Consider the following 57671-nt stretch of genomic DNA (forward strand, 5'->3'; position numbering starts at 1 on the left):
GCCGCTGCCGCCGAGCCCAGGATGAACGGGGGATATGCCCAATCCAGCGTCCCTCGTGATGCTATCAGGGCTACTTTTTTCGTTGTTTCCGCCATTGTAATTACTTTTCGTTACTGTTCTGAAAAACCTGTTCAAAACAACATGAATAAAACATACAACCGTTATAAATGTCAGTGACCTGACCCGATAACACCACTTGCCGCAAAAACCAGAACGAGAATTTGTAGAATGGAAATGATTGAATAGATGACGTTTTTCTCATTGAAAAACACACCCGTCACTGCGACAAGACACACTATGGTAGCTGCTGCGAGATACGCCACCGACGCAAAACTCAGAACGTCTCCTTTAAGGATATCGGAAACCCACGCCCAACCTGTAGGCAGGTGAAACTGATGATTCAGCTCCGCAGCACTGCGATGCCAGTTCCCGGCAATATCATCGATCGAGACCGAAAGAGGCAGAAGCTCAAAGACATAAACCGCAAAACCGAATACAACCAAAACGATTCCCAGAGTCGAAACCCAATGCAGTACATGGGCATAAACAAGCTGGGCATTATTCGGATGTGCGTGATTGTTGTTCATATTCCAAATCCCTTGAATATCGCACGTACACCGGCGAGCAGCAGTAACGTTATAACAATGACCCTCACCGATTTCGTCCTTACCTTGGTCAACAGCTTGGCTCCTATCTTTGTCCCAAGCATCATACCGGCTATCGAAGGAACAGCGATCAGAGGCAAAACGGCACCTTTGTGAAGGTAAACCCATGCAGCAGCAGTGTCATTGATGGAAAGCACAAAGACACTGGTTGCCACCGACACTTTCAAAGGGGCTCCAAGCACGAGATTGAAAACAGGAACATTTGCCCAGCCGGCACCAAGCCCGAACATTCCAGCCATAAAGCCGATAACGACGAACAATACAAGCCCGACAGGGGTACGGTGAATCTTCCAGTCGATATCTTTCTTCAGCGATTCCTCATAGTAAATCCCCTGAATATGTAAAACCTGTGACAGCTTGTCAGACGCTGTGACTTCAGGAAATTCGGATTTCCTGGCCCGCAGCATCACGATAGCAATGAAAACAATAGTGCACCCGAGGGCTAGCTGAATAATGTGAGCAGGCAATGCAAGACCGACAAGAGCGCCAAAAATGGAACTTACAGAACCGATCAGGGCCATGGAAAGGGCAAGTTTCAAATGAGCAAGCCCTTTTTTCAAAAGAGGTGACCCTGCAGAAAGAGCCCCTGCAAGAGCAACCATCAAACCGGCACCTCGAACAAAATCAAGATGAAAGGGAAAAAGACTGCTGACAATCGGTACATAAAGTACCCCACCGCCAACACCGGCAACAATAGCGACAATTCCAAGAAAAAAAGAAAATACAAAGAGAAGGAGCACCCAGACCCACCAAACCATACTTTCGGCAGGAACAGCTTCAGCGCCAAGAACAACCTGCGGTGATACAACAAGCAATACTGACAGAAACAGCATTAACGACCCAAAAAACTTACCGCTGGTTGTTGAAAACATGAAAGACGTTTATTGAAAAGTTGGGTGTGATGAAGAGGATACGTCCGAACCATTTCACTGCAACACCGAATAGATGAATAAATATATAGTTTATTTGGAAAATACTGGAACTTAACAACTGTTTATTCAGAAAAAAAAACCGGATAAAGACACTTTTTTACACCGTTACACCAAAGAAACATCGAAAAGAGTTATGTATTCGATGTCTGTTTTCGAATCGGCTGTCCTTACCGTTATCTTTTCAGGTATCTCCGAGTACATTGTTTTAAAGAGCCGGACACATTCCGGCGAAGAAAAGTAGATTTCATCGATACAATCAAGCTCGATTCTTTCCTCCGGGACAGATGAAGATTGAGCGGAGACATCGAGAAATATCACACTGTTTTTCAGTGCTGTCAGTTCATCGACAAGATAATCATCGAAAGAACCCGAACAGGGAATGACAATACTCTCATCCGTTATCCCAAGGCTTCTCATTTCCACGACGACCTCTTCGGAGGTTCCGGCGTCGAGGCACAAGTCAGGCAGAACTCCGTGTTTCAAGAGTTCTGCAGAAGCGGCTCTGCCTACCGGACAAAAAACGGTGTTCACAAAATCCCCAACAGTGAGATCCTGTTCGAAAAGATGGTTGAAAAAACCACGCACCGCATATTTGTCAGGGAAAAGAAACATGAGCTCGGCACGTATATCCTCAACCGTTTCCTTTACACGTTCCTGTTCATGTCGCTTGAGCTCATTGCAGGAATAACGAACCAGAACGTACTCGCCGTTTTCATATCTATTTGCTCCATCACCGGTTACCAGTACTTTCTTCTTTTTACCGAACCAGTAATCATCGATAAACTCGGTAATGTTTTCTCCCAGAACAAGCAGTGCCGGTGAGACAACTTTCTTGTCCTTGTTTTTTAGCTCGCCAAGAGTTCCTGCAAATATCTTCTGGTTATAGCGAGTCGCATTCTGAACGATGGCAACCTTGGCTGTTTCGGCTTTTCCTTTTCCAATGAGAGCCTTTGCAACATCGCTGGCTGACGACGCAACCATATAATAAACAATGGTGTCCGCATCAGGAACGTGTATCTTGTCCAGGGGATGACCCGTACAGAATGCCACGGATGAGGACACGTGTCGTATGGTCAAAGGAATTTCTGTATAGGCACTTGCACCTTGAGCAGCCGTAATGCCGGGAATTATTTCATACTCGATGCCGTGTTTCCGCAAAAAAGCTATTTCTTCTCCTCCCCTGCCGAAAACATACGGATCACCTCCTTTTAACCGGGCGACTTTCCTCCCGAGCTTCGCATGAAACACGATCTCCTGGTTTATCGCATCCTGTGCAAAATGGTGTTTGTCTTTTCTTTTTCCGGTATATATTTTCAGGGCATCAAACTGCCCAACCAACTCACTGCTCACAAGATTGTCGTAAAGAATCACATCGACCTCGTGCAGGACTCTCTCTGCTTTGACCGTCAGCAATTCGGGATCTCCCGGGCCGGCGCCGATGATGTAGACGTAACCTTTTTTATGTGATTCCGTAGCTGCTTTCTTTGTTAGAAATTCATTCATCGCTCAATACTTTTTGCATCATCTATTTTCACGCATCAGATTGAAACAACATCCTCCGGCCATTTTACTATGGGGCTGAACCACAGCAAGAACTGCAACTCAACCATCCCGAAACATCTCTCGTATCCGGTTCCGCCATGCGACAGCTTTTTTTACATCCTGACCATTAGACGAAACGGCAATGGTCATTTCATTTTCCTTGATAACCGCAGGTGAGATAAAGTCAGAAAGTTCCCGATTGTCGACAACATTGACCATGATACCCCTTGCTGCAGCATCTGCTTTTACCTTGCGATTGACCTCGAAACTGTCAGTTGCGGCATAGACAAGAAAAAAGCCATCGAGATCGGTCTCTTCATATTTCTTGCAGACAATCTCGAAACCTTTTCCTTTCAGAGCATCATGTATCTCCGTGGCGACAATGGTAATGTTCCGTGTATATCTTTCTACAGTCTGTATCTTGTGCAAGGCAATGTTTCCACCTCCGATAAAAAGAATCTTCTTATCATCGATCCTTATGTTCAGCGGCAAAAAAACTTTTATCATAACTGATTTATTCGCAAATAGTTACAAGGATTATTACATATAAAACCCATACATGGATATTGAAATCGACACCATGTCTACAGTGTATATCGTATAAAGAGGGCTGCGGGTTTTCAATCCTGGGTTTTCACTGCTGCAGCAATCTTCAACAGTAGTGTCAGCAGAAGTATTCCTATTGCCCAGATGCCAAAAGTTATGGACACTTCACCCAAAGTCGGCATATATCCTACAATCTCCTCGAGCGGTGAGGGAACAAAGCCTCCGATAATCAACCCGACGCCTTTGTCGATCCATATGGAAACCACTATTCCGATACACGCCATTATCAACCATTTGGAAGATGTTCTGAGTTTCGGTATCAACAGCACAACCAAAGAGCCTAAACCGACAATCATCGATACGCGCATCCAGGGAACAAGCTGGCCTTTGCCATGAAGGCCGAAAAACAGATACTGAAGGCCGTGCATGTGGCTTGGAATGTTGCTGTAGAACGCTGTAAAAAATTCCATCCCCAAAAGGAAGAAATTGATAATCGCCGCATAGGTCACAATCACTGCAAGCTTGTTTATCGCCTGTTTACCTGCATCGAATCCGGTTGTTTTTTTGAGAATAAAAGAGACCAGAATCAAAATTGCTGGACCGGCTGCAAATGCCGATGCAAGGAAACGGGGAGCAAGTACTGCAGTAAGCCAGAGATGTCTGCCTGGCAATCCTGCATACAAAAACGCAGTCACAGTATGAATACTGACTGCCCAGGGAATGGAAAGATAAATAACGGGCTTGACCCATTTCGGTGGCTGCACCCCTTTCCTCTCCGCGCCGAGTACCGTCCAACCGCTGACGATATTCAACAGCAAATAACCGGTCAGTACCGTGGCGTCCCAGAAAAGCATCGAGTTCGGCGTCGGATAGAGCATTACATTGAGTATCCTGTCGGGTCTGCCGAGATCGACGAGAATGAATAACAGACACATTATCGTTGCTGTAACCGCGAGAAACTCACCGATGATGACAATCTTGCCGAAAGCCTTGTAATCGTGCAGATAATAGGGAAGGACAACCATCACAGCAGATGCAGCCACACCGACAAGAAATGTAAACTGTGCAATGTAGACCCCCCAGCTGACATCCCTGCCCATCCCCGTGAGGGTAAGACCCGTGGTCAGCTGATTGATGTAGGAATAGATGCCTGCTGAAATGATAACAAGCAGGAACACGATCCAGCCCCAGTAATTACGGTCTCCGTTAAATGCTTTCTCTATCATGAGGAATCATTATATGATGTAGAAAACGGATGGCCTGGTACCCAGTTCAGCCCTCCGTTGCAATGTGTGGTTCTTTTCGAGCAACAATCTGACTTCCGACTCCGGGTCATTCAGATCTCCGAATGTCAATACACCTTCCGGACACGCTGCAACACAAGCAGGTTGCAGTCCCTGTGCAAGCCGCTCGGAACAGAAGTTACATTTTTCAACTACACCCCTTTCCCTGGTGGGGTATGCCTGGCTCCTTTTTGGAATAGCCGGTCTTGGATCTCTCCAGTTGAAGCTTCTCGCCCCGTAAGGACAGGCGGCCATACAGAAGCGGCAGCCGATGCAACGATGATAATCCATCGCGACAATACCGTCCCAGTCGCGCTTGAATGTCGCCTTTGTCGGGCACGCTCTTACGCAAGGCGGATTATCACAGTGGTTACAAAGAGCCAGATATGACCGCTCCCTGGTTTCTTCACTGACAAACTGCGCACTCTCACCAGGAAAAACATTTCCATAGGGGCTTTTCCATATCCATTTTATCTCATCTTTGATGTTATCGAAATCAGGCACATTGTGCACCTCGTGGCATGCGTCTATGCATTTCGTACACCCATCCTTACATTTTCGTGTATCGATAACCATTCCCCAGCGTCTTCCTGAAGCAGAATCTTCATGAGTTGTCGACGCAACCGCCGATTCAAATGAAGACTTCGGAAAAATACCGGAAGCGACTCCCAGACCTGCAAGGACACCTAAACCGGTTTTCTTGATAAACTCTCTTCTATTCTCGTTCATCACATTGTTTTCTACATTTCATGATGACATCCATAGCAGTTCGGTTTGGCACCTGCATAGGTGTGACAGTTTATACAAAACCCCCTGCTGCCATGACATTCAAAGCAAGTGTTCAGGCTTTTTTCAAATTCTCTGCCGTCAGGAGTTACATGAATGCGCTCACCATCGCGCACTGACGAATGACGCCACTTGTTCAAAAGAAGCATGTGGTTCTCACGCATGTATTCTCTCGACTCGACACAGTTTTCACCGGGCCCTTTCGCAACCGGTGTCGGAATTTTTTTTGCTTCACCTTCCTGCCAGAATGCATAGGTTACCGCAAAGAAAAAAAGCGCCAATCCCCCAAAGACAAGTATGCGTTCCCTAATCTTCATCTTCCACCTCATCCTGGAATCCGGCCATTGGGTCCTCCCTCATGTCCTCGGTTCTTTTGTTTTCACCCTCCATAACAAGAGCGTTTCCGACCAACTCGTGAAGACCGTAAACTGAAACCCCTGGATTCCAGTAGTTCATCAGGGCAGGTAACGTTGCTCGATCGATAGCGCATATCGTAACGAGAGAATCCACATCGTGCTTCTCTTTAACATGCCTTACTGCATTGGCTCTGGGAAAACCGCCTCTCAAACGAATATCCATATACTCTTCTGTATTGATACCACTCCCCGAACCACAGCAGAAGGTCTGCTCACGAATGGTGTTTTCAGGCATCTCGTGAAAGGTGTTGCATACATTATTCAATACATACCTCGGCTCCTCGAGCATTCCCATCCCCCTGGCTATGTTACAGGAATCGTGGAACGTCGTTCGCAGATGGTCATTGCGTTTGGGATCGAGCTTCAGTTTACCGTGTCTGATAAGATCCGCGGTAAACTCGACAATATGTACCATTTTTGTAGATGCCGCATTGGTGAATGTGGTCCCGGTCAAGGGTGAAACCGGTTGTTCGAGAAAATCAGCCGGACCATTCATGGTATCCATGTATTGATGTACGACTCTCCACATATGTCCACATTCACCACCAAGCAACCATTTGACACCCAGCCTCTCAGCCTCATGGTACATTTTGGCATTGAGTTTTTTTGCCATCTCGTTAGAGGTGAAAAATCCAAAATTCCCTCCTTCCGAAGCGTAGGTGCTGATGGTGTAATCCAGACCGATGTGCTCGAAAAGCATCATATACCCCATCATCGTGTACACACCCGGCTCGGCGAAGACATCACCTGAAGGTGTTATGAACAATATTTCAGCTCCCTTTCGGTTGAACGTTGGATTAACGGTCACTCCGGTAAGATCTTCAATGTCTTCGGCAAGCGACTCGATATTCTGCACAAACGTGTGCGGCTCGATCCCCAAGTGATTCCCTGTTCGGTTACAGTTCGATACCGGTTCAAGAATCCAGTTGTTGTTAACCCCGATAAGGTGTAGCAACTCTCTGCCCATCATCGTGATCTCCGCTGTATCGATACCGAACGGACAGAAAACGGAGCAGCGGCGGCATTCGGTACACTGGTGGAAGTACATATGCCACTCCTTGATAACTTCGGGAGTCAGCTTTCTCGCCCCGGAAAAACCTTTGAGGATTTTCTCAGCAAGAGGAAAATCGTTCCGATACACGGAACGGATTAGTTCGGCTCGTGCAACCGGCATATTCTTGGGGTCTCCCGTACCCAGGAAAAAATGACACTTGTCGGCACAGGCCCCGCAACGCACGCAGATATCCAGAAAAAGCTTGAAAGAACGGAACCGTTCAAGACGGTCTTTCATACCATCCTTGATGGTTTTTTCCCACCCGTCGGGTAACTTCCAGTCTTCATCTGTCGGTGACCACTTTCTTGGATTTGCGAATCCAATATCTTCGACAATTTCAGGTTTGGCAGGATAACACCAGTTTCCATCTCGGAACTCTACAGGCGTATCGAACAACTCCTTGTCAGGATAATCGCCTTTCAGGAGGCTTGGTTTTTCCTCGAACTCTTTTTTCAGTTCCGATTGTTTTGGAGCAAATTTCGGCATAATTATTTCTTTTCAACCGGCAGGTTCGCTTTTTTCATCTTTTCACGGAACTCATCTTCGTATTCGGCATAGGTCCTGAATTTACTGTCGGGATTCCAGGGATTCACATGCCTTTTTTCTCGACTGTTGTTGGCGAGATTACGTGTCGGACTCATGAAAATCCCGCCCATGTGCATCAACTTGCTGAATGGGAAATACATGGCAAGTACGCATACAAGGAAAAGATGAACATAGAAAAGTGCACCGATCCCTTCAGGAAGAGCGAGATTGAAATGGACAAGATTGACCATCAGATCTTTTACCGACATCACATCGACTTTGACAATGTAGCGCATGAGAACTCCAACAAGCGCTATCGCCAAAATCATGAACAAAGGGAAGTAATCGGCAGGTAACGATATCAAACGTACCTTAACATCCTGAAACCGCCGAATCACAAGAAATGTCACCGCAGCAAGAAGAATGACATCGGTAACATATAATGCAGGAAGCGTTATATCCAGAAAACCGTCAACATCTTCGAGCAGCTGTACAAAACCAGGAACTTTAGCTATGAAAAAGCGGTAATGACGAAGCACGACAACCAGCATCGACCAGTGAAAAGCAAGCCCGGCAAGCCATAACCACTTACTTGAACCATAGGCAAGTTTCGGGCCGTTGTGCAGCTCAGCCTTGGTGTTCCTGAAAAGAGAACGGAAAAAAAGCACTTCCGATAACACTCTTCCTGTAGCCTCCCAGAAATTGGATGGACTCTCGAGCCGGTTAGGTTTTATCCAGTCAAGAGATTTCTCCTGCCCACAGGTCGTAGGAATCCTGAAAGGAACGGGGCTTCTTGCCCAATCGACCACCCTGTAGATAAAACCACCGATAAAGACCACAATTGCAACGTAGGGTATGATCACACCGAACAGAAAACCGAGCCCGGCGAACTGCACCGCTACGTAAGGCACGAATGCCAATAGTACAACCATTATCAGAGGCATTACAGCTTTTTTCATGCTTTGGCCCTCCTTGACATCATAAATGTCTGACGCTTGCTTTCTTCGACTTTCAGCTGATAGATTTTTTCACGGTGCACCATGTAACTATCGAATGCCTGGAGCGTAAGCTGTTCCATATCGGTCCGAAACTCGTCCCAATGTATCTGCTTCACCTTTCCAGGAGCAATTTCTCGCAGTATTGCTTGCAGTTCAAAAAAAAGCGACATCGCCTTAGAAGGCGGAAAATTCTGAACCGCAAGGATTCGTGATACTCTGTTCACTGTTTCGCCGACTCTTTCGGATGATTCATCCAAAGCATCCAGAATTTCAGCCAATACGTCAGAAAGAGCCTCCGCCAAAGGAGTCCCCGAATGCATTCTTTGCGGAAAAAAGGCAAGAACGCTTTGCCGCCAACGCTCGAGAACAAGCGGTCTGTTTTTGTGTATCAACCTGATGTATTCTTTATTCATGACATACAGAAAAAAATCAGAGCCAGCTGTTTACCTGATGATCTTCAACAAGATCGACAAACCCGTCATAACCGATCCGTTCCACTCCTTCGACCACTGCAGAAATTCCCCGGGCTGCAAGATCAGGCTGCAGCACGTAGACGGGATTGGTTTTCAGGGTACTTTCAAGCAGGTCGGAAAATCTATTTCCTCCTTGAACGGCATAGACACCGTCTTCGATAAAAAGTAAAGGATCTCCAGGCTGGAGAAATCTGATGCAAGTCTCCATTGCGTTGTTTTCGAAGGGAGACCTGTTGATGGTGTGTAACATACTTTAGTAAATTTTTTGCTGCTTCAACATTACGGCTCAATGCGGAACGATAACATCCTGTTCGTTCATAAGCCTTCCTATTTCCCCGGATGTCAGAACCTCGACATCGACGAGGAGATCCTCCTCAGTCAATCCGCGTTCCTCGAGCGATTCCTCATCGACATAGAGCTTTTCAACGTCATATCCGTCAAGTGCCATGAATGTTTTGGCAAAGCCTTTTATTCCTATTCCTTCGGTATCCTGATCTTTCTTCAATGCATAGATACCATCACCGATGAACGCAACGGAAAGATCCTGCTCATAGGCTGCCATTATCAGGATCATTTCCAGCCCCTCATAGGTATAAATCGAACCGTGAGGCGCACGGCGCATCACGTGCATAATCTTTTTAACATCTTCCATTTTTATAGAGAATACAGTGTTTAGTCTCCAAAAGTTACCAGTCTGTCATTGCGGATGGCGATGTCGGTCAACGTTCCGAGACCGGTGATCTCCGCACCATCTATAATGACATCGTCATTGATTCCTCTGCGCTTGGACGCTGCGATACATGCCAGCACTTCGACACCGTGCTCTTTACCGAGCTCATTCCAGCGTCTCGCAATATCCCTGTCGTCCTGTGGGGGATCCATATGTTTTGTCACATTTGTCACACCATCGTTATAGAGAAAAACGGCATCAACCTTGTGCCCTTTTTTGATAGCTGCTTCAGCAAACTTGTAAGCGGTATCCGAAGCCTGATGGTTATAAGGCCCCTCCTTTAGCAAAATCCCTATATTCACCGTAGATACTATTGATTAAGGTTATTAAAATAGCTTGGCACCGAGTTCAAGTACACGCCGCCGCTTTATTTTTAAACATCTCGTAGAGAGACTTCCAGGCTGTGGTATAGTTCTCGTAAGGCCTCTCTATATAAGAGGAGAGATAGAGCGCCTTTTCTGCAGCATCGACATCACCGATTTTCAACGCTTCGGCCGCCTTTTCGCCTGAATCAGCAGCATCATTGCCCATAAGGTGCACCTGATGCCAGTAATTTACCGCTTCCTCACGGTAGATAAACGAGACCGGAAGAGCCTCTGCTTGTTTCAGAGAAACGATCTCAGCATTTTTTGGACCGAATTGCATCTTCCAGCCGTTTTCAGCCCACGTTCTGGAGAGTTCGATCGCTTCTTCCACCCGAGGGATCATATCTTCAAACATAAAACTCTATACCTCCATTTTTAAGGGCACCTCTATTGTATTTTTCAGCGCTTCATTTGCATCAGTGACCCCGATATACCGGGAGATTCCGTTCACCTTGCTTTTGAACCGCTCATGACAACAAATCGAGATGTCCGTCATTTCTTTAAAGCCCCTCGGCACCACCCATCTGTATATACCCGCAAGGGCAGATCAGATGACAGAGGTGGCAACCCTCACACTCTGCATATTTGGTATACATCACCTCACCGACGGGATTATCCTTAAAACGCTTAATCGTTTCATGCGGACAGAAGGAAACGCATTGTTTACAGTCGAAACAAAGCCCGCAACTCATACAACGCTTTGCCTCCTGAATGAACTGTTCTTCGGTAATCCCCTGATCGACTTCAGTCTCGAGGCCATCCTTGACGCGAACGTCAGGAGGGAGGTGCTTCCTTTCACTCCTCTCTGCACCCTCGTAATACTCGAGATTCATATCGGAGGTTTTGATGACTCTTCGATCCTCAACCGGCGGGAACTCTCCGGTGAATTTGGCATGGATGCATTCAGCAGCCCTTCTTCCATCACCTATGGCACCGCAAACCAGACCGAGGTTCACCGCATCACCCCCGGCAAATACGCCGTCTTCGAGTGACCAGTCTTTATTAGGCTTCAGCCAGTCCCTGCCACTGATGTAACGCTCGGCATCCAGCCATTCAGGTTCCTGGCTAATGGACGGGATGAGCGTGGAACAAGGTACTTCGAACTCCGAACCTTCGATCGGCACCGGTCTTCTTCGACCACTCTTGTCAGGCTCACCAAGTTCCATTCGCTGACACTTTACAGCGACAGCACGGCCATTTTCGGTCACAATGCCGATTGGAGCGGTCAGAAACTGAATATCGACCTTCTCTTCAAGCGCCTCCTCGATTTCAGGATCGATTGCAGGCATTTCGTCACGTGTACGGCGATAAAGAATCGTCACCTTTCCGGCACCGAGTCTCAACGATACACGAGCTGCATCGATAGCGGTATCACCCCCACCGATCACAACAACCTGATCACCGACATCGATTTTTTCGTCTGAATGAACTCGGTTGAGAAACTCCGCACCTGTGTAGACATTCTCAGCATCTTCACCATCGAGACCAAGCCGAATGCCTTTATGGGCACCGATTGCAAGGTAAACCGCATCGTACCTTGTCCTGATTTCATCAAGACTTATATCCTTGCCAATGACCGTGTTACACCTGATTTCAACCCCCATTCGCTCAATAGCCCCCACTTCGGCATCAATAATGTGACGGGGCAGCCTGTAAGGGGGAATTCCGTATCGAAGCATTCCTCCTGTTTCCTTGAACGCTTCGAAAACAGTGACATTATAACCGCGACGGGCAAGCTGAAACGCACAGCTCAAACCTGCAGGACCTGAACCGACAACGGCGATTCGCTCGGGCCTCACTTCATCGGTCAGTTTCTCATGTTCGAAACCGTGCTCTATGGCATAGTCACCTATCCAGCGCTCGAAGGCGTTGATACTTACCGAACCATCCTTTTCATCACGGTTGCAGCCGCCTTCACATGGGTTTGGGCATACGCGGCCGCATACTGCCGGCAACGGCTGCGTTTTACTTACCTCTTGCCAAACCTTCCGGTACACCTCTTCCTTCTTCAGCTTTTTGGTTTCTATCTGCTGTGCCGTCGTAAGCCACGTGCGGATATCGTTTCCCGCCGGGCACGCATCGTTACAGGGTGGCCGCCACTCGACATATATCGGACATTTGTGACTGGCATCACCGAAAGCAACGACTTTATCCGCCCCAGATTGCTCCTTATACGGTGGGTACTCGTAATTGAGAGCGAAATCAAGGACCGGGTTGGACTCTTTAGGATCAAGTTGACTCATGTTCTACTCCTTGCCTTTTATCAGAACCGTACGTGAGCGGACTGATTGAATGTTGTTCTCGCATGTCTGTAGTTATCGATCATATCCTCATCAAAGGTGAGACCGGTCTCTTCGAAGAACTGTTTCCAACCGATTCTTTCAACCCATTCACCAAGTCTTTCCCATGGCCGTCCACCCTTACGATAGGCGTCGAGAATCTGTTTGACAACAACACTCACCTCAGGCCAGCGGGGTGGATTGTTCGGTAAACCATGAGCAACAAGGCTCATCAGAGCCGGCTTCGATCTGGCGTTACTGTTTTTACCGGCAACCCAGACGGCAAATTTCGAATATTCGGGGTGATTGATTTCCATGGACGGACAGGCCCCGAAACAGGCGCCGCAGTACATACATTTTTCCTCATCGATCACCAGCGACTTTTTGCCATTGACAACCGTAGGACGGATTGCAGCAACAGGACAACGGGCGACAACTTTCGGAAGCTCACAAATTTCGCTTAGATTTTCATGGTTGATCCGGGGAGGACGGGTATGTTTCACGATAATCGCGATATCACCCTGGCCACCGCAGTTCAGCTCACAGCACTGGGTAACGATCTTGACCTTATTCGGGAAATCCATGCCTCTGAAACCGTCGATAAGTTCATCCATCAGGGCTTTGACGACACCCGATGCATCAGTTGCGGGAATGTCACAATGCAACCAACCCTGTGTATGGGCAATCGGAGAAATCGTCTTGCCGGTACCGCCGACCGGAATTCCCCTGCTTTCGAGCTCATCGATAAGCGGCTGGACTTTCTCCTCATCCGGAGTCAGAAATTCCACATTGTTTCGAGTGGTGAACCTCAGGTATCCATCGGCATAGGTATCGGCCACATCGCAAAGCCCCCTTATGAAGTCGACCGAATCCTGACGGGGCGTTCCTCCTCGCACCGTATAGAGTACATCACCACTCTCGGCAACGTGCTTCAACACCCCGGGCCGGGGATACTCATGATATACCCATTTTCCGTAGTTTCTTTTCACAACCGGGTGCAAGCCCTCCTTATACGGATAAGGACCCGACTCGATGGTTTTCCATGTTCTTTCAGGACTGCTCATATTGTAATTCCCCTCAAATTGTTTTATCCCAACGGGAAAATTGTTAATCCTAATATTTCGTCTTGAAGTACGGATTGTCACGCGGTTTCGTCACCATGTCGATACTCGGTTCCAACCCGACACCGTCGAGGAATTGCTTCATCCCGACGCGTTCGATTGTTTCACCAAGCCGCTCGTGGTCGAGACCATTATCATCCCACCAGTCGATAATCTCATCGGCCAGATCGATAAACTCCTCGATATCCTCTTCACTCTCCATCTTTTTGAACGGAACAATCATGGATCCTGCATTGAAACCAACTTTGAGCGTACTCTTTCCACCCATCAGAAGAGCCACACCACGCTCCTTACCAGGAGAAAGCGCTTTCGGCATCACATTCAGACAATGCATGCAATGAACACAATTGCCGTTGTCTATCTCGATTCCACCATCTTTGAGAGAAATAGCTCTTGTGGGACAGAGGTTGACAACTTCATTGACCAGCTTTTCCATCCCATTCTTCTCGACCCATGCGTCCACCTCATCGGCATCCATCTGAATCGAATCCTTCCACATACCGATTACAGCTATGTCGGAGCGCATAATCGAATTCGTACAGTCGTTGGGACAACCTGAAAACTTCAGTTTGAATTTATAATTCCATTCTGGGCGATGGACCGCACCAACAAAATGCTTCATGACCTTCTCGTGCATCTCGAGCGTATCGTAACAAGCCTGCTCACAGCGGGCAGGACCGGCACAGGAAACCCCGGTACGCATTCCGGCTCCGGCACCGCCGAGATCCCAACCATTCTGATTGAGCTCGTCAAAACACTCCTGAACCTTGTCAGCCTCGATACCTTGCAGCATGATATCTCCGGTTTGCCCATGCAAGGCTATCAGGCCTGTCCCGTGCTTTTCCCAGATATCGCACAGTTCTCTCAACGTATCCGTTTTGTAATGCAATCCCGGGGGAGCCTGGATACGCATTGTATGAAACTCCGATGCTTCCGGCAGCTTATCCCTTATCATCGAATACCGCGTAATAATACCCGCTCCATACCCTTTAACGGTAACGAGCCCGCCTTTCCAGTATCCCATCCTGGTCTGATAGGAATATTCCAGCTGATCCATTACGCCACGCAGCATCGGTTTTTTTGTCCTTTCGGCAAGCTCCTTGAGGCCGGTCACAAAACTTGGCCAGGGACCGCTTTCAAGTTCGTCAAGCATCGGTGTTGGGTTCAAAAACCTCCCATTACCCGACCCGTTCGAGCCGGCACCTTTAGCATCACTCATAATGATCCTCCTTTGATTCACAAAAAATTGGAAGGAAAACAGACATTCTGTCCCTTAAACACAACCAGTCGGTTTCGGCAACCCCGCTATTTTACATGCCTGCAGAGCCGGCCCGCTCGGGAAAAGACCATAAAGAAATTCCGAAGCGGCTTTTTTATCCAAACCCCGCTCTTTGGCAATAGCCTTTGTAAGCACCTTAACCGCAGGAGCTATCTGATAATCATCGTAATAATCCCTCAGAAAATTGACCACGCTCCAGTGCTCCTCTTCCATATCGATATCCTCGGCCGCTGCAAGCTTATCCGCCACATCCTTCGACCAATCCTCAAGATTCACAAGATAGCCGTCATCATCAGTCTCGATAGCCAAACCGTTTACCTCAATTCCCATAATTCAACTCCTTTATTCATTTGAATTAGTGATAGCAAAAGAAAAATAACACAAAAATACATCTCAAATACATCAAAAGCAATAATTACTGCACAAAAACCCCGTCAACAACAAAAAAAATTTCACCGAAAAACTATATAAGCATATAATCATAAATACTCACTCTTTTTTCATTCGATTATTTTTTGCATGTAGTCTTCGTAAACAACGAATTATCAAACAGCACACCTTCCATGTACCTTGTATTTGTATTCAGAAGCCAAAGAGACAAATTTTCTCGCCCAACCAGGGTTCGCGATGGCATGAAGGTGCGCAAAGGAAGCGAATAGATTAGCCGTCAACGCACCATCACGCTTTCCCGTCACTCCGAATCCCCTTTGCACTTCGAATTGATATGCAATCATTTCACCCGAACCGAACGGCTTCGAATAATGAAACTCATGAGCCTTTATCCTTTCTCCTTTTGTGAACCAGGGGCTGTCGCAAACACTCTTCATGTCGAGATACCCGTGTCCAACGGGTTTGCGCTGAAACCTCATTTCAAAAGGAAGAACATCTGCAAGAGGATACGTTCTACCCTCATAACGAGCCGCACGGCATAGATAGATCAACCCACCACATTCAGCATAGAGAGGGGTATCGGATCGAACAGCTGCCTTTACGTCTCTTAAAAGACTCTGATTACCACTGAGTTCATGGAGAAAAGATTCCGGAAAACCACCCCCGAGATAGAGACCGTCCACATCAGGCAGTGAAGCATCTTCCAAGGCATTGATAAAGACCAGCTCGGCGCCGTTCTCCTCCAAAGCCTCGAGATTTTCGGGATAGTAAAAACAGAATGCGGGGTCCCTGAAGACGCCTATCGATACGGACGCCATAGCTTTTTTCTCGGCATTCACACATGATGTTTTCAGCGGCGAAGCCTGTGAAAAAAGAGACCGTATAGCCTGCAAATCACAACAACCGGCAATTTTCTCGCCAGCATTTCGGATAATGGTTTTCGCATCGGAAGTTTCACCAACCGTCGTCAGCCCCAGCTGCCTTTCTGTAATAGCCAGAGCACTGTCTTTCGGGATCGCTCCCAAAACCGGTATCCCACAGAACCGCTCGATAGCACTTCTTTGCTTTTCTTCCTGACGTACCCCTTGTAACCGGTTGAGAATGACACCCTCTATGCGAACTTTGGGAGGCATGGATTGCATTCCCTTGACAACTGCAGCCGCACCACGATTCATTTTTTGGCTGTCGATAACCAGTAAAACCGGAGTTTCGAGCAGTTCCGCCAATCCTGCACTGCTATCAGCCCCATCAACGTCCATGCCGTCATGAAGGCCATGGTTGCCTTCTATCAGCGAAAAACTCTTTTCATCACTGTTGCTGATAAACGAGTGAAGGCAGTTTCCGGCTCCCATCAAAAAAGGATCGAGATTTCGGCACTGGCTTCCCGTAACCAGCCTGTGCCACATCGGATCGATGTAGTCAGGGCCTTTTTTGAAACTGTTCACGCTGAGACCATCTTGTACGAGATTGTACATGACACCGAGGCTTACCAGCGTTTTGCCCGAGCTTTTATGGGGGGCTGATATCATCAACCGAGGTATACTCACTGCTTTCACGGCAACTCATTTCATAAACTCAGTAAAAAGGCTGAGCCACATTATTTCAACTCTGCCAAAAAACAACAAACGCCTCACTTGCAATGTACGCGCAGGCACCTGCCCAACGGTATATTGCAGACTCTACGATCAGAGGATATCCATCACTCTGACGTCGAACTATTTTTTCTTGATATAAAAAGTATGGATGTCACCTTCTTCGACGTGCTCGATCACTTCGTTTCCTGTTCGCTTGGACCATGAAGCCATATCGTTAACGGAGCCGGCATCGGTTGCCATCATTTTCAAAACATCACCGCTTTGCATGCTATCCACGGCTTTCTTGGTTTTAAGAATCGGCAAAGGACAATTCATTCCCTTGCAATCAAGCTCCATACTGGTTGCGATTTCACTCATGGCTTCTCCTTCTTGAAAATTACGTAACTACCGAAATTTATTTCCCGACTATGCGAATATCAAGACTCAGGAATTCGAAGAACGGGGGATTTTATAAAACATAAAGCTACATAATTACATAACTATAGTCAAGAAAAAACAACGATATCGCTCAAAAAACACACTATTTTTCACTACGGCAGTCTCGGCGATGTTGGAGTAATTTCAGGGAATCCGATTCCAGAACAGCAAGCCGGAGCTTACCGCTTTGAAGCCATGCCAAATGAAGAAGAAAAAAGGAGGGGATGTAGTAACTTGTCCTGGTATAGGCTGTTACGACATCCAGAAGATAGCCCCCAATACCAATGCGGCAAGAAACAGCGTTTCGGCAACGATTATCGAAACCGGCTTCCAGCCCACATCAAAAAGAGCCTTGAGAGATGTTTTCATACCGAGAGCCGCTATAGCGGTCACCAGACACCAGCGCGACGTGTCGACAATGAACTGACGAATGGGTTCGGGTGTTATACCAGCACTGTTGACACCGACCAACAGAATGAAAAAAATGATGAAAGGCGGTAAAAAGACACCACCGGCAGTATTCCCTTCCGCCTTGTTGCGTGTATGAAAAATCAGCGAAAGAGTGAAAACCGCAGGCACCAACATGGCAACACGCAGAAGCTTGATAAAGGTAGCGGTATCTCCGGTTTTGTCTGAAACGGAATAACCGGCACCGACCACCTGAGCAACATCATGAATGGTTCCGCCAAGGAAAATACCGGCCGCGTTGTGATCGAGACCGAACTGTTCTACGATCAAGGGATAGAAAATCATTGCAACGGTACTGAGAGCGGTAACGCTGATCACGGTAAAAATGGTGTTTCGTTCACTGTACTCATCTTTTGGAAGGATTGCCGAAATAGCCAGTGCCGCCGAAGCCCCGCAAATGCCTACACTTCCTCCCGTCAGCACTCCGAACCGTTTTCCTCGCCCCATGATTTTTGAAAGTGCGAGCCCAAAGAGTATCGTCAGCATGACAGAAACAACGACTACAGCCATCGGCCCCGCACCAAGAGATAAAATCTGTTCGAGGGTTATCCTCATACCGAGCAGTGCAACCCCGACTCTCAGAATGGTTTTGGATGCAAACTGAATACCGGCAATAGCTTGTCCTCCTTCGGACAAAAAACGAAAAGCCATGCCGAGTAAAAGAGCGAACAGCATGGTTGGAGCTCCGTAGTGTTCGGAAAGAAAAGTGGCTGCAGCCGCAACGGTAACCGAAGCGATAATACCTGGGAACAATTCATCGAAACGAACCTTGGCTGCCTTGGCATGACACTGGAAGCCACAGCGCTCAGCCTCGACAATGTGCTCCTTGGTTGGAATTTCGGTATCTACCCTCTTTTGCTTGCCGTTGGCACTCATTTCAGATTTTTTTGGGGATTTTTTTGTTTTCATCTGACCTCCTCGAGCCTCAAAGGCTATCAAAGATCCTGACGAAGATAAGAAAAGAAAAACCCTGGTCCTATTCGAAACAAGCAGCAAACCGCTTTTTCATATACTGAACTTTTACTTGTGTCCCCACCAGATCCTCTATCCTACCGTTCTTTTCTCGCCGGATCCATCTGATCAGGACGCAATGACGCTGTAAAATAACTATCGGCATCATCCTCATCGACGGCCTGGCCTTCGCTGTTCTCCAGAGGTTCTTCATAATCGTTCCATCCTCTCAATCCTGTGCGTAGAGAAACCACATCTTCGTACCCAAGCACCTGCATTGAATGAGCCGCAAGGACACTGCGATGACCTGAACGGCAGACAATGACAACTTCCCGATTACGGGCATTCACCAGCTCGGGCTCCGTCTCTTCGTAATCCCACTCACAGGCAGATTCGAGAATGCCTCTCGGAATGTTTATGGAACCCGGAATGTGCATCGCATCGAACTCATATGGCTCACGAACATCGATGACAAGAAGGTCCGGATTAACGTTCATTCGCTCGACCAGATCCCAGGGCATAATTTCCTGAACATCGGAAAGACAATTTCGTATCAGCTCTATAAAACGCACCATAACATGTATTTTTACGTATTGATGAAAGCAGGCCGAACGCACACATCGTCAATGATCGCCGCATTCAACCCATCCTTTTGGAACACAGGCAAAGAGCACCCTACCCATGTTTTGTTACAACACTCATTTCCCATTCACGCTTCCCCAAACAGCAAATACAGGATCGGAAAACGCAGTTCGAGTTCCATACCGATCACCGGATGACCTGAGATATCCTCGCACCGTTTCGGTATGGAGGTTTTCAAAACGACCTGTTGTAAGAAAAAAATCGAGGACAAGACCCATGCGTTCGAACCCATGCAGCTCGGACCACGGCAAAATCTGCTTACCGGGAAACCACCGATCTGAAAACGTTACGACACACAATCCTCCCTGCCTTACAATCCGACCGATGTCTTCGAAGACTTCAAGCGGCCGGACCAGGTATTCAACCGATGCCGTACAGATAACAGCATCGAACTCATTGTCGGCAAACGGCAATGACGGACTTTCGTTCAGATCATGGACAACATATCTGCATAACCTTTCGTTCGCTGCAAGCTCCTCTTCATTCATACCAAGCCCGACGACCTCACATTGCTCGAGCTCATCCGGAAGATGTGATACCCAACTGCTCATCAGGTCGAGTATCTTTGAGCCGGCAACAAGCGTTCGCGAATAGATTTCACCGATGTGGTTCAGTGCCGTCACGTCGAGATGATCGATGAATCTCGGAATACTGTAAAATATTCCGTCGGCACTCTCGTTCTGCCTTCTGAACGGATATTCAGAATAAAAATCCGTGCCGATTCCAGGATAAGGCACCTGCATTCCAGGACCATCCGATGTAACCGCTTCCGAAATATCATGGCACATTCCCCCGCGTTCTTCGAATGCTTCTCTCTTTTCGACACATGTTGCCTCCAAAGAAACAGGATATTGAGCGAGAGGATGGCTGGTATCGGCAATCAACGTTTCATTTTCAATACCGATGACTCGGAACGGATTCATGTTACCGCGAAAACAACCGAAAGCCGTCCAGGCAAATCCTTGCGGATAAAACCGCCCGATTTTTGGCAAAAGTGTGTGGTATTCCTGTTGATGTTCAAAGCACTTTTCCTTGAACCGTACGATTCCATCCGTTGCCGAAGGTACAACCAGTCTACCGGCAGAAAAGCTTTCTCTGCAACGCCCACCCGGATGGAGAGCCTCAACTGCCTCTCCCATTCTGCCTGGAAATATGTCCCTCCAGAAATTGACTCTGGAAACCAACCGCCGTTCACGGTGAACGGCACATTCACTCTCCCAAATCAAAGAAAACTCGATGGAAGCTCCACTTGATTTTCGCATATCATTCCCTTTCAGTCACCTTGTATTCCTTGGTCATTTTTCTTTCCATCAAAAAAAATTTTAACCAAAACATACTTTTTTAGCCATAAAAACACCAAAATCGAATTTTTTTCGTGCAACAGAAACCCATTCTACGTATGCAATAGTTGACATTTAACTAACAATTGTGATAACTTGTTTCTTCGATGGCGGTGCCTCAGCTGCACGATAATTCGCAACCATCACAATCCAGGTATGAAAAACAAAATAACGAGGCGCCAGTTCCTTAAGGCAACGGGCGTTCTGGGCGGCATGGCCATACTGCGACCAATATGGGATTCCGGCCGGCAAACAGCAGGTGTTCATGCCCAGTCTTCTTCTGGAGAAGTTGTATGGATTCCGAGTATTTGTAACTTCTGTTCTTCCTTTTGCGACATCAATGTCGCTGTAAAAACCGTCAATGGACGCAAACGTGCAGTCAAAATCGAGGGGAACCCGAACAGTCCGCTCAATCAGGGCAAAATCTGTGCACGTGGTCAGGCAGGGCTTCGACAGCTTTACGATCCGGACCGTATCAAGGAACCTCTGATCAGGGTAGAAGGAAGTAAACGGGGTGACTGGAACTTCCGCGTTGCCACATGGGAAGAAGCGTACGATTACATCGCATCACGTTTCAAAAAAATCAATCCGTGGGAAATCGCTATGGTTGGAGGATGGACCGCCTGTGTTTCCTACATGCACTTCAGCCTTCCTTTTGTCCGGACACTTCAAATCCCGAACATCATAGCATCACCGATGCAGCACTGCGTCACGGCCGGACATCTCGGCACCGATCTGGTAACCGGCAACTTCAATGTTCATGATGAGATACTGGCCGACTTCGAAAATGCCCGCTACATTCTCTTCAGTCAAAACAACGCTTCTGTCGCCGCCATATCGACTGCACGAGCCGTACGGTTCGGTAAAGCCCGGAAAAACGGAGCGAAGGTCGTCTGTCTCGACCCGCGGCAAAGCGAGCTTGCCTCCAAAGCAGATGAATGGATTGCCATCAAACCAGGGACGGATCACGCCTTTTTTCTGGCTATGATCCACACCATGCTTCGCAAAGAGCTTTTCGATGGTGAATTCCTTGCCAATCACACAAATGCCCCATTCCTCGTACTCGAAGACAAAAACGGCAACATCGAGTTGGCCACCGACATGGGAAGCGATGGAAAACCCGGCTGTTATTACGTCTATGATGAAATCGGCAGAAAAGCGGTACCCGTTCCGGCATATACCAACACAAATCAGACAACAGCGAGTAAAAAGCCTATTGTTCCTGCTCTGATAGCGCCTGAAGATACCCTTTGGAACGGCAGACCGGTAACAACGGTTCTTGATATTTTCATCGAAAAAACCAGACGGTTCACCCCTGAATGGGCATCGACCATTACGGATATTCCCTCGGAAACTATTGAACGTGTTGCAACGGAATTCGCTGAAGCGCGACCTGCTCTGGTCGACCCGGGCTGGATGGGAGCCCGTTATCACCACGTCATCTCGCAACGCCGTATGCAGGCGATCGTTCAAACGCTCGTCGGCGGTATCGATAGCAAAGGTGGATGGCTGATGAACGGCGAGTACCGCCACAAGGCTGAAAACGCCTGGCATTCGAAACAACAAACTCCTGAAGAAGCCTCTCACGACGTTCCTCCAGTCATGTTGCCCGGCATGGGATTCGCCGGTGGACTCATCGATATCTTTGCCAACCCCGCATCCTGGTCTCATGGCAAGCCCGCCCTGTCGTTTGCTTGGGCACATGAACAGCAAAAACAGGGCAAGCCTTCGGCATTCCTTCCCGCAATGGCCGACAACGGGCTGCTCGAAGCTGTAAGAGGCGAGATGACCTGGAATGGAGAACCGTACCGGATCAAGGCATTTTTCATGAACGCAGCCAATCCCCTCCGACATTATTTTCCTGCCGAACGCTGGAAGGAAATGCTTTCCAGCAACAACCTCGACCTGGTTGTGACGGTCGATGTACTTCCATCCGACACGACCGCGTTCGCGGATGTCATTCTGCCGAACCATACCTATCTGGAAAGAAATGAACCGTTACTCTACCCTCTCGGACCCGATACAAACCTTGGGTTTGCAACCCGACTTCGAACTGTCGAACCTCTCTACAATACGCGAGACGCTGCAGACATTTTCTGCGAAATAACCGACCGGATGGGCAAGCTGGAGGAATACATCGAGAGTATTGCCGAATATGTCGGGCTCGACAAAACAATGTTGAAAAAAGAGATTGCGGAAGCGAAAGCAGAAGGCAAACCGTATAACGAAGCATTTCTCAAAACCGCATATGCTGCTCTGGGTGATCTTGCTGAACAGGTTACCGGCAGAAAACTTACCGGTAGTGACGTAGAACGAACCATTCGGGAAAAAGGGCTGATCATACTTAAAAAAGCAGACAAACTGCTCGAGGAAGCAGCAATGCCGAGAAAAATTCCGCTGCCAACCATGTCCGGCAGACTTGAACTGTTCAGCCCGATCCTTGCATCATTCACCCGTACTGCAGGCCCCCACCCATTGTGGAATCCTTTTTTGGATTATGTCCCGCTTACCGTTTCAGACGACGAGAAAAGAAAACCTCTCGATCCTGACGAATTTTACTTTACCTATGGAAAAATTCCGGTCGTGTCGCACGCTTCGACAAACAACAACAATGCACTTCTTGCAGCCGTGACCAAACCCAAGGAAAACAGTTTTATCGGACTGTGGATCAATAAAAGAGTGGCGGAAAAGCTCGGTCTGGATGAAGGAGAAGCTGTAGAGATTGAAAACCTGAGATACAACAAAAAAACCAGAGCCAGATTGTTCGTCACGGAAATGATCCGACCCGATACGGTGTTTCTACCGTCTTCCTATGGAAGCGAAAATCCTAAACTCAGGATAGCCGCAGAAAAAGGCACTGCACTTAACGAACTGATGCCTTACAGCATCGAGCCACTTGCAGCATCATTCATGTCTCAGGAATTTACGGTACGGATAAGGCCACTAAAACAAAAAAATCTTGCATGACCCATGGCACGTTATGGAATGGTAATGGATATGCGCCTGTGCGTCGGCTGTCAGGCTTGTATGGCTGCATGCTCGATGGAAAACCAAACCCCTTACTGGAACGGGAAATTCCGCACTCATGTCGAAGATATCGAACACGGTCTCTATCCGAACGTTCACAGGGAGCTTTTGCCGAGACTTTGTATGCACTGCGACAACACCCCCTGTCTTTCAGCCTGTCCCTCCGGGGCGACCTACCGGACGGAAGACGGTATCATAAGGATCGACTACAACCGTTGTATGGGATGTTACGCCTGTTCGATCGCCTGTCCGTATGACGCCCGCTATCCCTATGACCGTGATGATGTCAAAACAGCGGAAAAGCTTTACGACGATGATCTCTCTCACCAGGTACCACATGTTGATAAATGCAGTTTTTGCGAACATCGTGTTCTCGAGGGACTGACTCCGGGATGCGCAGGTACCTGCCCTACAAATGCAAGAGTATTCGGAGACCTCGATGATCCTGAAAGTGAGGTTCACAAGCTTTCAAAAACCGGAAAAGCCAAACCGCTTCGTCCGGAACTCGGGACATCACCGAAGGTATTTTATATCCCGTCCTAAACGGGTATAGAAAGTTGAACGTAGTAGAACTCGGTCCTGTAAGCCATTATAACATTGAAGATTGAAAGCTCATGTCTTTTGTACATCAGGATGTCTGGCACTGGCAGATCGCCATGTACCTTTTTCTCGGCGGACTTGGCGGAGCGACGGTTGCGATCGGAGCGATGCTGCACATGTTTGAACGTTGCGACCGGAAAATCATTTCAGCTGCCGTTGTTGCCGCTATAGGCTTCATGATCTTGGGGACCCTCTTTCTACTGGGAGACATGCTTCAGCCACTCAAAGCTGTTTATGCCTTGACCAATCCCCGTTCATGGATCTTCTGGGGCGTTGTGTTCATCAATCTTTACTTTCTTGCGGCAACTGCTTATGTCATCCCGCTTTTGAGAAGCTGGCCCGGGCTCGTACCCCTGGTAAACAAAATCCCTGTCCCGATTCTCACCCTGCTGGAACGCTACAACCAAATGGCTGCACTCGGAGGAGCAACGGCCGGATTCCTGGTGGCAATCTACACCGGGCTCCTCATCTCTTCGGCACCGGCTATTTCATTCTGGAATACCCCTGCACTGCCGTTGCTGTTCGTTATCTCCGCATTTTCAACCGGAACGGCGTTTCTGCTCCTGCTTTTCACCTTTTCCAGAGAAGAAGGCTCATCGACCATTGTCCAAAAGCTCGAGCAACTCGACGCCGCCCTGATAGTCACTGAACTGATCATCCTCGGTGCCTACTTCAACTTCGCATTCTTTTTGCCGACCGGAGCGAGGGAATCCGCGGCAATTCTTTTCGAAACCCCTATGTTCGTCATCGGTTTTCTGGGCTTCGGTCTCATCATTCCGTTGCTGATAGAAACATACAGCATCTTCTTCGCACACCACACCAGAGGCGCTGCTACGCGTATGGTTACCGCAGGATGCCTGGTGCTGGCTGGCGGCTTTCTCCTCAGATACTACGTGCTTCACGCCGGAGTATTCCAGTATCCATGGTAGCAGCAATCAAACAGCGAGCCTCAACAGTGAAAACCGTCTTGGAAAACAAGGCACGCATACTGCGTTTTCTGAGTCACTGTTTCGCCTACCCCAACAGTGCATTCCTGCCAAACCTTCAGACCCAACTTCAGAACATTGCCACGAAAAAGGATAAAGCCGGATTCGATTCACTCTTACAACTGTTCGAGCGGGAAAACAGCGAGCAGCTCCAGGGCGAATACACCAGACTCTTCATCACCGGATATCCCAGTACCCCATGCCCACCCTACGAATCGGTCTTCCGGGAAGGCACAATGCTCGGTTCTAACAGCAGAAAAGTCGATCACCTCTACCGGGAATGGGGCATGACCTCAGACCCCGACCTTTTGGACCATATCTCGACCGAGCTCGAATTTCTGGCGTTTCTCGCTTCTGCAGCAACCCTTGACGAAACCCGCAACAATGCGAACGAGACATATCATTCGTTTTTCCATGATCACGTACAACAATGGATACCGGACTTTTCCGAAAAGCTGCACGACAATACAAAATCGCCTGCCTACAGGAAACTTGCAGCCCTCCTTCCGACATCCATCCCTCCTGCCGTGTAAAAGATCTTTTTTTCCCTCTTTTTGTATTAACGCGACAAAGTGTATATAGATAATGATCGAAAGGAGCCAGGCTCACGAATCTTAATCGTGAACAGGAATGGAATCATGAGGATAACACCACTATGCAATTAGCCGTCAATATCGACCATATAGCGACACTGCGAAACGCACGGAACGAACAGCAACCCGATCCGGTAACCGCAGCTGTTATCGCGGAACTCGCCGGTGCATCAGGCATCGTCTGCCATTTGCGCGAAGACCGGCGCCATATAAAGGACCGAGACCTCGAAAGATTGAGGGAAGCTGTCACAACCAAACTCGATCTCGAGATGGCAATGACCGAAGAAATGCAACAGATCGCCATTAAGACAAAACCCGAACTGATCACACTGGTGCCGGAAAAACGTCAGGAGCTGACCACTGAAGGAGGTTTTGACATCACAGGTCACTATGAAAAAATGGTTGAATTCATCAAACCGGTTCAGGATGCCGGTATCGAGGTAAGTTTGTTCATCGAGCCCGAAAAGGAAGCTGTCCGGCTCGCTGCAAAAGCAGGAGCGGATCTGGTTGAACTGCATACAGGACCTTATTCCCTGAAAAAAACGAGCCACGAGCTCGAAGCGGAAATCCACCGGATAACAACTGCAGCAACATTCGCTCGCGAGTCTGGCCTTCGCGTTGTCGCAGGCCATGGCTTGAATTATTACAACATTACACCATTCAAAGCAATCAAGGAAATTGAAGAGGTCAGCATCGGGCATGCACTCATCGCACGCGCTTCACTGACAGGAATGGAAGCTGCGGTAAAGGAGATGCTGCGCCTTATCGATGCATAAGCAACCTCTGACAATCTGTCGCTTGAACAACCCTGCACTTGGAGGAAACAGAATGGAGAGCAGGAAAAGCAACGAGTGAAGAGTATATAAAAGAACTACAATGAAAAATGAACAACCCGACAAATACTCCAATAGCGGTCGTCCTTGCCACGAACAACAAAGACAAGGTCAAAGAGATCAAACCTCTTCTGGAAAACATCGCTCCTGAAATCACGGTTTATTCCCTTTCCGATCTTCAGGTAGATATCGAGATCGAGGAAACCGAAAAAACCCTCGAGGGTAATGCAAGGCTTAAAACCGATACTGTTTTCAACCTTCTTTCGAATCGATTTCCGTTTCTCGTTACCGTTGCTGACGACACCGGCCTGGAAGTCTCTGGCCTGAACGGTGCCCCCGGAGTGTATTCAGCGCGTTTCGCCCCAATGCCCGAAGGAAAACCACCGACCTACGACGATAATGTCAACCATCTTCTCAAGATGATGGAAAGCATAACTGACAGAAAAGCCCTGTTCCGGACAGTCATAGCGCTCAAAGGTCGTATACCGAAAAACCATGCTCCGTTGCTCTTTGAAAAAACGGTAGAAGGTTCTGTTGAAGGAACGATAGTGAAAGAAAGGACCGGCAATAACGGGTTTGGATATGATCCGATCTTTTGGGTAAATTCAGCGCAGGTAACTTTTGCACAAATGAGTACCGAAGAAAAAAACAGGTTGAGTCACCGGTCCCGTGCCGTTAAAAAAGCTGTCGAAGAGCTGCGCCTGCTTCTCGACGAAACCCCCTAACTCTCAATCATTTAGAATGTTATGAGCCTTTTGGAAGCCATCGTTCTCGGTATAGTTCAAGGGCTCACGGAGTTCCTGCCGATCAGCAGCACGGCTCACCTTCGTATCGTTCCGGCTCTCGTAGGTTGGCAGGACCCGGGAGCACCATTCTCCGCAATAGTTCAGATCGGAACGCTCGCTGCAGTCCTTGCATACTTTTACCGTGACATCATCAACATCTCAAAAGCGTTCATCACCGGCCTACGTACAGGAAAACCGTTCGAAACACAGGATTCCAAAATGGCCTGGATGATTGCTGCAGGAACGATCCCCATAGTGGTCTTCGGTCTGTTTTTCAAAACCGAAATAGAAACAAGTCTCCGCTCTCTTTACTGGATAAGTACAGCGCTCATTGTACTGGCAATCATGCTGACTCTTGCGGAATGGTTGATGAAGTACCGGGCAAAAAAAGGGCAGCAACCACTATCAATGCACGACATAGGCTGGAAAGAAGCCCTGCTGATCGGCCTCGCCCAGAGTATTGCATTGATTCCCGGCTCTTCACGTTCAGGCGTCACGATTACCGGCGGTCTTTTCATGAACCTTTCTCGCGAAACAGCGGCAAGATTTTCCTTTCTGCTTTCACTTCCGGCGGTTTTCGCAGCCGGAATCTATCAGTTGTATGAAACATGGGACTCTCTCATGGCCTCGAGCAATGAACTCATCAATCTTATTGCGGCGACATTCTTCGCCGGTGTCGTCGGTTACGCCTCCATCGCCTTTCTTATCAACTACCTGAAAAATCACACGACATCGCTCTTCATCTTCTACCGTATCGCTCTCGGTGTCGGGATACTCGGCTTGATCACCGCCGGTTACATCCAGCCGTAGAAGAAGAAAAGGGTTGTCCACGAATGAGCACGAATTTCAAAAAGAAAGAGAAACCGATAAGGCAATGATTCTTCAGATTAACGATACTACTTCTTGCATATACAACCACTCATTGTTCGGTTATTTGTTTTTTCAACTTCGGTCGAAAAAAAATAACCGATACTCTTCAATTCGTGAAAATTCGTGCTCATTCGTGGATCAATGTGGATCAATTACAATAGACCTCACCCGGTAGAGCTTCCCCTCTCTTTCCGCCAGTTACCCGTCACCATCTCAGCAACTATTAGGGGCAAAAAATAATTCTCTTTTGTATCATCAATAGCGGAAAATTTTTATATATATAGGTATAGTAACTAATAATACAACAAACACTTTTAGGCCATGCCATACAGCTTGTCGGGTGTAGGGCATAATGGCTTTGAAAAAGCAGATTTACATATACACACAAAATGTTCAGACGGCGTCTTTACACCGGAAGAAATTGTCGAAAAAGCGAAAAAAACCGGATTAAAGGCCATAAGTATCACTGACCATGATTCTGTTTTAGGAATTGACAAAGCAAAGCCATTAGCCAGCGAATACGGCATAGAGCTTATTAACGGTGTAGAAATGAGCTCTACATACCAGGGTCATGACATTCATATCCTGGGATATTTTTTCGATTACAAAAACTCGGCACTCAAGAGTTATCTGGACCATTGCAAACAGCTCCGGACCGAACGCGCGGAACGTATGGTTGGCAAGCTTGCAGAAATGGGTGTCAAGATCGAAATCGAGCAGATCATATTAAAGGCTCAGAACGGCAGTGTCGGTCGTCCGCACATTGCGGCAGTTCTGCAAGATGGTGGTTTCGTGAAAAGCTTCAGCGAAGCTTTCAGCAAATATCTTGGCTCTCATAGTCCAGCTTACGTTAAAAGCATTGAAACGCCCCCTGCCGAGGTCATCAGGCTTATCAATGAAGCTGCTGGGTTGTCATTTCTCGCTCACCCGGGACAGAACGTCCCGGATGAAATTCTCCGACACCTGATCAATTTCGGACTTGACGGCATCGAAATCATTCATCCTTCTCATGATACCTACAAGGAAAATTACTACAGAGAAATAGCAAACGAGTATTTTCTGCTCTTTTCTGGCGGTTCCGACTACCATGGACTGAAGGACCAGGAAAAAGACCTTTTTGGACAGATAACGATACCTTATGAATGGGTAACGAAAATGAAAAGCAGGATAGTTACCGTTTAGCACCACTATGACGCGATCAGTTACCGGAACGTTTTTATCCAACATCAATCTCTCGATAAAAGAGTTTTTCCTGACAATGCAGGAATTTTTCCTTTTTTCGGTGAGAGCTTTCGCGACTATCCCAAAAATAAAGCGCTACTGGCGTGATTTTCTCGACCAGGCAACCATCGCAGGCACCGATTCGCTGCCGATCGTCCTTGTCAGCTCGATATCGATAGGCGCCCTACTCGCGGTAGAGGTTGGAAATCTCCTCGAGGATTTTGGGGCAAAAACAATGCTCGGGCGTTCTACAGCCCTCTCGGTCATACGTGAACTCGGTCCCCTTATCATGGGCCTTATGCTTTCGGCAAGATACGGGTCACGTAATGGAGCCGAACTCGGTGCGATGAAGATATCCGAACAGATCGATGCCCTTCGTGCATTCGGAACCGACCCCGTAGCCAAGCTTGTCATGCCCCGTCTGACCGCCGCTCTCATCGTCTTTATTCCGCTGACTGCGATCGCGGACTTCGCCGGCCTTTACAGCGCAGCGCTCTTGGCGGAACATTATCATAAAATAGATCCTGGGATTTTCTGGAATGCGGTTTTTCCGAGACTTGTGCTCAAAGACTTCGTGGTCGGCTTCCTCAAAGCCCCTGTTTTCGCAATTATCATTACCCTTGTCAGCAGTTTCAACGGTTTTATCGCTCAGGGAGGAACTGCCGGTGTCGGGAGATCGACAATCAAAGGCATTGTAGTGTCATCGGGTTTGATTCTTGTTGCTAATTTTTATGTTTCGAAACTGGTACTCGAAAACATGTAGTATATGAACAGGCATAGAATAACAGAGCCGAACCACCTGACTTCATGATTGAACTGCAGGATGTAACATTACGATACGGAAACCGGGAAATCCTCAACAAGGTATCCCTGACTATCGAAGATAACAAGATCAAAGCGGTTCTCGGCCCGAGTGGAGTTGGAAAAAGTACCATCCTGAAACTCATTTTAGGTCTTATCAAACCGAATTCCGGCAGAATTCTGATTGACGGCGTCGATATCACGCTGCTTAAAGAGTCTAAAATGTATCCTATCCGGCGTAAAATGGGAATTGTTTTCCAGGGCAATGCACTTTTCGATTCGATGACAATCAGTGAAAACATGGGATTCTTCTTACGAGAAAACCTCAAGTTGTCGGAACAAGAAACGGAGCAGAAAGTTCGCGAGCAGATAGCGTTTGCAGGGCTCGAAGGGTACGAAGACGCCCTGCCGGAAAATCTGAGCGGAGGGATGAAAAAAAGGGTTGCCATAGGTAGAGCACTGATTTTCAATCCCGCAATGATACTGTTTGATGAACCGACGGCAGGACTCGATCCGGTCAGTTCAAAAAAAATTCTCGGCCTGATCAGCTCTTTGAGGCAAAAAAACAACCTTGGCGCCGTTATCGTCACTCATATTATCGACGATGTTTTTCAGGTCGCAGACAATGTCGCCGTTCTCTACAAGGGTGAAATCATTTTTGATGACGATACGGAAAAACTGCACGACTCGACTCACCCATTCATACAATCGATCCTGTCGGACAAGATACTCGAACAATAATTATCAATAACCGTTTGTAATGAGAAACCCTAATACACTCAAATGGAGCGACCTTAAAACAGGTATCTTCTTTGTGATCGGTCTTGGCCTTGCTGCTTATCTCGGCCTCGTTGTCGGAAAGAACTCGAGTCTTTTCAAAAGCGTCACGAGGGTACAGATGATGGCACAAAACGTCGGCAGCCTGAAGGAAAACAACTTCGTATCGGTTTCTGGAAAAAAGATCGGTGTTGTATCGAAAATGGACTTTCTGAACCGTAACGATTCGCTTTACGTCCTTGTTGAAATGCGTCTTGAAGAAGAATTCGCCCCCATTGTCACAAAAGACTCCAAAGCCCGCATTATTTCGCTGGGAATTCTCGGGGATAAGTATGTCGATATCACAACCGGCACAGGAAAACCGGTAAAGGAAGGTGATTTCATCACGCTCGACGAAAGTGAGACAGGCCTGGACAACCTTACCGCTACCGCCGGGGAAGCTATAGGCCAGATCAACACATTGCTCGACAACATCAATAACGGCAAAGGACCTTTAGCCAAACTGCTCGGCTCCGAAAAAATGGCGGGTGACCTCGAAAAAACAATGGAGAACCTGAAAACAGTATCGGCAGAACTCACGATGTTCACACGTGAATTGCAAAATGGCAAAGGGCTGCTTCCCAAACTCATCAAGGATAAGGATTTTGCCTCCGAAACCGAAGACACAATCACCAACATCAAACAGGTCGCTGCAAGAACGGACTCACTTATGCAGAAACTCAACAGTGAAGAAGGCACCATCGGGCAGCTTCACTCGAATCCGGCACTGTATTCCAATCTCAATGAAAGCCTTGCCGATCTCGATTCACTGCTTATCGATCTGAAGGAAAATCCAAAGCGTTACGTACGTTTTTCGTTGTTCTAACCCATTGCGGAGCGATGTTTACCGTTTGAACCATGAAACCACAGAAGAGGCTGTATATATTTCTGGCCGCTGTCCTGTTCGCAACCTCACTCCATGCAGCGGCAAGCGCCGCGAACAGGTTCGAAGCGGTCGAGACTCTGGTGGAACAATCGATTGCCGACAATGTTTTTCCTGCAGCGAGCATCGCCGTCATATACAGGGATAATGTGGTTTTTCATAAGGCGTTCGGCCATATGACATATGGTAAAAACTCACCTCCTGTCGATACATCGACCATTTTCGACGTTGCATCTCTGACCAAACCGATAGTCACGACAAGCATCGTCATGCAGCTCAGCGAAAGGGATTCGCTGAACTTGGATGCACCCGTATCGAGTTATATTCCCGAGTTTTCGCAAAGCGGAAAAGAAAATGTCACCGTAAAAAACCTGCTCCTGCACAATTCCGGGCTCATTGCCCACAGATTCCTGATCAAAACATCCCGAACAGCCGATGAAGCTATAGCCTCCATCTACAATGAACCGCTTCGAACCCAGACAGGAACAAAGACAACATACAGCGATCTCGGTTTTATCACTCTCGGTAAAGTTATCGAGCGGGTGACAGGCAATTCACTCGAGGAAAACTTCAGTGTACGCTTTTCCAAGCCTCTCGGCATGCAATCGACCTTGTTCAACCCTCCGAAGGCTCTTCATCCACGGATAGCACCAACGGAAAAAGATACTCTTTGGTCCCTCACCAAACCGAGGCCACTCGTACACGACCATAATGCAGCTCTTCTTGGAGGAATTGCCGGGCATGCCGGACTTTTCTCAACAACCGAAGACCTTCTTGTATTTGTGCATATGCTCCTTCAGGAAGGCCGTTACGACAACCGTGTTTTTTTCTTACCTTCGACCTTGAAACGCTTTACCCGAAGAAACCTGGGTTCGCGAGCTCTAGGCTGGGACCTTCGATCTCTTAACGGGAGTTCCTCATCCGGTCAATATTTTTCCGCCAGAACGTACGGACACCTTGGCTATACAGGCACCAGCATCTGGATAGACCCCGAAAAAGAACTTGCCGTCATAACGCTCACCAATCGGGTTCACCCCACATCGGAAAACACCAAAATCCGCAGGTTCCGCCCCCTCCTGCACGACGCGGTCGTTAAATGTCTGGATCTTGACGAATAAGTGAAACGTGATTCTTGAGGGCGGCATGACTTCTTTCTTCCCGTCATTCACGGGCCCGCGCCACCCTCCTTGTCATCCTCACGGGCCTGCCACCTTCCCGCCCTGTCATCCTCGGGCAAGCGAAGCGCGACCCGGGGATCCATCTTTCAATGAACGTCATCATGGATGCCGCATCGAGTGCGGCATGACTTCGGAAGGCTTAAATTCCTATTCGGGGGAGCATGACCTCTCCCACCATGCTATCCTCGCGGGCCTGCCCCTTTCCCTCCCTGTCATCCTCGGGCAAGTGAAGCGCGACCCGGGGATCCATCTTTCAATGAACGTCACCATGGATGCCGAATCGAGTGCGGCATGACTTCCCGCCATTCCCCATTACCGATTACCTACAACCCCGTTACCTTTCTTACGAGGAAACGGATGTTCGAATCGGGAGTCATCAATAAGCGGGCGAAAAAAAACCGGCCAAATTGGCCGGCGATTAGCTCTATGCCAGCTGCAGATCGATCGTCCTGCGCTGCATGTCCACTTTCAGAATCTTCACCTTGGTGCGATTGCCGATCTGCAGTCTTTTTTTTCTGCGTTTGCCGATCAGCGAATAGGTCGATTCATCATATTCGTAGTAATCGTCCGTTAAATTTTTCATATGCACCAGACCTTCTATCGCGAACTCTTCAAGCCTGACGTAAATGCCGAATTCAGTTGCACCCGAAATGATTCCCGAATACACTTTTCCCACATGGGACGACATATACTCGACCTGCTTCAGCTTGATGGACTCGCGTTCAGCTTCCATAGCGCTCTTTTCCCGCTCGTTGGCAACCTGACAAACCTGATCGATTTTTTCGGAAATATCGGTCAGCCGTTTTGAAGGAATCTTCCTTCGGCTTTTACGGTAAGCTTCGTATTCAAATAACAGGCGATGAACGACCAGGTCCGGATATCGTCTGATAGGAGAGGTAAAATGAGTATAATACTCGAAACCAAGTCCGAAATGCCCATCGTTTGCACTGGTATACTGGGCCTTGGCCATTGAACGCAAAACCAGTTCATTGACCAGGAACTCGACGTTGGTGCCATGCACCTGTTTCAGGAGATCACGGAGAGCTTTTGAGCTGATTTTCGGCACCCCTCCCTTCCCTTTACCGTTCAGTTGAATATTGTAGCCGATCTTACGGACGAAATTTGCAAGAATACCAACCTTTTCCTCCTGCGGCGAACCATGCACCCTGTATATGGATGGGTGACCTGCCTTGTTTTTCAGTGCGAATTTCGTGCTGATATATTCAGCGACCTTGCGGTTGGCGAGGAGCATGAATTCTTCGATCAACCGATGACTGTCGAGCCGCTCTTTCTTTACCAACTCGACCGGTTCACCCTTACTGCCAAGCTTGAATCGTACCTCCTCTGTTTCAAATTCAAGCCCGCCTTCGCCGAGTCTTTTATCCCGAAGGGTTGTGCTGATTTTGTCCAGCAGACTCAGCTCCCTGAAATATTTCCCCTTGCCGTTGTTGAGCACTTCCTGGACATCTTCATACGTAAAACGCTTTTTTGAATTGATCACGGTCTTCGCAAACTCGTGCTGCATAACCTCTCCGTTCGCTTTCATTTTGAAGAAAACGGAAAACGCCATACGATCAACACCGGGATTGAGACTGCAGATCTGTTCGGAGAGTCTCGATGGAAGCATGGGAATAACGCGGTCGACCAGATAAACCGAAGTGGCCCGTTTCAGTGCTTCCCTGTCAAGCGGAGAACCTTCTTCGACATAATGCGATACATCCGCAATATGCACCCCGACTCTGTAAAGCCCCCTCGAGAGAGTCTCGATGGAAAGAGCATCATCGAAATCTTTCGCATCGACCGGGTCTATGGTAAACACCGTCTTACCACGGATGTCTATTCTGCCATCAATATCGGAGTCTGAAATAGTTTCACTCAGAGATTCAACATAGTCGAGCAGCTCCTCATCGAAGGTTTCATCGATCCCTCTGCTCCTCGCTATGGCGCTGACTTCCACCTCCGATGCCCCGGCTTCACCAAGAACCTCAAGAACAACGGCTCGTATATCCCCGTTTTTCTGAAACTCGAGATTACCTGCAACAACTTTCTGACCGTCGATCGCACCTCCGGAATCCTTTATCCTGACGTTGATCTGAGGCAGAATTTTCTTCAGGTCCGGCACCAGAACAAATTTCCGGTTTTTACGAACAAGCGTTCCTACGATCGTATGCAGAGCCCGTTTGATGACTTTCGTAACGAGGCCTTCACATCGCTGATGAGGAGTTTGTTGAGATTGATAGGTTTTGGGAACTTTGGTAACCAAAACCTCGACCTCGTCACCATGTATCGCATCACCGAGAGATTCAGCTTTGATAAAAATATCGTCATCGTAACCTTCGACCTGCACAAAACCATATCCATTGGGATGGGTTATGATTGCACCGGTATACAGCTGATCAACTTTGTAATGTTGTTTATCCGGTCGGGGAAATTGCCTGGTCTGGACGAGCACGTCCTCATAGGTAGGAAGCTCCTGTCCGGCAAGCCCGTAACAACGCTTCGAATCCTTATCGAGCACCCCCTCTTCCTGCAGCTTGTGCAGTACATACCAGAACCCTGGAAGATGCCGGGATTCCTCGTAACCAAGAGTCTTGGCAAGCGCTACGGAACGAAACCGTTCACCGTCATGGTCCGATAAAAAATTGATGATCTCGGAAGCAATCGATGCTTCACCTTTCCTGACCAGAAACTCGTTGATCAGAATATGGTCGTTCGGCTTGACCCGCTTTTCACCGGGTGAATGAGGAATGCTTTTCTTTTTTCTTTTCGGCGACTTCGTCTTCTGGTCCTTCTTTCTTCTTCCCACGCAATAATCTTTTTTAATAATTTTCAATTGAACAATGACTTTCAGCAATCATTCATCATCAGGTATACACTTCCTTTCACCGTTTAATGAACACAGAAGGCATTTTTCCTACACAAACGTCATGACCCCACCTGCTGCAACGCAGAAGCAGCCTAAGTTGTTAATATTAAAAAAGAAAATCTTCATAACCAATTATGTTTCAAACATTTCACATGACACTGCCGTCATCATCGACCGTTACACCATGGAGCGACACCACCATCACGGCCCGGTAAAAAACATTGGTATAGCTTTTTTCTTACTCTCGGGTTCACCGTGATTGCGATAATCGGCGGGATTGTCACCAATAGTACTGCTATTCTCGCTGACGCCGTACATGACCTTGGAGACTCCTTCACCCGGCGACAGGTGTGGCGTTTTTTGAAAGACGTTCTCATGAAAAAGGAAACGTCAAGTACACCTACGGTTTCCGTCGGTTCTCCCTGTTAGGAACGATAATCAGTACCGTTATCCTGCTTGGCAGCTCATTCTATATCATCCTTGAAACTTTGCCCGGAATAGCTTCCCCTGAAAAACCCGATGCACAAGGAATGGTTCTGCTTGCGATATTCGGTATCGTTGTAAACGGTACGGAGATGACCGGCACACCGTGTTTTCCGTTCATCTTGAAGTCGACACAGACCTTACGCCGAAGGAATACAACCGGGTAAAAGAGATGATACACAATCTTGTCGAAAAATACGGCATCTCTCACTCAACTGTCGAAATCGAGTTTCCAGACGAAACCTGCAGAAACATCGATAACGATGCTTGTAACTACTGTTCCTTGCGGATCTTTTCGGCAAGGTTTGTAAGCCTTCCCTTCGCTTCACTGTTGCTCACTGCGGCCATAAGTGCTTTGTACTGCCCGATGATCATGACGAGCTTCTTGCCGCGTGTGACCGCCGTATAAAGAAGATTACGCTGAAGAAGCATATAATGCTGCATCGCCAGAGGAATAACCACCGCACAGTACTCCGATCCCTGACTTTTATGAATGGTGGTCGCATAAGCCAGCGCCAATTCGTCAAGTTCCCCGAACTCATACTCGACCTGCCGTTTATCGAAATCGACAACAACGTTGTTTTCCTCTTTATCGACTGAACGGATAACACCTATATCTCCGTTGAATACCTCTTTATCGTAGTTATTGACGAGCTGAATGACCTTGTCATTTTCGGAGTACTCGGTTCCGAAACGTACGACACCGTTCCCGCTGTCGGGGTTCAGCTCTTTTTGCAATGCCGCATTGAGAGCATTCGTACCGAGTCCTCCGCGGTTCATCGGCGTCAATACCTGGATATCTCTGACAGGATCGAGTCCGAACCTGAGAGGAATACGTTTCAACACCACTTCAAGCAATTTCGTGTGAATATCGTCCTGTTCTCCTGCAGGCACAAAATAGAAGTCGGTGAGCCTGTCACGGTCATTGTTGAGCGGCATTTCTCCCCGGTTGATTCTGTGAGCGTTGATGATAATCCCCGACTCGGCAGCCTGACGGAAAATCTCGGTCAACCGCACGACAGGAACAACCCCGGAAGAGATGATATCGCCAAGAACCGCACCCGGACCGACTGAAGGGAGTTGGTCCGCATCGCCTACCAGAATTACGGCGGCATGTTCCGGTATGGCAGCGAGGAGCTTTCCCATGAGCAACACATCGATCATCGAAGACTCGTCGACAACGACAAGATCTGTATTCAGGGGATTGTCCCTGCCACGCTTGAAATCGAATGTGTGCGGATCGAACTCGAGGAGACGATGGATGGTTTTCGCTTCAAAACCTGTCGATTCCGCAAGCCGTTTCGCTGCCCTGCCGGTCGGAGCGCATAATGCGACGTTCAGCCCCTTTGTACGAATGATCTGCAGAATGGTGTTCACCAATGTTGTCTTTCCGACACCGGGTCCACCGGTAATCACAAGAAACTTGCTGCAAAGCGCGAGCTTCAGAGCTTCTTCCTGTGATGCTGAAAGCTCCAGACCGGTAAGCTTTTCCGCCTCTTCGAGAGCCTGACCGGCATCGACACCGCCCCAGGGCAACTCGCCCATGCTCAACCGCCGAACCGATACGGCAACGCTGTTTTCCGCCCTGTAGAGTGGCGCGAGATAGATACACGGAACACCGTTTATCTCATCCCGGACAAGCCCACCGCTCACTATTTCTTCCTTTACAGCCTCTTCAATAACCTCACAGGAAACTCCAAGAAGTTCAACCGACTTCTCGATGAGCCGCTCTTTTGTCACCGCACAATGGCCGTCACCTGAAAATTCCTGCAAGACATGGCGAACCCCTGCACGAGCACGTAGAGGAGACTCGGGAGATGTTCCCAATCTCGATGCGATCGTGTCCGCGGTTTTGAAGCCAATCCCCTGAATATCGAGAACCAGGCGATAGGGATTCCCGGTAACGGTCGTGATTGCCCTGTCACCGTATATTTTATAGATTCTCACCGCTCTTGCCGTTCCAACACCGTGCGATTGCAGAAAAACCATGATATCCCTGACCGCCTTTTGTTCCTGCCACGCCTCGACAATCATTTCCTTGCGTTTTTCACCGATTCCCGGCAAACAGCACAATTTTTCAGGATCGTTTTCGATAACCGAAAAAACCTTTTCCCCGAACGCATCGACAAGTACCTTTGCGAAGTGCTGCCCTACCCCTTTCACCATACCCGAAGCAAGGTATTTTTCAATACCTTCCGTTGTTGCCGGAGGAACCACCGTCAGTTCACGAGCCTTGAACTGCATCCCGTAAGTCCTGTCATTGATCCATTCACCGACACATTCCACGAACTCGCCTGAAGAAACAGCAGCAACATACCCCGTAACCGTGACCGGTTCACGGCTGCCTTTTACCCGAACTCGCAGAACGCTGAATCCTGAATCTTCACTGTGAAAAACGATTCGCTCTACGGTTCCCGATAGACGTTCGATTTTAGGATCTGCCGACAAGGATTCCTGCATGTGCATTCATTTCTTGTACACTTTCTGCAAAGCAGCGTCAAGCTGCTCGAGTGTCATTTCTTTTTTTCCATTGCTGCTTACTGACGGATAGGATGCCGAAACCGGCGAAGGAGAAGAAGAAAATACAGGACCGGATACAGAAAATGCAGAAGATGTTTTCACCTTTTCAGGACCACTACTCACAACAGTAACCACTTCATACGTTCCGGGCTGGATATCGTAAGGCAGAAAAAACTTCGTTGTACTGCTTGAATATCCTGTTGGCCTTGACACATCGCGGATAACAGGCGCCATAACGGGACGTCCGTTATGCTGAATGATACGTTTTTCCCTGACCGTTACATTTCGTTCACCTTGAGAAGACCGCAGGTAGTAATCTACCGTAGCGGTCAACATGTCTCCCGGTTTTGCAACTCCCGGAACGATAGTGGAATTGTCTATCCGCACCACGTCCTCGTCAATAACACTGAAAGTCACCCTGTTTTTTTGTTCATGCTGACGAACGAGCTTCACTTCGTAGCTCCCCTGTCTGAAATTATAACAGCACGAATCCAGTATCTCACCCGCTTCATGTTCCAAAACAATATTCCTTTCCCGAATAGACTCACCGTTGTGATGCCATTGTACAACAAAAGAGTTGTCCCGAGTACCGACACCTCTGTATTTAACATAATAATACAGCGGCCTCGTTCCTGAAGTGAAAAACCCGCTCCGCCTTGCAAAACCGCTGCCGGTTATGTTGTCCGTCACCAACGCACCGACAATATGTATATCACCTGTACTTTTTTCATCACGAGAGGAATCCGGTTCTGGCTCCTGAATGTACTGTCGATACTCACGGTCGATGTCTCTTCTCCGCTCTTCATACTGAGCGGCTGCAATCTCTTTACGATTCCATTCTTTTTCCAACCCGCAGACTTTCTCCTGATACTCGTCGAGATATTTCTGCCGTATAGCATATTCAGGATCATCGAGTTGTAAAGCGGCATCATAGTCGATCATGTCGAATGAATGGAGTATGTTCCGACCAAGACATTCGATACCGCGAACCAGCGAATTTCCGGGAACGAAACTGAATAACGAAAACCCTGTAATGAGGATAGCAACTATTTTGGACGTTTTCTCATAGCGTATGAGGGTGTAACTCCCTCCCCACGTCAATGCAAACAATACGATCGTCATAGCCATCAAACGACTCACCCCGAGCTCGGAGAAAAAAAACGGAGCGGCGAATCCCAGGATAGCCATCAGGTGAAGGTAGAACACTAGAATTCCGAGACTTACCGACTTTTTCTTTCCGAAAACCGCCTTGACAGAATCAAAAAAGAAGCAAAGCGAACCGGCACACGCACCTGAAAGAACAAAAACCACCGCTGTAAGCCCGGACCATCCCAGGTACATCGACAGAAAGAGCAGAACAACCAACCCGGCTAGGATAATCAACAAAGCACCAAAAAAAGAAACGTTCACTCCTGCAAGGGAAAAAGAGCGTGATTGTAAACGCTCCAACACCTGTTTTACATCCATTGAAACTCCTTGTAGCCTACCACCTTATTCCGGTCATTTTTTCCGATTTCTCCCATAGTTCGCCTGCAACGGCCATATCCCTTGAACGCCTGCTCGAACGAACCCTCACAGGATAACCCCGTACCTCACCTCTGCCGTCAGGCCCGAAATACTCTCCACCATGAACATCGGGGGCAGTTGCGGCATAAAGCATGGGTAACGCACCCATTTCAGGAGACTGGGCGAAAAATTTATTCAGCGGTGCAAGCCACCCCTGATGCCTCTGCAGCTCAGTCGCAGCCCACCCTGGATGCGCCGCGACCGAAAGCATGTTCAAGCCTTCATCATCGAGACGCCGCTGCAGTTCTTGCACAAAATAAAGATTTGCCAGTTTACTGTCACCATATGCCTGCCACCTGTTATACTTCCGTTTTTCCCAATTAAGATCGTCAAAATCAAGCGTTCCAAAAGAATGAGCACCACTGCTTACCGTGACTACCCGGCTGGCCGGTACATTCTTCAACTCATCGATCAGCAGAACCGTCAAGGCGAAGTGTCCGAGGTGATTCGTACCGAACTGCAGCTCGAAGCCGTCTGCCGTTTTTCCATACGGGCAAGCCATAACACCGGCGTTGTTGATCAACAGGTCAAGGCGAGAATACCGTTTTTTGAATCCCTCGGTGAACCGCCTTACCGATGCAAGATCGGCAAGGTCGAGTTCCATGACCTCAACTTCCGCCCGAGTGTTTTCCCCCCTGATCTTTTCCCGCATAACAGAGCCCTTCGCGGGATCGCGTACAGCCATCACAACCGTTGCTTTTTTTTCCGTAAATACTCGTGCAATCTCAAAACCAAGCCCGCTGCCGGCTCCGGTCACTATGACAACCTTGCCACTTTGATCGAGCATCAATCGGGTATCCCATTGTTCGTTTTTTGCCATGATCAATCGATTTTTGGCCCGAAAAACAGGCGTTCAACAGAAGCAGATCATCTCCAAACCTCCATAACACAACCTTCGATTCAGAACGGTCTTATTATAAGTTACCAACAAACCCGAAAAAATCTCTTCCCATAGTACTTCACCTGTGCCCTCACCGGCACAGCTCTCCTATCCTGGCAGAAACCCCTTCTTCGACTGAACAAGAATATGAGTATATTGACAACAAGATAACCTCTTTTATCTTGTTGCGGAGCAGAAACCTGAACCCCGATAGATTGAACTGTATGTGAAACCGTGCTTTTCCGACAGTGAGAGTTCAAGATTGAAGCGTGATTTTTTCCATGATTCCCCGACCGACTCAAATTTCAATCCATAATGCAATTTCTTATTGAAAAAGCCTCTTCTCATGACCGTGAAGCTGTTCTCAACGTCATGGAACCATGGAATATGCACCATGTTCCTTCCGCCGAAATGCCCGAGATCGATCTGTCGTGCTTCTTTGTGGCGCGAGTATCGGGGAATATCGTCGGGGCTGCCGGCTACAGGGTCTCGACACCTGAAAAAGGAAAAACAACACTGCTCGGCATCCTGCCGGAATTTTCAGGAATGGGCATAGGCCGGGCTCTCCAGGATGCAAGACTGCAAGCAATGTATGCTGCCGGTATCAAAACGGTGGAAACAAATGCCGACCGGATCGAAACGATACTCTGGTATAAGAAACATTACGGTTACCATGAAATCGGATCATTGAAAAAAATCTGCGATTTCAGTCTTTCCGATGTCGACCACTGGACAACGCTCGAGATGAATCTCGACGCTTACATGAATACGAAAAACGATCGTGAGACACGGCGGAAAACCTATATAGACCGCAACGACCCGCATCCCTTATCGACCTACGAACCTCTGATCATCAATGCTTGCCTGACCGGGATGGTACCGACAAAGTTCAGTAACCCTCATGTTCCAATACATCCCGATGAAATCATCGAAGATGCCGTCAAGGTATTCGATGCCGGCGCGAGAATCGTTCATCTCCATGCCAGGGATGAAAACGGCGATCCAACTCCGGATGCCAAATATTATGAAAAAATCATCGGTGCAATCAGAAAAGAACGGCCGAAAATGGTTTGTTGTGTCACCACATCCGGCAGAAATTGGAAAGAGTTCGAGCAGCGATCCGAAGTCCTGTTTTTAAGCGGGCGAGCCAAACCCGATATGGCGAGCTTGACACTCGGATCCCTGAATTTTTTTACAGGCCCGAGCCTCAATTCGATCGAGATGATAGAACGCCTCGCCATGACCATGACAGAACAGGACATCAAACCGGAAATGGAGGTGTTCGATACCGGGATGATCAACCTTGCAAAATACCTCGAACGCAACAGGCTTATTGCAGGAAAGAAGTATTTTAACTTACTTTTCGGCAATATCAACACTGCACCGGCAACGATAACGAGCCTTGCCTTGATGACCCAGGCGCTACCGGAACATTCCGTTTGGGCAGGAACAGGACTCGGACAATTCCAGCTCCCGATGAATACGGCCGCAATTGTCGCAGGAGGTCATGTACGGGTGGGAATAGAAGACTCGGTTTATTTTGATTACCGGAAAGAAACGCTGGCAACCAATGAACAGCTTGTCAGAAGAGTTGCACGTATCGCTGAAGAAATGCAGCGGCCGCTTGCAACTCCGGAACAAACAAGACAATTGATCGGCTTGAAAATAGAGGATTGAGGGGTAACACTACCATGCACGCAGAAAACGAAATGTACGTCAACAGGTTGTATACAAATAACCGTCACGAGGGTACTGTGACCGGAAATCCATTCATGCTGAATCTGAACAACCGTTTGCAACACGGTATTCGGCTTCAGGGAGGTGTTTCATGAACGATTCTGTCACACAACACAACCCCTCCTGGGGCCTCGATGAAAAAACCGTCGTTCTCAACGGTTATGCCTATGGAAGCCATTACCCGGTCATTATAATTTCGGTAACCGGTCATGCTCTCGAGGAGGACAAGCTTGCAGCGCTCACACAACTGCTTCACCATGCAGTTCCTGGACTCGAACACATCGCAGAGAGACAGGTCACCATATCGGACAATGATTTCCGTATGTCTCTTGAATGGCTTCTCGATACCATACATAACCTGCAAAGAGCTGCCGACCTGCCTGTTTATGAACACGGCCGGATTCTTTCTCTCGAGCGAGGCCATGCAAGATTTTTCCTGCCTACAGGCTATACCAGTGTAAAGCCGCTTCTGGATATGCTCCGTAGCCTGCTGGAATTGATGAGGCTCCAAGCTGAAGGGAAAAACGCACAAAAACAGCTGAAAAAGTTTGTCCAGGCAATCGTCTATCTCCAGAAAACCAGCCCAAAAGGTGGAAACATACCTTTTTTCATTCAAGCTGCACTGAAAGCAGGTATTCCGTTCCAGGAACTTCTCTCCCAAACGATCCAATATGGAGAAGGAAAACAGGGGCGATGGATGCGCAGCTCCCTGTCCGAAGAAACACCGATGATCGCCGCCACGTTTTCCAGGAACAAGTTGATCGGTTCAATGTTATTACGGCGTGCCGGTATTCCGGTACCGGACAATAAAATGGCCATCAATGCCGAGAGGGCGACGAGAATAGCTGAAAATCTTGGATACCCCGTGGTGGTAAAACCTATAGACCGTGACGGCGGTATCGGGGTCGCTGCCGGCCTGCAGAACCATGAGGAATTGATAACGGCATTTAAAAACGCACAACAATATTCCAGGAACATTCTGGTTGAAAAACATTTCGAGGGCAAAGATTATCGCGTCACCGTATTTCAAAATGAAGTTCTCTCAGCGGTTGAACGGGTACCCGGCGGTGTTACAGGAGACGGTAAACATACCGTTCGCGAACTGTTCGACCAACTCAACGCCGACCCGCTCCGTGGAGAGAGCAAACATGCCCCGTTGAAAAAAATGATGTGGAACAATGAAGCCTTAACATTACTGAAACATGCAGGACTGAATGACTCTTCCATACCGGCAACCGGCGAATTCGTCCGTCTGCGCCGTACGGCCAATGTAGCTTCCGGGGGCGTTCCGGTCACGGTCTTCGATGCGATGCATCCCGACAACAAAAATCTTGCAATCCGTGCAGCACAAGCGTTACGACTCGACCTTGCAGGCGTCGATATGCTGATACCGGATATCGCCACATCATGGCGTGAATCCGGTGTAGCAATTTGTGAGGTCAATGGACAGCCCAATTTAGGCCGCATAACCGAAGAAAAAGATTTGTTCACTCCGATTCTACGCACACTGATACCCGGTGACGGGCGAATTCCAATTGCCGTTGTGTTTGGTGACCCTTCCTCCGATGCTTTGGCAGTAGAGCTTGAAAAACAACTGCTGAAACAAGGCGTTGACGTAGGATGCCACAATGCTGAATGCATCAGAATTAACGGTGATGTCGTCATGGATGGACACGTCAACCCATGGACCGCAGGGCAAATGCTCATACTCAACCGGAACGTTGAAGCAATCGTACTGAACATCGATGATGAAAGCGTCCTGTCCACAGGGCTGCCGTTCGCCCGGTTCGACCTCTTCCTTCTCGCAGGTGAACATATCACAGCGTCCGACAAGATCGGCGGTGGCACACCTGCCACTGACAATGTCACACAGGATCTGCTGGAACTCATCCTTCCGGCCTGCGATGGAACATTGTTGTCTATCGAAAGCAATAAACCGAATACCGACGGTTACAAGCATCTGACTTCTGCAGCATGGGAAAAAACGGCTAATACAAGCGAAGCGATCGAAACCGCTACCGCGGCAATGCTTGCATTCGGTGAACAACATTGTTTCAGCGAAAAGAGCGCCCCTGCGGTTCCCTGATTCCATAACGATTTCACGGGGAAATTGGATGCCGCATCAAGTGCGGCACGACTCCTTTCTCCCAATCATCCTCCAGTATGGCTCCCCCTCTCCCAGTCATCCTCGGGCTTGACCCGGGGATCCATGGGTTTTCCTGTTTTTCACTATGGATGCCGCATCGAGTGCGGCATGACTTTCGTGGAGAGTGTACACCGCACCTCTGTATAATCCGAACACCTAATTCACAGGTCGGCATGACTTCCCGCCATCACCGATTACCCATCATCGATTACCTACTACCCATCTGCCTTTTTCCTTTCGAGGTCAAGCGACCTTGCCCGAAGAAGATGGTTGATTTCTATATGCCACAATATCGTCAATCCCCAGCACCGGAAAACCATGCTCTTCAGCAAAAGCGATTGTTTGCGACAAATCGGCCATCGTACCGTCCCGGTTGGTGAGTTCACAGAGCACCCCGTATGGTTTGAGACCGGCAAGTTTCATAAGGTCGACTGTCGCTTCCGTATGACCTGGACGCTCGAGAACTCCGCCCGGCCTGGCTTTAAGCGGAAAAATATGCCCCGGCCGGTTAAGATCCGACGGCATGGCACGATCCGCAGTCGCGGCCTTGACGGTCTTCACGCGGTCCGATGCCGAAACCCCGGTCGTAACACCTTCAGACGCTTCTATAGAAACCGTAAACGCTGTCTGAAATCCACTGGTATTATTTTCCACCATCATCGGAAGTTCAAGTGAACGGATCTTTCGACCGCTCATGCAAAGGCAAACGATACCACTACATTCACGTATAAGCATAGCCATTTGCGATACCGTTACCGACTCGGCGGGAAAAATCAGATCGGCCTCGTTTTCCCGGTCCAGTGCGTCGGCAACGAGAACACCACTACCTCTACGCAGGGCCTCGAGCGCCTTGTCAACACGTTCGAACTGATCTCCAAATTTTTCGAAAAGAATCCGATTCATGGGAACAACTGTTTAAAAATTGTAAATAACATGAATCAGGGCGCAGGAATGCGGTAGGCATTCTTATTCTCTTTCATCCGGACTGTAACCGTCGGCTTTGGCATTTCACCAAATCTGCTGACCTCTCCCGAAAATCTGGAGAGCGCTCGCGGGCTCCCCGGCACTAAGCCGAGACACCGCCGGTAGGGATTTTCACCCCGCCCTGAGAATAAGTTTTATACTATTTGCGAAAACAGGGTAAAAAGATACAAATACTCCTGCTATTTCAAAAGCAAGACCAATACTATAACGCTTTATCCTGTAAGCGCTTCTGTAATTAGCAGTTGCAGCTAACCTTCTTGACAAGGTTGCTGTATCACAATCCAACTGAATGGAGAGCCGATATGACCCTGCAAAAACACCCTCTTTTAATCGATCTCGACGGGGTACTCTACATCGGTGACAAGGCAGTGCCCGGAGCTGTGGAAGCTGTTCAATGGCTCGACAAGGAACGGATCCCCTATCTTTTCGTCACCAATACCAGTTCACGCCCAAGAAGCGCTCTTGTTGAAAAGCTTGCACGCTTCGGCATCGATACAGAAGAACAAGCGATCCTCACTCCACCGGTAGCTGCATCGAAATGGATCAAGATCCATGCTCCCGGTCCAACAGCCCTTTTCGTCCCGTCAGCGACAAAAGCGGAGTTCGACTGCCTGGAAGAACTCTCCGCCTTTTCCGAAACCGGAGCTTCCTCGGTAGTGATCGGTGACCTGGGTGAACAATGGACATTCCCTGTGCTCAACCGGGCATTTCGGCTTCTCATGGCAAAGCCGCACCCCAAGCTCATCGCTCTCGGGATGACACGATTCTGGCGGAATACAGACGGTTTTCATCTCGATGTTGCACCGTTTGTCAAAGCCCTGGAACATGCAGCAGGCTGCCAGGCGGTCGTTCTCGGTAAACCTTCAAAAGAGTTTTTCGAAGCGGGACTTGAACTGCTGGAACACCAGGGTAACGACGCCATCATGATCGGTGATGATATCGTCGGTGACGTAGAGGGAGCGCAACTTGCCGGGTTACAGGGGATGCTTGTCCGCACCGGAAAGTTCCGGCCCGATGACCTTGAAGGCAGCATCGAACCCGACGCAGTCATCGAATCCATTGCCGAGCTGCCGGTGTGGCTGTCGGAATCTGCAAAAAACCGATAGAAAACATCAGTGACTGATTATTCTGCCCAGTTTTTCCGTCAGCTTCATGTTTTCACCGTAGTCGACCGGAACGACAACAACCGTCGGTTTCTTTTTTTCCAGGAAACCGGACTGCAAAGCAGGAATCAAATCTCGTGCTGACTCGACCCGGACGGCGTTGCAACCGAACGATTCAGCCATCCCGACAAGATCGGGGCTTCTGAAATCAGTGTGTGAATATTTTCCGAACCGGTTCATCTGTTTCCATTGTATCAAACCGTATCCTCCGTCCTCCCAGACAAGAATCGTCGCTGGAATACCGTACTGGACCGCTGTTGCAAGCTCCTGAACATTCATCAAAAACCCTCCGTCACCTGAGAGCCCCACGACGTTCTTTTCCGGATAAAGCCTTTTGGCAGAGAACGCACCGGGAAGAGCGATGCCCATCGAACAGAAACCGTTGGAAATAATACAAGAACCGGGATGATAGGTCGGGTAATGCCGTGCAACCCACATTTTATGAGCCCCCACATCGCTGACAAGGATATCGTCATCTCTCATGACAGCTCTCAGATCACTCAGAATTTTCTGGGGCTTGATGGGGAAACCTTCGTCCGTACCGAACTCCTGCAACTCCTCGAGCATATGCGCCCGTTCATCCCTGAACTCTCTGATATTCCATGAATGACTTTCCCCGAGGTTTTCGGTCAAAGCCCAAAGACTCCCGGCAAGATCACCAACTATTTCAACATCCGTACGGTAGTGCCGGTCGACTTCAGCCGGCGCGAAATCGATATGGATAATTTTTTTGTCCGAGCCGATATTCCAGAAATGAGGGTGCCACTCGACCATATCATAACCGATGCAGATGACAAGATCGGCCTTCGAAAATGCATAGGAGACGTGATCTTTGAGACCAAGTCCGGCAGCGAACAGACAACGGTCGTGCCGTGCAGAGATCGCCCCCTTGCCCATAAAGGTATTTGCAGCATGGATTCCCGTTTTATCGACAAAACGGTTGAGCTGTTTCGATGCCCTTGTGCGAACACAGCCGTTACCTGCGAGAATGATCGGCTTGTTCGCCGTGCCGAGAAGTTCGACTGCCTTTTTGACCGATTTTTCATCCGGAGCCGGGCGGCGAGCTTTTCCTGCAGCATTGAACGGCCTGACAAGAGTCTCTTGCTGTGCAATATCCTCGGGAAGCTCAACCATGCAGGCACCGGGTTTTTCGGTTGCTGCCAGCTTGAATGCCTTATGGATAACCTCCGGTATGTTGTCCGCCTGAAAAATCGACTGGTTCCATTTGGTTATCGGCTTGTAGAAGTTTATCGCGTCCATGTTCTGATGCGACTCTTTATGCAGCCTGTTTGTTCCGGCCTGAGCCACAATGGCCACAAGGGGGCTGTTATCCATATTTGCATTGGCTACGCCGGTCGCCATGTTTGTCGCACCAGGTCCGAGCGTGGAAAGACACACACCCGGTTTTCCTGTCAAACGTCCGGAAACATCAGCCATAAAGGCTGCAGCCTGTTCATGGTGGCAAACCACGAACTCGATGGGAGAATCGAGCAAAGAGATCATGATGTCGGCGTTTTCTTCACCCGGAACACCATAGATCACTTTCACCCCTTCCTTTTCGAGACATTGAAGAAAAAGATCGGATGCTTTCATATGCGGGTTTATTTAAATCGTTTTCTCTTCGTTATCGACCTTTTGACCACAACTTCCCACTGCCTGCGTCCTGTTCGTCCATTCTTTTCGGCAGCAACTTTTCCCCTGTCACTTTTTTACGGCGTTCCTGCCATATTTATCGTCGAAGCGTTCTATATCATCTTCTCCGAGATAACTGCCTGTCTGCACTTCGATCAATTCGAGCGGTATCTTTCCGGGGTTTGCCAGCCGATGCCTGATACCCAACGGGATATAGGTCGATTCGTCTTCCCGCAGCACGATATCCTTTTCTCCCACCGTTATTCGTGCCGTCCCCTTGACGACAACCCAGTGCTCGGCTCTGTGATAATGCCTCTGCAGCGACAATGCCGCCCCGGGATTCACTACGATCCGCTTTACCTGAAAACGCTCCGACTGATCGACCGTCTCATACGTTCCCCAAGGACGATTCACCTTGACATGCGTGATCACTTCATCACGTCCCTCACTTTTCAGCCGCTCGACGATTGTCTTGACATCCTGCACACGGTCTTTCGAGGCTACCAGTACCGCATCCGGAGTTTCCACGATAACGTGATCCGACAGACCCACTGCGGCTACAATCCGGCTCGATGCATGAATGTAACTGTCTCTTACATCGAGCAGCTGCACATCGCCTTTCGTTACGTTTCCCGATGGGTTCTGTCCTTTAACTTTCCACAGGGCCGACCAGGCTCCCACGTCACTCCATCCTGCGTCGAGAGGCACCATCACGGCATGAGCGGTTCTTTCCATCACAGCATAATCGATCGAATCCGCCGGGCATGCAATAAAGGCATCTTTGTCAAGCCTCAGAAAATCAAGATCCTTCGTTGCTTTTTCCAGGGCTGCCCTGCCGGCATCATATATTTCCGGCGCCTGCGCCTCGAGCTCATCGAGGTACCGTGATGCCTTGAACAGAAACATTCCACTATTCCAGTAATATTCTCGCGATGTCACGTACCTTTTCGCCGTCTCACGGTCAGGTTTTTCGATAAACTCCTCAACCTCATACACGCCATGCACTTTTCCTTCCTCTATGGCGGCTCTGATATAACCGTAACCGGTTTCCGGTTCATCCGGTACGATGCCGAAAGTCACCAGCGCCCCTTCTTCTGCCGCCTTGTTGCCACGTGTAACCGCTTGAACGAAAGTACCGATATCCTGTATCACATGATCTGCCGGCAGTAAGAGCATGGTCGCTCCAGGATACTTTTCCTGCACCTGTAACGCGGCAACCGCAGCTGCAGGAGCGGTGTTCCTCCCGACAGGTTCCAGAATGATATCGCCCATGTCATCGGTTACCTGCCGCAACTGCTCGGCAACCATGAACCGGTGATCTTCATTGCAGACACAGAACACAGGCCCGATATCGGCAATCCCTTCAACTCGCGTAACGGTTTCCTGCAGCATGGTTTTCTCTCCTGCAAGTGCGAGCAATTGCTTGGGGTACTGTGCCCGCGACAACGGCCAGAGGCGGGTTCCCGAACCGCCGCTCAATATGACTGGTATTATCATGAACTGGCTGAATTAGTGAATAGTGAATAGAAGAAAATAGCTTCCTATGCCCATAAAATCATACAGGCAATCACTCATAGTTACACCACCCTGAGTAATACTCGTTGTCTACTACACAGGGCGATCCGGTATCCCTCCACCAAGTCATGCCGGACTCGATGCGGCATCCATGCGGGCCAACGAGATTAGTGATGGATCCCCGGGTCAAGCCCGAGGATGACTGGGAAAGCATCCTTTATTCCCCATTTACTATTACCTACACCCTATTACCCATATATGCCCATTACCCACCACCTAAAATCCTTCAGCGAGCATCTTTTCCAGAGAATCCTGCCAGTGGGGAATTTCCAGTCCCCAGTGATCCTTGATCTTTCCTTTATGCAGAACACTATAATGCGGACGTTTGGCTTTCGTCGGGTACTCTTCGCTTCCTATCGGCATTACGCTGCACGGCAACCCTTTTGCCTTCATAACAGCCACCGCGAAATCATACCATGAGCATACCCCTTCATTCGAAAAATGATAGGTTTCGGCATAGATACGCCCCTTGTCATGCCGATCGAGAATCGAGACGATGGCATGAGCCAGGTCTGCAGCCAGGGTAGGTGTACCAACCTGGTCGAAAATAACGTTCAGTTCCTGCCGTTCACTGCCGAGACGCAACATCGTTTTCACGAAATTTTGTCCATGGGAGGAATACAGCCAGGATGTACGCACTATCATATACGACGGGGCTATCTGACGGACCTGTTCTTCTCCTTCCCACTTCGACCTTCCATAGACGCCAAGCGGACTCACCGGATCTTCTTCACGGTAAGGCAAAAACGACTCACCGTTGAACACATAATCTGTCGAAACATGCACCAGTAAAGCACCCCGATCTTTGGCAGCTTTTGCAAGTACAGCCGGCCCGTCCCGGTTTACCCGAAACGCTGCCTCCGCATCTTCTTCTGCTCTATCTACAGCGGTATAGGCGGCACAGTTCACGACCGCCGATATATCGTGTTCCCGGCAAACCCGTTCAACACGTTCATTATCGGTAATATCGAGGCCGGGCAGATCATAAAAGAAAAAGCTCATACTCTCCACACGATCCGCTACTTCCCGCAGCTCCGATCCAAGCTGTCCGTTACTCCCCGTAACAAGAATGTTCATGAATGACTGATTTAAAATATCATTGTTTGCGATTGTCGAACAATACCCAGTCTCCTCTCTGCCGTCCAAATGTTTCCGCCCCCGTTCTTCAAACCATACTCCTGCTATCCAACAGCTCCATGTTCCTCATTCAGTAATAGTTTTCTTACATTGAACCCGGACATGGTTATTACATCATAACAAACAAATCAAATAAAGAATGACCGACGAGAACAACAAACAGCATCGGATAAATTTTGCACTTGTCAACATCAAAACCGAAAAGATGGATATTCATCCGGATGCTTTTAACGATGGCCAACCGGTAACGGTTCAGGCAGGAGTCAATTTCGGCGTCGATAAACAGAAACGGCTGGTAAAAACCCTGTTCAATCATAACTTCGTCCATAGAGAAGAAAACTCGGAAGACCAAAACGAAGCCCAGCCATTTATCGAGCTTATCGTCAGCTGCATCTTTGTTCTCGATCCTGAAAGCTGGAAGATCCTGGAAAACGAGGAAGAACAAGTATTCGTCCTACCCAAAGGGTTGGCCAGCCACTTTGCAATAATGACCGCCGGTACCGCCAGGGGAATTCTCCACAACGAAACGGAACATACCGATTACAACAAATTCATCATACCGGCAAACAACGTCGGTGACATAATTCCCGATAACGTTCAGATTCCCCTTTCCCAGCCTCCAATCGTATAAAAAAAAGAGGCTGTCTCAGAATCATAGCCGAGACAGCCTCACCACTCTCGATAAACCTTCATCAGACACCAAAAGAGAGTAATCCTACCATACGCCCTGTGTAAAAAAGGATAACTCATGGCTCCCCGAACCAAAGAAAGTTATAAATAAGAAGGCAGAAATGGATCCCCGGGTCAAGCCCGAGGATGACTGGGAGTGGGGAGACATGCCGCGCGGAAAGTGGCGTCGAATCACCCTAAAGTCATGCCGGACTTGATCCGGCATCCATAGTGAAAAACAGGAAAACTCATGGATTCACGGGTCGCGCTTTGTTTGCCTGAGGATGACTGGAAGAAAGCATGCCATTTCACACTCCAAAAGTCATACCGCACTCGATGCGGTATCCATAGATACTCTCGACAAAAGATGGATCCCCGAGTCAAGCCCGAGGATGACAAGGAGTAAGGCGTCATGCCGGACGGAAAGTGGCATCCAATCACCCTAAAGTCATGCCGCACTCGATGCGGTATCCATAGTGAGAAACATTAAAACTCATGGATCCACGGGTCGCGCTTCGCTTGCCCGAGGATGACAAGAAGGAAGATGTCAAGCTGAACTTGCCCAGAAATAATAGAAAGAAATGGCAAAGAATCACTAACTCGATGAATTCGTGTTACTTCATGGATAGTTTTGTATTGCTATTTTTCTCTCCAGGCAAGAATATCACGTGCGTAGTCTTCGAAATCAACGATATGATTACGCGCTATGGCAAAAACAATGTGCCAGTTTATCGCCTCGTAATCATGCACGGCTACATTGCGAAACCCGACAGCTTTTTTCATTCGTTCCGCAACGCCCTCGCCGATAACACCAGCAGAGAACAATGCATCGAAAATTCCTCCCATCGTAGCAGGAGGCGGACATTCAACTGCGGTAACAAGATGTGCTCCGATATCGACACAAAACTGGACAGCTCTCGTGAGATTCAGTGTCACAATATCCTGAGCATCCATGTCGATCAATAAAATCTCGACATCATCAGGACAACGCTCCTTGACCCGGCGAAGAGCTCTACGCAGTGATTCCAGTTTTTGATCGATCAACAACCAATCCATTGTTTTCTTCTTTCATGCATAATTCGCTGTTGATACGGAACATAATCGGAGTTGTTGAAAACATGTTTGCTTATGAGGCGGGCAAAATGGGAATCATCGCCGAGAATTCTCACTCCCCCGGATACAATCTCACCGAGTAACGGCTCCCCGGCGCTGGACAAATCCACAAGATCCACCGAACGTCCTGTGATCGATGCAATCCGACCGATCAAATCCATCCTTTCAAAGGCATCCAGGCTGTGGTCGGCAAGAAGAGCGATATCTATGTCACTCTCAGAATGAACGTCACCTTTTGCAAACGATCCGAAAACCATAGCACAGAGCACATCTCCTCGTTTCGCCAAAAGCTCCTTTATTTGCTTGATCTGAGCGTCCATAACGTATCGCATTTCATGTGTAAACCTTTTTCAATATACGGTAGTCCACAGATTTGCACGAATGAAGAGAAAAAAAGAAACCATGCCAATTCGGCTTCCGTAACCCAAAAAGATCAAGGATGAAGACGGATCCACCGGTCGAGCCAAGGAAGGTGAAAAGTGAAAAGGCAGGAGTGGATCCCCGGGTCAAGCCCGAGAATGACTGGGAAAGAGAAAGTCATGCCGTCCCACGAAACAGATGTTCGAATTTCACAGGGCGTGCGGTATCTACAGCAACTATCAGTATAAGATGGCAAAGAATCACGAACCCGATGAATTCGTGTTAATTCGTGGACACATCACTCCTCTCTGCGAAAATCCAGGCACTTCACGATCAACCATACATGGCGGCGTTCTGCTCCGTTACCATACGATGAAATACGGGTTCAGCAACTCTTCCTTGTTGTAGCGCAATTCTTTCCCACTTTCCGCCTCGACCATACTCTTGCCGGCTGCCTTCGCCACTGCGTGCCCGGCTGCGGTGTCCCACTCCATGGTCGGTCCGAAACGGGGATAAATATCGGCATCGCCAGCCGCTACCATGCATATTTTCAGCGAACTGCCTCGCTGTACAATTTCAAGGTCAGGATATTCGTCTTTTACCGAGTCGATGAATGCCACGGTTAGATCATTCATATGAGAACGGCTCCCGACAACCCGATACGCCCGCTCCTGGGTTTGCAGCGGCAATCGATAAGCACTTTCCTGAAACAACGCAGCACTGCCGAACCAGTTGCTGATACCGCTTATGTAATACCCCCCTTGCTCACTCGCACCATAAAACAGTTCGTCCAGAACAGGAACATAGACTGCCCCCAGAACCGGTACCCCCTCTTCGATCAGAGCGATATTCACGGTAAACTCGCCATTGCGTGAGATAAATTCTTTCGTACCGTCCAGAGGATCAACCAGCCAGAACCGTTTCCATTTTTTCCGCTCATCATAGGTAATCGATCGTCCTTCTTCGCTCAAAACCGGCAGCCCGGAACTTTTCAGTTCATGCATAATAATCTCATGCGCTGCCCGGTCAGCTTTTGTCAGCGGTGAGTTGTCACCCTTCTTTTCAACTTCAAAATCCTCCGAGTCATAGACGTCCATAATCACCCGGCCGGCCTCGATCGCCGCATTCACCGCCAATGCCAGTTCTTTATCTAAATGCATAGCAAAGATATCTAATTAAAACTACCAAAACATCTTATCCACTAATTACAATAATTTTGACGAATTATGAAGACAAGAATAATCGAACCGCCCGTATTTTGTAGTAAAGCACCCCTAAAATCTCCCGTATCGCAATTTCCGAATTCTCGATGCCCCCTGCACTCGGAAGAAAATCAAACAACGTCAGTTCGTTGTAATAGCCCGTTCGAAAATCCACAGGAAAAGGCTGCACCTCCATACCGGCGCTCCTGAAAAGCATCGATGCACGATTCATATGAAACGCACTCGTCACCAGCACAACCTCCGGCCGTTCAGTCCCGGCAAACAACGCCTTTACAGCTCTGGCTTCATCCGCAGTGTTCCCAACCCTCCCGGTCACTCGAAGAGCGTCACCGGAAATTCCGAACCGTATCGCCCGTTCCGCCAGAATTTCACCCTCAGGCCTGGCATAAGGCGCCCAGGGGACTTTTGCTCCCATGAATATCAGCAGTGGTGCTTTTCCAGCCAGATACACTTCCAGGCCTCCTTCGAAACGATCGGCTGCGTCCCGCCACTCCCCATAATGAACGCCGGGAACCTGCTCAATCATTCCGCCAAGTACAACAACAGCATCGGCCGGCTCCAGCGACTCGACAGCAACTCTACGGTCACTCCCCTCGACTTGCCGTATCAACCAGTCGCCCGATACCGGCATACTGAATACCCAGAGCAAAACGACCCCAGTCAAGACCATCGCCCATTTTCTAAGCAGTGCCCCGATAATGACAATAACAATCGACAACCCCAATGGAAGAAAAAAAACAGGAAGAATTTTGTGTAAAATCAGCATATTCACCAAAATATGGAGACAAAGTCAGAAACCATTAACTTCTTTTTCAACAAGAAAATACAGTCAGAAGTTCACTGGAGAACCCAGCCAGCCCCCTCTCGAGTAACAAGTCTTTTGTGCAGAACCTTTTGTTTTTCGAAAAAAAACATGATTTTAGACACTAACTTATGATAGTTACCGTAAGTCTTCATCCCCATGTTTGACATTTATTACACCTCTGCCGTTATCCTTTTCATGACCGTCGCTCTGGTCAAGGAAATACAAAAGCCCTCTCTGATCCTGATCACAACCTTGTTAGCCCTTCATCTCGGTGGCATCATCACTCTCAAAGAAGCTTTTTCAGGCTTCTCGAATCAGGGAATGCTGGCGGTCGGAGCGCTGTTCATCGTTGCCTATGCCCTGCAGAGTTCAACCGCGCTGGACACTTCGATCGAAAAGATACTCGGGAAAAAAGCCGACAGTACCATTTATTTTCGCTTCATGCTTCCCATCGCATGCGCTTCGGGCTTTCTCAACAACACACCGCTGGTCGCATCGTTGCTTCCAGTCATAAAACGCTGGTGTAAAAAAAACGGTCTTTCTGCATCAAAGTTCCTCATTCCTCTTTCCTATGCCACCATCATCGGTGGAACCTGCACACTTATCGGAACAAGTACCAACCTTGTCGTGCACGGCATGATGCTCGATCACGGCTTGAGCGGTTTTTCTTTTTTCGAACTGAGCAAAGCTGCACTGCCGCTGGCACTCGTCACCATCGCATACTTTGCCTTGATCGGACACCGGTTCCTGCCGGAAAGAAAAGATTCCCTGTCGCAATTCACGGAATCCTTACGTGAGTTCGTCATAGAAGTCAGCGTGCAAAAGGACTATCCCTATCTGGGCAAAACGGTACACGATGCAAACCTGCGTCACCTGAAAGGCCTCTTCCTTTTTCAGATCATGCGAGGAAACAGGGAGATCACTCCGGTATCACCGGATGAAAAAATACTGCTGGGGGACAAGCTGTTTTTTACCGGGCTCCCGGAAACAATCTACGACCTCCTGCACACCCCGGGCCTGCGCCTCATAGAAGATTCGGAATACGACATCAAAAACCTGGATTCCGACAAGCACGGCACCTTCGAGGCTGTGCTTTCAAACTCGTCACCGCTTATCGGTCAGACAGTCAAAGAGTGCAACTTCAGAACAAAATATGATGCGGTCATTTTAGGAATCCATCGCAACGGCCACCGGATCATCAAAAAAGTAGGCGATATAGAGCTAAAACCGAACGACACGCTGTTTATTCTCGCAAAAAGGGATTTCAGTCAGAAATGGTATGCATCGACCGACTTTTCATTGGTCAGCAACAGTATCAGCAGATACTCCAAACCAAAAAAGCAGGGCAACCTTGCCCTGCTGCTGATGCTCGCAATGATCGGTTCAGTCACGTTCGGCCTGACCTCGTCGATGCTGCTTGCC

Annotated in this window: 56 protein-coding genes and 1 riboswitch (1 of these 57 running past the window's edge); of the genes, 20 read left to right on the forward strand and 36 right to left on the reverse strand. The window is 48.5% G+C overall.

Annotated elements, in window-relative coordinates:
• The 24 genes from QZ209_RS11915 to QZ209_RS12030 all read right to left on the reverse strand — a co-directional run.
• Positions 1 to 95 (reverse strand): DsrE/DsrF/DrsH-like family protein (locus tag QZ209_RS11915; protein WP_294344426.1); only part of this gene is annotated, 95 nt, incomplete at its 3' end.
• Between the two features lie 75 nt (positions 96 to 170).
• Positions 171 to 587, reverse strand: coding sequence for a DUF1634 domain-containing protein (locus QZ209_RS11920; protein WP_294348239.1), 417 nt, complete (start codon positions 585 to 587; stop codon positions 171 to 173).
• Entirely contained in the window at positions 584 to 1537 is a 954-nt protein-coding gene (locus tag QZ209_RS11925) for a sulfite exporter TauE/SafE family protein (protein WP_294348241.1), read from the reverse strand. Before QZ209_RS11925 ends, QZ209_RS11920 begins: the two co-directional genes overlap by 4 nt.
• 165 nt (positions 1538 to 1702) lie before the next feature.
• Entirely contained in the window at positions 1703 to 3100 is a 1398-nt protein-coding gene (gene cobA, locus QZ209_RS11930) for a uroporphyrinogen-III C-methyltransferase (protein WP_294348244.1), read from the reverse strand.
• Positions 3101 to 3199: 99 nt separating this feature from the next.
• Complete coding sequence (locus QZ209_RS11935; RefSeq protein WP_294348428.1) at positions 3200 to 3643, reverse strand: bifunctional precorrin-2 dehydrogenase/sirohydrochlorin ferrochelatase; 444 nt, start codon at positions 3641 to 3643, stop codon at positions 3200 to 3202.
• 116 nt (positions 3644 to 3759) lie between these two features.
• The gene (dsrP, locus tag QZ209_RS11940; RefSeq protein ID WP_294348247.1) at positions 3760 to 4911 is read right to left on the reverse strand and encodes a sulfate reduction electron transfer complex DsrMKJOP subunit DsrP; all 1152 of its coding nucleotides are present in this window, start codon (positions 4909 to 4911) and stop codon (positions 3760 to 3762) included.
• Between the two features lie 9 nt (positions 4912 to 4920).
• Positions 4921 to 5697, reverse strand: coding sequence for a sulfate reduction electron transfer complex DsrMKJOP subunit DsrO (gene dsrO, locus QZ209_RS11945; protein WP_294348250.1), 777 nt, complete (start codon positions 5695 to 5697; stop codon positions 4921 to 4923).
• Positions 5698 to 5708: 11 nt separating this feature from the next.
• Entirely contained in the window at positions 5709 to 6071 is a 363-nt protein-coding gene (dsrJ, locus tag QZ209_RS11950; RefSeq protein WP_294348252.1) for a sulfate reduction electron transfer complex DsrMKJOP subunit DsrJ, read from the reverse strand.
• The gene (gene dsrK, locus QZ209_RS11955) at positions 6061 to 7710 is read right to left on the reverse strand and encodes a sulfate reduction electron transfer complex DsrMKJOP subunit DsrK (protein WP_294348255.1); all 1650 of its coding nucleotides are present in this window, start codon (positions 7708 to 7710) and stop codon (positions 6061 to 6063) included. Before dsrK ends, dsrJ begins: the two co-directional genes overlap by 11 nt.
• A 2-nt stretch (positions 7711 to 7712) precedes the next feature.
• Positions 7713 to 8708: a sulfate reduction electron transfer complex DsrMKJOP subunit DsrM gene (dsrM, locus tag QZ209_RS11960; RefSeq protein WP_294348258.1), complete on the reverse strand. Its 996-nt coding sequence runs from the start codon at positions 8706 to 8708 to the stop codon at positions 7713 to 7715.
• A complete protein-coding gene (locus tag QZ209_RS11965; protein ID WP_294348261.1) occupies positions 8705 to 9160 on the reverse strand; it encodes an RsbRD N-terminal domain-containing protein in 456 nt (151 codons plus the stop codon). The genes dsrM and QZ209_RS11965 overlap by 4 nt, the downstream gene beginning before the upstream one ends.
• 16 nt (positions 9161 to 9176) lie before the next feature.
• Positions 9177 to 9470, reverse strand: a complete 294-nt coding sequence (gene tusB, locus QZ209_RS11970) for a sulfurtransferase complex subunit TusB (RefSeq protein WP_294348291.1) — start codon at positions 9468 to 9470, stop codon at positions 9177 to 9179.
• A gap of 36 nt (positions 9471 to 9506) precedes the next feature.
• On the reverse strand, positions 9507 to 9872 hold the full coding sequence (tusC, locus tag QZ209_RS11975; protein WP_294348296.1) for a sulfurtransferase complex subunit TusC: 366 nt from the start codon (positions 9870 to 9872) through the stop codon (positions 9507 to 9509).
• Positions 9873 to 9892: 20 nt separating this feature from the next.
• Positions 9893 to 10252 (reverse strand): sulfurtransferase complex subunit TusD, encoded by a 360-nt coding sequence (gene tusD / locus QZ209_RS11980; RefSeq protein ID WP_294348299.1) that lies wholly within the window; start codon positions 10250 to 10252, stop codon positions 9893 to 9895.
• 46 nt (positions 10253 to 10298) lie between these two features.
• Positions 10299 to 10670, reverse strand: coding sequence for a hypothetical protein (locus tag QZ209_RS11985; RefSeq protein WP_294348302.1), 372 nt, complete (start codon positions 10668 to 10670; stop codon positions 10299 to 10301).
• A gap of 145 nt (positions 10671 to 10815) precedes the next feature.
• Entirely contained in the window at positions 10816 to 12558 is a 1743-nt protein-coding gene (locus QZ209_RS11990; RefSeq protein ID WP_294348304.1) for an NAD(P)-binding protein, read from the reverse strand.
• A 20-nt stretch (positions 12559 to 12578) separates the two neighbouring features.
• Positions 12579 to 13658 carry a dissimilatory-type sulfite reductase subunit beta gene (gene dsrB / locus QZ209_RS11995; RefSeq protein ID WP_294348306.1) on the reverse strand — a complete coding sequence of 360 codons (1080 nt, stop codon included), beginning with the start codon at positions 13656 to 13658 and terminating at the stop codon, positions 12579 to 12581.
• 49 nt (positions 13659 to 13707) lie between these two features.
• Positions 13708 to 14934: a dissimilatory-type sulfite reductase subunit alpha gene (gene dsrA / locus QZ209_RS12000; RefSeq protein ID WP_294348311.1), complete on the reverse strand. Its 1227-nt coding sequence runs from the start codon at positions 14932 to 14934 to the stop codon at positions 13708 to 13710.
• A gap of 54 nt (positions 14935 to 14988) precedes the next feature.
• Positions 14989 to 15324, reverse strand: coding sequence for a TusE/DsrC/DsvC family sulfur relay protein (locus QZ209_RS12005; RefSeq protein WP_294348313.1), 336 nt, complete (start codon positions 15322 to 15324; stop codon positions 14989 to 14991).
• A 215-nt stretch (positions 15325 to 15539) separates the two neighbouring features.
• Positions 15540 to 16913, reverse strand: coding sequence for a cobyrinate a,c-diamide synthase (locus QZ209_RS12010; RefSeq protein ID WP_294348315.1), 1374 nt, complete (start codon positions 16911 to 16913; stop codon positions 15540 to 15542).
• A gap of 186 nt (positions 16914 to 17099) precedes the next feature.
• Complete coding sequence (locus QZ209_RS12015) at positions 17100 to 17336, reverse strand: sulfurtransferase TusA family protein (RefSeq protein ID WP_294348318.1); 237 nt, start codon at positions 17334 to 17336, stop codon at positions 17100 to 17102.
• Positions 17337 to 17648: 312 nt separating this feature from the next.
• Positions 17649 to 18773 (reverse strand): YeiH family protein, encoded by a 1125-nt coding sequence (locus QZ209_RS12020; RefSeq protein ID WP_294348321.1) that lies wholly within the window; start codon positions 18771 to 18773, stop codon positions 17649 to 17651.
• A 140-nt stretch (positions 18774 to 18913) separates the two neighbouring features.
• Entirely contained in the window at positions 18914 to 19390 is a 477-nt protein-coding gene (locus QZ209_RS12025; protein WP_294348323.1) for a rhodanese-like domain-containing protein, read from the reverse strand.
• Between the two features lie 123 nt (positions 19391 to 19513).
• Positions 19514 to 20719, reverse strand: a complete 1206-nt coding sequence (locus QZ209_RS12030) for a methyltransferase domain-containing protein (protein WP_294348326.1) — start codon at positions 20717 to 20719, stop codon at positions 19514 to 19516.
• Positions 20720 to 20953: 234 nt separating this feature from the next.
• On the opposite strand from QZ209_RS12030, the gene QZ209_RS12035 reads away from it, so the two are divergent.
• The 12 genes from QZ209_RS12035 to QZ209_RS12090 all read left to right on the forward strand — a co-directional run bounded on the left by QZ209_RS12035 (position 20954) and on the right by QZ209_RS12090 (position 33330).
• Positions 20954 to 23764, forward strand: coding sequence for a molybdopterin-dependent oxidoreductase (locus tag QZ209_RS12035; protein ID WP_294348328.1), 2811 nt, complete (start codon positions 20954 to 20956; stop codon positions 23762 to 23764).
• Positions 23765 to 23767: 3 nt separating this feature from the next.
• Complete coding sequence (locus tag QZ209_RS12040) at positions 23768 to 24367, forward strand: 4Fe-4S dicluster domain-containing protein (protein ID WP_294348330.1); 600 nt, start codon at positions 23768 to 23770, stop codon at positions 24365 to 24367.
• Between the two features lie 71 nt (positions 24368 to 24438).
• Complete coding sequence (gene nrfD, locus QZ209_RS12045) at positions 24439 to 25353, forward strand: NrfD/PsrC family molybdoenzyme membrane anchor subunit (protein ID WP_294348334.1); 915 nt, start codon at positions 24439 to 24441, stop codon at positions 25351 to 25353.
• A 26-nt stretch (positions 25354 to 25379) separates the two neighbouring features.
• Positions 25380 to 25943: a molecular chaperone TorD family protein gene (locus QZ209_RS12050; protein WP_294348337.1), complete on the forward strand. Its 564-nt coding sequence runs from the start codon at positions 25380 to 25382 to the stop codon at positions 25941 to 25943.
• A 122-nt stretch (positions 25944 to 26065) separates the two neighbouring features.
• Positions 26066 to 26779: a pyridoxine 5'-phosphate synthase gene (locus QZ209_RS12055; RefSeq protein WP_294348339.1), complete on the forward strand. Its 714-nt coding sequence runs from the start codon at positions 26066 to 26068 to the stop codon at positions 26777 to 26779.
• 107 nt (positions 26780 to 26886) lie between these two features.
• Positions 26887 to 27561: an RdgB/HAM1 family non-canonical purine NTP pyrophosphatase gene (gene rdgB / locus QZ209_RS12060; RefSeq protein ID WP_294348342.1), complete on the forward strand. Its 675-nt coding sequence runs from the start codon at positions 26887 to 26889 to the stop codon at positions 27559 to 27561.
• A 21-nt stretch (positions 27562 to 27582) separates the two neighbouring features.
• Positions 27583 to 28431: an undecaprenyl-diphosphatase UppP gene (gene uppP, locus QZ209_RS12065; RefSeq protein WP_294348345.1), complete on the forward strand. Its 849-nt coding sequence runs from the start codon at positions 27583 to 27585 to the stop codon at positions 28429 to 28431.
• Positions 28432 to 28812: 381 nt separating this feature from the next.
• Positions 28813 to 29673, forward strand: coding sequence for a PHP domain-containing protein (locus tag QZ209_RS12070; protein ID WP_294348347.1), 861 nt, complete (start codon positions 28813 to 28815; stop codon positions 29671 to 29673).
• Positions 29674 to 29680: 7 nt separating this feature from the next.
• Positions 29681 to 30475, forward strand: coding sequence for an ABC transporter permease (locus tag QZ209_RS12075; RefSeq protein WP_294348350.1), 795 nt, complete (start codon positions 29681 to 29683; stop codon positions 30473 to 30475).
• Between the two features lie 44 nt (positions 30476 to 30519).
• Positions 30520 to 31254 carry an ATP-binding cassette domain-containing protein gene (locus QZ209_RS12080; RefSeq protein WP_294348354.1) on the forward strand — a complete coding sequence of 245 codons (735 nt, stop codon included), beginning with the start codon at positions 30520 to 30522 and terminating at the stop codon, positions 31252 to 31254.
• Positions 31255 to 31273: 19 nt separating this feature from the next.
• The gene (locus QZ209_RS12085; RefSeq protein ID WP_294348356.1) at positions 31274 to 32155 is read left to right on the forward strand and encodes an MlaD family protein; all 882 of its coding nucleotides are present in this window, start codon (positions 31274 to 31276) and stop codon (positions 32153 to 32155) included.
• A 32-nt stretch (positions 32156 to 32187) separates the two neighbouring features.
• Entirely contained in the window at positions 32188 to 33330 is a 1143-nt protein-coding gene (locus tag QZ209_RS12090; RefSeq protein ID WP_294348359.1) for a serine hydrolase domain-containing protein, read from the forward strand.
• 484 nt (positions 33331 to 33814) lie between these two features.
• On the opposite strand, the gene rnr is transcribed toward QZ209_RS12090, so the two are convergent.
• Positions 33815 to 36196 carry a ribonuclease R gene (gene rnr / locus QZ209_RS12095; protein ID WP_294348362.1) on the reverse strand — a complete coding sequence of 794 codons (2382 nt, stop codon included), beginning with the start codon at positions 36194 to 36196 and terminating at the stop codon, positions 33815 to 33817.
• Positions 36197 to 36511: 315 nt separating this feature from the next.
• On the opposite strand from rnr, the gene QZ209_RS12100 reads away from it, so the two are divergent.
• Both QZ209_RS12100 and QZ209_RS12105 read left to right on the forward strand, forming a co-directional pair.
• Entirely contained in the window at positions 36512 to 36685 is a 174-nt protein-coding gene (locus QZ209_RS12100; RefSeq protein WP_294348364.1) for a hypothetical protein, read from the forward strand.
• Entirely contained in the window at positions 36607 to 36906 is a 300-nt protein-coding gene (locus tag QZ209_RS12105) for a cation transporter (RefSeq protein WP_294348367.1), read from the forward strand. The genes QZ209_RS12100 and QZ209_RS12105 overlap by 79 nt, the downstream gene beginning before the upstream one ends.
• Before the next feature lie 106 nt (positions 36907 to 37012).
• Here QZ209_RS12105 and QZ209_RS12110 read toward each other — a convergent pair whose 3' ends face one another.
• From QZ209_RS12110 to QZ209_RS12120, 3 genes are read right to left on the reverse strand one after another with little or no spacing between them, the layout of a single operon-like run.
• Positions 37013 to 39199: an ATP-dependent RecD-like DNA helicase gene (locus QZ209_RS12110; protein WP_294348372.1), complete on the reverse strand. Its 2187-nt coding sequence runs from the start codon at positions 39197 to 39199 to the stop codon at positions 37013 to 37015.
• Between the two features lie 6 nt (positions 39200 to 39205).
• Positions 39206 to 40726 carry a hypothetical protein gene (locus tag QZ209_RS12115; RefSeq protein WP_294348374.1) on the reverse strand — a complete coding sequence of 507 codons (1521 nt, stop codon included), beginning with the start codon at positions 40724 to 40726 and terminating at the stop codon, positions 39206 to 39208.
• Between the two features lie 16 nt (positions 40727 to 40742).
• Positions 40743 to 41645 carry an SDR family NAD(P)-dependent oxidoreductase gene (locus tag QZ209_RS12120; RefSeq protein WP_294348378.1) on the reverse strand — a complete coding sequence of 301 codons (903 nt, stop codon included), beginning with the start codon at positions 41643 to 41645 and terminating at the stop codon, positions 40743 to 40745.
• Between the two features lie 375 nt (positions 41646 to 42020).
• Between QZ209_RS12120 and QZ209_RS12125 the strand changes: the two genes are divergently transcribed.
• Positions 42021 to 43382, forward strand: a complete 1362-nt coding sequence (locus QZ209_RS12125) for a GNAT family N-acetyltransferase (RefSeq protein WP_294348381.1) — start codon at positions 42021 to 42023, stop codon at positions 43380 to 43382.
• 151 nt (positions 43383 to 43533) lie between these two features.
• Positions 43534 to 45528 carry a hypothetical protein gene (locus QZ209_RS12130; RefSeq protein WP_294348383.1) on the forward strand — a complete coding sequence of 665 codons (1995 nt, stop codon included), beginning with the start codon at positions 43534 to 43536 and terminating at the stop codon, positions 45526 to 45528.
• A 303-nt stretch (positions 45529 to 45831) separates the two neighbouring features.
• Here the strand turns inward: QZ209_RS12130 and ribB are convergent, their stop codons facing one another.
• Complete coding sequence (ribB, locus tag QZ209_RS12135; RefSeq protein WP_294348385.1) at positions 45832 to 46491, reverse strand: 3,4-dihydroxy-2-butanone-4-phosphate synthase; 660 nt, start codon at positions 46489 to 46491, stop codon at positions 45832 to 45834.
• 61 nt (positions 46492 to 46552) lie between these two features.
• Positions 46553 to 46705, reverse strand: a riboswitch (FMN riboswitch).
• A gap of 169 nt (positions 46706 to 46874) precedes the next feature.
• On the opposite strand from ribB, the gene QZ209_RS12140 reads away from it, so the two are divergent.
• Positions 46875 to 47678 carry a TIGR01458 family HAD-type hydrolase gene (locus QZ209_RS12140; RefSeq protein ID WP_294348387.1) on the forward strand — a complete coding sequence of 268 codons (804 nt, stop codon included), beginning with the start codon at positions 46875 to 46877 and terminating at the stop codon, positions 47676 to 47678.
• Between the two features lie 6 nt (positions 47679 to 47684).
• Here QZ209_RS12140 and QZ209_RS12145 read toward each other — a convergent pair whose 3' ends face one another.
• The 3 genes from QZ209_RS12145 to rfbD all read right to left on the reverse strand — a co-directional run bounded on the left by QZ209_RS12145 (position 47685) and on the right by rfbD (position 52019).
• Entirely contained in the window at positions 47685 to 49328 is a 1644-nt protein-coding gene (locus QZ209_RS12145; RefSeq protein ID WP_294348390.1) for an acetolactate synthase large subunit, read from the reverse strand.
• A 108-nt stretch (positions 49329 to 49436) separates the two neighbouring features.
• Positions 49437 to 50864 carry a mannose-1-phosphate guanylyltransferase/mannose-6-phosphate isomerase gene (locus QZ209_RS12150; protein WP_294348393.1) on the reverse strand — a complete coding sequence of 476 codons (1428 nt, stop codon included), beginning with the start codon at positions 50862 to 50864 and terminating at the stop codon, positions 49437 to 49439.
• A gap of 294 nt (positions 50865 to 51158) precedes the next feature.
• Complete coding sequence (gene rfbD, locus QZ209_RS12155) at positions 51159 to 52019, reverse strand: dTDP-4-dehydrorhamnose reductase (protein ID WP_294348396.1); 861 nt, start codon at positions 52017 to 52019, stop codon at positions 51159 to 51161.
• A 199-nt stretch (positions 52020 to 52218) separates the two neighbouring features.
• Here rfbD and QZ209_RS12160 point away from each other — a divergent pair, with 199 nt between their 5' ends.
• Positions 52219 to 52710 carry a hypothetical protein gene (locus QZ209_RS12160; protein ID WP_294348399.1) on the forward strand — a complete coding sequence of 164 codons (492 nt, stop codon included), beginning with the start codon at positions 52219 to 52221 and terminating at the stop codon, positions 52708 to 52710.
• A 288-nt stretch (positions 52711 to 52998) separates the two neighbouring features.
• On the forward strand, positions 52999 to 53154 hold the full coding sequence (locus QZ209_RS12165) for a hypothetical protein (protein ID WP_294348400.1): 156 nt from the start codon (positions 52999 to 53001) through the stop codon (positions 53152 to 53154).
• 233 nt (positions 53155 to 53387) lie between these two features.
• Here QZ209_RS12165 and QZ209_RS12170 read toward each other — a convergent pair whose 3' ends face one another.
• The 4 genes from QZ209_RS12170 to QZ209_RS12185 all read right to left on the reverse strand — a co-directional run bounded on the left by QZ209_RS12170 (position 53388) and on the right by QZ209_RS12185 (position 56210).
• On the reverse strand, positions 53388 to 53804 hold the full coding sequence (locus QZ209_RS12170) for a DUF86 domain-containing protein (RefSeq protein ID WP_294348403.1): 417 nt from the start codon (positions 53802 to 53804) through the stop codon (positions 53388 to 53390).
• On the reverse strand, positions 53789 to 54181 hold the full coding sequence (locus QZ209_RS12175; RefSeq protein WP_294348406.1) for a nucleotidyltransferase domain-containing protein: 393 nt from the start codon (positions 54179 to 54181) through the stop codon (positions 53789 to 53791). The genes QZ209_RS12170 and QZ209_RS12175 overlap by 16 nt, the downstream gene beginning before the upstream one ends.
• 402 nt (positions 54182 to 54583) lie before the next feature.
• The gene (cysQ, locus tag QZ209_RS12180) at positions 54584 to 55381 is read right to left on the reverse strand and encodes a 3'(2'),5'-bisphosphate nucleotidase CysQ (RefSeq protein WP_294348408.1); all 798 of its coding nucleotides are present in this window, start codon (positions 55379 to 55381) and stop codon (positions 54584 to 54586) included.
• Positions 55382 to 55445: 64 nt separating this feature from the next.
• Positions 55446 to 56210 (reverse strand): YdcF family protein, encoded by a 765-nt coding sequence (locus QZ209_RS12185; protein ID WP_294348411.1) that lies wholly within the window; start codon positions 56208 to 56210, stop codon positions 55446 to 55448.
• 195 nt (positions 56211 to 56405) lie between these two features.
• On the opposite strand from QZ209_RS12185, the gene QZ209_RS12190 reads away from it, so the two are divergent.
• Positions 56406 to 57671: the 5' portion of an SLC13 family permease gene (locus QZ209_RS12190; protein WP_294348414.1), read on the forward strand. It continues 513 nt past the right edge of the window; the window shows 1266 of its 1779 coding nt (coding positions 1–1266); the start codon lies at positions 56406 to 56408; its stop codon lies off the right edge, out of view.

Source organism: Prosthecochloris sp., assembly GCA_015482705.2.
GTDB lineage: Bacteria > Bacteroidota > Chlorobiia > Chlorobiales > Chlorobiaceae > Prosthecochloris.

Coding starts and splice junctions, on each gene's coding strand:
- QZ209_RS12110 (WP_294348372.1), bottom strand. CDS start 39,199: ATGCAGGAATCCTTGTCGGCAGATCCTAAAATCGAACGTCTATCGGGA.
- QZ209_RS12015 (WP_294348318.1), bottom strand. CDS start 17,336: ATGAGTGAAATCGCAACCAGTATGGAGCTTGATTGCAAGGGAATGAAT.
- QZ209_RS12140 (WP_294348387.1), top strand. CDS start 46,875: ATGACCCTGCAAAAACACCCTCTTTTAATCGATCTCGACGGGGTACTC.
- dsrM (WP_294348258.1), bottom strand. CDS start 8,708: ATGAAAAAAGCTGTAATGCCTCTGATAATGGTTGTACTATTGGCATTC.
- QZ209_RS12115 (WP_294348374.1), bottom strand. CDS start 40,726: ATGGATGTAAAACAGGTGTTGGAGCGTTTACAATCACGCTCTTTTTCC.
- QZ209_RS12005 (WP_294348313.1), bottom strand. CDS start 15,324: ATGGGAATTGAGGTAAACGGTTTGGCTATCGAGACTGATGATGACGGC.
- rfbD (WP_294348396.1), bottom strand. CDS start 52,019: ATGAACATTCTTGTTACGGGGAGTAACGGACAGCTTGGATCGGAGCTG.
- ribB (WP_294348385.1), bottom strand. CDS start 46,491: ATGAATCGGATTCTTTTCGAAAAATTTGGAGATCAGTTCGAACGTGTT.
- QZ209_RS12085 (WP_294348356.1), top strand. CDS start 31,274: ATGAGAAACCCTAATACACTCAAATGGAGCGACCTTAAAACAGGTATC.
- dsrP (WP_294348247.1), bottom strand. CDS start 4,911: ATGATAGAGAAAGCATTTAACGGAGACCGTAATTACTGGGGCTGGATC.
- QZ209_RS12185 (WP_294348411.1), bottom strand. CDS start 56,210: ATGCTGATTTTACACAAAATTCTTCCTGTTTTTTTTCTTCCATTGGGG.
- QZ209_RS11990 (WP_294348304.1), bottom strand. CDS start 12,558: ATGAGTCAACTTGATCCTAAAGAGTCCAACCCGGTCCTTGATTTCGCT.
- QZ209_RS12040 (WP_294348330.1), top strand. CDS start 23,768: ATGGCACGTTATGGAATGGTAATGGATATGCGCCTGTGCGTCGGCTGT.
- uppP (WP_294348345.1), top strand. CDS start 27,583: ATGAGCCTTTTGGAAGCCATCGTTCTCGGTATAGTTCAAGGGCTCACG.
- QZ209_RS12150 (WP_294348393.1), bottom strand. CDS start 50,864: ATGATAATACCAGTCATATTGAGCGGCGGTTCGGGAACCCGCCTCTGG.
- QZ209_RS11920 (WP_294348239.1), bottom strand. CDS start 587: ATGAACAACAATCACGCACATCCGAATAATGCCCAGCTTGTTTATGCC.
- dsrO (WP_294348250.1), bottom strand. CDS start 5,697: ATGAACGAGAATAGAAGAGAGTTTATCAAGAAAACCGGTTTAGGTGTC.
- QZ209_RS12055 (WP_294348339.1), top strand. CDS start 26,066: ATGCAATTAGCCGTCAATATCGACCATATAGCGACACTGCGAAACGCA.
- QZ209_RS12125 (WP_294348381.1), top strand. CDS start 42,021: ATGCAATTTCTTATTGAAAAAGCCTCTTCTCATGACCGTGAAGCTGTT.
- QZ209_RS12165 (WP_294348400.1), top strand. CDS start 52,999: ATGGATTCACGGGTCGCGCTTTGTTTGCCTGAGGATGACTGGAAGAAA.
- QZ209_RS12170 (WP_294348403.1), bottom strand. CDS start 53,804: ATGGATTGGTTGTTGATCGATCAAAAACTGGAATCACTGCGTAGAGCT.
- dsrA (WP_294348311.1), bottom strand. CDS start 14,934: ATGAGTGATGCTAAAGGTGCCGGCTCGAACGGGTCGGGTAATGGGAGG.
- QZ209_RS12030 (WP_294348326.1), bottom strand. CDS start 20,719: ATGCGAAAATCAAGTGGAGCTTCCATCGAGTTTTCTTTGATTTGGGAG.
- QZ209_RS12070 (WP_294348347.1), top strand. CDS start 28,813: ATGCCATACAGCTTGTCGGGTGTAGGGCATAATGGCTTTGAAAAAGCA.
- dsrJ (WP_294348252.1), bottom strand. CDS start 6,071: ATGAAGATTAGGGAACGCATACTTGTCTTTGGGGGATTGGCGCTTTTT.
- cysQ (WP_294348408.1), bottom strand. CDS start 55,381: ATGCATTTAGATAAAGAACTGGCATTGGCGGTGAATGCGGCGATCGAG.
- tusB (WP_294348291.1), bottom strand. CDS start 9,470: ATGTTACACACCATCAACAGGTCTCCCTTCGAAAACAACGCAATGGAG.
- tusC (WP_294348296.1), bottom strand. CDS start 9,872: ATGGAAGATGTTAAAAAGATTATGCACGTGATGCGCCGTGCGCCTCAC.
- QZ209_RS12145 (WP_294348390.1), bottom strand. CDS start 49,328: ATGAAAGCATCCGATCTTTTTCTTCAATGTCTCGAAAAGGAAGGGGTG.
- rdgB (WP_294348342.1), top strand. CDS start 26,887: ATGAACAACCCGACAAATACTCCAATAGCGGTCGTCCTTGCCACGAAC.
- QZ209_RS12075 (WP_294348350.1), top strand. CDS start 29,681: ATGACGCGATCAGTTACCGGAACGTTTTTATCCAACATCAATCTCTCG.
- nrfD (WP_294348334.1), top strand. CDS start 24,439: ATGTCTTTTGTACATCAGGATGTCTGGCACTGGCAGATCGCCATGTAC.
- QZ209_RS11985 (WP_294348302.1), bottom strand. CDS start 10,670: ATGTTTGAAGATATGATCCCTCGGGTGGAAGAAGCGATCGAACTCTCC.
- dsrB (WP_294348306.1), bottom strand. CDS start 13,658: ATGAGCAGTCCTGAAAGAACATGGAAAACCATCGAGTCGGGTCCTTAT.
- QZ209_RS12025 (WP_294348323.1), bottom strand. CDS start 19,390: ATGGTGCGTTTTATAGAGCTGATACGAAATTGTCTTTCCGATGTTCAG.
- QZ209_RS11925 (WP_294348241.1), bottom strand. CDS start 1,537: ATGTTTTCAACAACCAGCGGTAAGTTTTTTGGGTCGTTAATGCTGTTT.
- cobA (WP_294348244.1), bottom strand. CDS start 3,100: ATGAATGAATTTCTAACAAAGAAAGCAGCTACGGAATCACATAAAAAA.
- QZ209_RS12080 (WP_294348354.1), top strand. CDS start 30,520: ATGATTGAACTGCAGGATGTAACATTACGATACGGAAACCGGGAAATC.
- QZ209_RS12010 (WP_294348315.1), bottom strand. CDS start 16,913: ATGATATCAGCCCCCCATAAAAGCTCGGGCAAAACGCTGGTAAGCCTC.
- QZ209_RS12130 (WP_294348383.1), top strand. CDS start 43,534: ATGAACGATTCTGTCACACAACACAACCCCTCCTGGGGCCTCGATGAA.
- QZ209_RS12090 (WP_294348359.1), top strand. CDS start 32,188: ATGAAACCACAGAAGAGGCTGTATATATTTCTGGCCGCTGTCCTGTTC.
- QZ209_RS12020 (WP_294348321.1), bottom strand. CDS start 18,773: ATGAAAACAAAAAAATCCCCAAAAAAATCTGAAATGAGTGCCAACGGC.
- QZ209_RS12175 (WP_294348406.1), bottom strand. CDS start 54,181: ATGGACGCTCAGATCAAGCAAATAAAGGAGCTTTTGGCGAAACGAGGA.
- QZ209_RS12035 (WP_294348328.1), top strand. CDS start 20,954: ATGAAAAACAAAATAACGAGGCGCCAGTTCCTTAAGGCAACGGGCGTT.
- QZ209_RS12120 (WP_294348378.1), bottom strand. CDS start 41,645: ATGGCAAAAAACGAACAATGGGATACCCGATTGATGCTCGATCAAAGT.
- dsrK (WP_294348255.1), bottom strand. CDS start 7,710: ATGCCGAAATTTGCTCCAAAACAATCGGAACTGAAAAAAGAGTTCGAG.
- QZ209_RS12160 (WP_294348399.1), top strand. CDS start 52,219: ATGACCGACGAGAACAACAAACAGCATCGGATAAATTTTGCACTTGTC.
- QZ209_RS11965 (WP_294348261.1), bottom strand. CDS start 9,160: ATGAATAAAGAATACATCAGGTTGATACACAAAAACAGACCGCTTGTT.